This window comes from Deinococcus sp. YIM 134068 (assembly GCF_036543075.1).
Lineage (GTDB): Bacteria > Deinococcota > Deinococci > Deinococcales > Deinococcaceae > Deinococcus > Deinococcus lichenicola.
Window position 1 is genome coordinate 1 of sequence record NZ_JAZHPF010000013.1, and the last position, 55,206, is coordinate 55,206.

Consider the following 55,206-nt stretch of genomic DNA (forward strand, 5'->3'; position numbering starts at 1 on the left):
GGGTATCGTCAATCAGGCAGTACAGTGTCGTCAGGACGGTCTGGGCATCGAGAACTGGGGTCACAACCTGTTCTGACAGATGCTCGCACCGTCCGTTGTTCACCTCCTCTCATTGCACATCAAGCGTTCAAGGGGGAGGAGCAAAAGGGTTGCTTGTGGGGATTGGGCGGTGGAGTGGGTCACACGCCCCCTCACCCCGGCCCTCTGCTTCGCAGCTCTTCGAGTCACCCACGAGGGGAAAGGGAGAAAAGAGGCTCAGGCTCTTGCTTTTCAACAACTGTCACTCTCGACGGCCAATTCTTACCCGTGAGCCGACGCCCCATCCCACCATCACGCCTTGCTCGCGGAGCTTCCTGGGTGGGCCTTCCAAATCGCGCGCAACAAGATTACACCTTGCCACGCCGAGAACACGTCCACGGGCGCGGCCCGTAAACACTTGCCCAGCGCAGCGCCACTCCCCCTGCCCCCTCTGGGGGGTGGGGGCAAACCGTGGCAAGATGCCCCGCCCCCCAAACCCCTCACTCCCCCAGGTACCGCCGAAGCTCATCCAGGCTGTGCCCCGTCCCGATGACCACCAGCTTGTCGTGTGGGCGCAACTCATCCTCCGCGCGAGGCGTCACCTCCACCCGCCCCGCCCGGCTGATGGCGATGACCTGCACATTGAACCGCCCCGTCAGGTTCAGGTCCCGCAACGTGCCCCGCAGCCGCTCGTTCGCCTCGATCTCCACGATGGCGTAGTCCCCGCCGAGGTCCAGCGTGTCCACAATATTCGGCGTGGCGATCTGCCGCGCGAGCCGCACGCCCATATCATGCTCGGGCCGGATCACGAGGTCGGCCCCGATGCGCTCCAGCACCCGCCGCGCCATCTCGTCAATCGCCTTCGTGACGACGTAGGGGGCACCGAGGCTCTTGGCGTTCATGGTGGCGAGGATGTTCGCCTGCACGTCGGTGCCGATGGCGACCACCACCACGTCGAAGTCGGCGGCCCCGATGCTCCGCAGCGCCCGCTCGTCGGAGGCGTCCACGATGGCGGCGTGGGTGACGAGGTTCATCACCCGCTCGACGTTTTCCTCGTTCTGGTCGATGGCGACGACCTCGTGGCCCATCTCGTACAGGGTGGTGGCGACGGCGGTGCCGAAGCGGCCCAGCCCGATCACGAGGCATTGTTTGGTTTTCATTCAGGCGTCCTCTCTCCGGGGGACAGGGTAACGCGTGGGCGGGAGGAGGAACGGCACGGCGTCGCCCGTTCCCTTACCCCACCAGGATGTCGCGCTCCGGCGGGTACTTGACGCCCCGCCCTTGCCCGCCGCGCAGGCTGAAGGAGGTGGCGAAGGTCAGCGGCCCGATGCGCCCGAGGTACATCAGCGCGGTGAGGATGAGCAGCCCGGCGTCGTTAATGCGCGGGGTGGTGTTCAGGCTCAGGCCCACGGTGGCGGCGGCGCTCACCGTCTCGAAGAGGAGTTCGGTGAAGCCGAGCCGGGGATTGGTGGCGAGCATAGCGAAAAAGGCCGCCGACACCAGCAGCGCGTACAGGGTGGTCACGGTGCCCGCCCGCACGAGGTTCTCCGACTCCACCCGCCGCCCGAAGGCGATCAGCTCGCCGCGCCCGCGCACCATGTTCCACGCGCTGCCCACCAGGATGGCGAGGGTGCTCGTCTTGATGCCGCCGCCCGTCGAGCCGCTGTTGGCCCCCACGAACATCAGCGCGATCAGGAGAAAGAGGCTCGCGCTCGTCATCCCCGCGATGTCCACCGTGGCGAGGCCCCCCGAGCGCGGCGTCACGCTCTGGAAGAGGGCGGCGAGCAGCTTGCCCCCCGGCGCGAGCGGCCCCAGCGTGCGCGTGTTCGCCCACTCCAGCACGAGCAGGAGAACGGTCCCCAGCACGACCAGCAGCCCGGTCGTCAGCAGCGTGAGCTTGGAGTACACGAGGAGGCGGTTGCGCCGGGGGTTGAGGAGGTGCGTCAGCACGTTGAGCTGCACGAGGAATCCCAGCCCGCCGAGCAGGATGAGGGCGCTGATCGTGAGGCTGACGAGGGGGTCCTGCGCGTACTGCCCCATTCCGCCCGGCACGACCACGAAGCCCGCGTTGTTGTACGCGCTGATCGCGTGAAAGACGGCGTGGTACAACCCCTCGCCCCAGCCGAACTGCGGCACGAAGCGCAGGGCGAGGAGGAGCGCCCCGGCCACCTCCCCCACCACCGTGTACAGAAAGATGATGCGGATGAGGGGCACCACCCCGCCCACGTCGAGCGCATTGATCTGCTGGACGAGGTGCTGGCGCTCGGTGAAGTTCACCCGCCGCCCCGTGAGAAAGGCGAACAGTGTCCCGAACGTCAGGATGCCCAGCCCGCCCACCTGCGCCAGCCCCATGATGACGAGCTGCCCCGCCCGCGTGAACGTCTCCCCGGTGTCCGCCACCACCAATCCGGTGATGCAGATGGCGCTCGTGGCCGTGAAGAGGCGGTCGATGGAGGTCAGGGCCGCGCCCGGCGTCGTCACGCCCGGCAGGTGCAGCAGCGCCGTGCCCAGCGCGATGCCGACGAGGTACACCACGGCGATGAGCTGCGGCGGCGTGAAACGCGACACCACGGGCCGCCGGGGGCGTCCGGGCAGGGGCGGGGGATGGGGGAGGTTACTCCGCATGGCTACCCGATCAGGATGTCCTTCTCGGCGGGATACTTCACGAGGTCGGCCTCCTCGCGGCTGTTGAAGGCGACCGCGAACGTCAGCGGGCCGATGCGCCCGAGATACATCAGGAGGATGATGACGATCTGCTGCGCCGGATTCAGCAGCGGCGTGGCGTTCATGCTCAGGCCCACCGTGGCAAAGGCACTCACTGACTCGAAGAAGAGCTGCACGAACAGGATGTCCGCCCGCGAGTTGAACACGAGCAGCAGAATGAACATCAGGTTCACGAGGCCGATGCTCAGCAGCCCGACCGTCATCGCGCGGATCACCGTCTCGCGGTCGATGCGGCGGTTGAAGAGCGTGACCTCACCGCGCCCGCGCACCATGCTCCACGCCGAGGCCATCATCACGTAGAAGGTGCTCGTCTTGATGCCGCCGCCCGTCGAGCCGGGATTCGCCCCGATGAACATCAGGATGATGGTGATGAACAGGGTCGCCAGCTCCATCGCCCCGTAATCGAGCGTGTTGTAGCCCGCCGTGCGCGTCACGACGCTCTGGAAGAAGGAGGCGAGCAGCTTGTCCCCGAACGCCAGCGGCGCGAGCGTCTTCGGATTGTCCCACTCCAGCGCGAGGTAACTCAGCGTGCCGACGAGGAGCAGCACGCCCATCATCGTCAGCACGAGCTTGGAATGGACGAGCAGGCGGTTGCGCCGGGGATTGAGGAGGTGCGCGACCACGTTGAGTTGCACGAGAAAGCCCGTCCCGCCCAGGATGATGAGGAGGGCCGTCACCAGGCTCACGAAGTCGTCGCCCACGAAGCGGACGTAGTTGTCGCTGTACAGCGCGAAGCCCGCGTTGTTGAAGGCGCTCACCGAATGGAACAGCGCGTAGAACAACCCCTGGCCCCATCCCTCCAACGGCACGAAGCGGAAGGCGAGGAGGACGGCCCCCACCGCCTCGATGATGAACGTGTACAGGAAGATGTTGCGGATGAGCGGCACCACGTCCCCCGCGCTGAAGGCGCTCACCTGCTGCGCGAGGCGGATGCGCTCGGAGTAGTTCACCCGTCGCCGCGTCAGCAACGCGAACAGCGTCCCGAAGGTCAGGATGCCCACCCCGCCGACCTGAATGAGGAGCAGGATGACGACCTGCCCCAGCCGGTTGAAATCCCGGCTCGGATCGATGACGTTCAGGCCCGTCACGCACAGGGCGCTCGTGGCCGTGAAGAGGGCCTGAAGGAAGGAGACGCGCCGCCCCTCCCCGTGCATGACGGGCAGCGCGAGGATCAGCCCGCCCACCAGCAGCCCCAGCGCGAAGGTCAGGGCGATCAGTTGCGGCGGGCTGAACCGCGCCAGCAGCGGCCTGCGGACGCGCGCCGTCGTCGCGGGGCCGGACGTTCGGGGGGGAGGGGAGAGGGCCATAGGGAAACGGGCGATTCTACACCGGGGAGGGGGGCTTCATCGGGGTTCATCTGGTGATGGACAGGGGGAGGCTCAGCCGTGGGCGACCCCTCCGCCCCTGCGGGGCACCTCCCCTGAAAGGGAGGCAGAAGCAGATAAGGCTCCCCTTGAGGGGAGCTGTCAGCGAAGCTGACTGAGGGGTCGCCTGCCGCGTCGTCCGCCAAACCCGCCCGTCCCGCCCGGAACCCGTAACCTCTCCCACCAGTCGTTGAAACGTTCCCGCCGCCGGGCCGACCCCTCCGCCCGCCCTCTATACTGCTCTGCTATGCCGCGTCCCGCCCGCCCGAACTCCCCGTCCCACCGCCCAAGACGCCCCCAGGGCGACCACCGCGCCCGCCAGCCCGCCCACGAGTACGTGTTGGAGGCATTGCCGGGGCTGGAGGAGGTCGCGGCGGCGGAACTCGGCACCGTGCCGCTGGCGCGCGACCTCCGGGGACTGCGCTTCTGGTATCCAGGAGATACCGAACGCCTGACGCGGCTGCGCGGAGCGGTGGCCGTGTACCGGGTGCGGGCGTGGGACGTGCCCCGTCCGCGCGGGCTGCTCGGGCACCAGCAGCTCGGGGAACTCGCGGCCTTTCTCGGGGAGGTGGTGCGCGTCGGCGGGCACCGTTCCTTCCGGCTCTCGGCGGCGGGGCGCGAGTCGAGCGTGATGGAGCGGCTGGCGGGCGAGCTGGAGCGGGCGCTGGACCTCCCCTTCAGCCGCGAGGAGGGCGAACTCCTCATCCGCCTGCGGCCCCAGGAGGACGGCCCCGGCTGGGAGGTTCTCGCGCGCATGACGCCCCGGCCCCTCTCCGCGCGGGCGTGGCGGGTGTGCAACCTCGGCGGCGGCCTGAACGCGACCATTGCCTACGCCCTGCACAAGCTCGCGGGCCAGCGCGACGAGGACCGCATCTTCAACCCCATGAGCGGGAGCGGCACCCTCCTCGTCGAGCGGGCGCTCCTCGGCCCCTCCACCGCGATGGTGGGCGTGGACACTGATCCCCGCGCCGTGGAGTGCGCCCGCTCCAACCTCGCCGCCGCCGGGCGTCAGGTGGAGGTCGCGCAGGTGGACGCCCTCCAAACGGGTCTGCCCGCCCGCTCCTTCGACCTGATCGTCTCGGACCTGCCGTGGGGAGACGCCATCGGCACGCACGGCGGCAACGCGGACCTCTACCCCGCCTTCCTGAGCGAGATGCACCGCTTATGCAGCCGTCAGGGTCGCCTCGTGGTCCTCACCCACGAACTCCGCCTGTTCGAGCGACTGCTCCGCGAGCAGAACAGGTGGCACGCCCGCGAGCTGTTTCAGGTCTACAGCGGCGGCCACCACCCGAAGGCGTACCTGCTGGGGAAGACGTGAGGGGCCGTCCCTAGTCCTCTGACAAGGCCGCGCTCAGCTCCATGCTCGGTACGGCGGGCGACACCCACGGGTTGCCGCGCACCAAAAAACGCCACGGCAGGTTCTTCCCCGCGAGGATGCCGACCCTGGCTGTCACTTGCACCCGCTCGTCGGGCACCGGGTCGCCGGGCAGGAGGTGGAGGGTGGGGCCGTTCACGGGCAGGCCCGCCACCCGCTCGGGGTCCAGCCCGAGGGCGTAGACGAGCTTGGCGGGGCCGTTCGTCAGGTCGCGCTCACGGGTCACGGGGCGGTGGGTGAGCATGGTGCCGACGCCCTCCAGCGGTTCCAGCGCGCGAATCAGGACGCTGGCCGACACGCCCTCGGCGCGGCAGGCAACCTGAAGGAGCGGGTGCCCGTGCGCCGACCAGAAGAGCCAGTGACCGGGCGCAGTCGCCATCGCCAGCGTGCGGACGGCGTGGAAGCGCCCGGCGGTGCAGGCGGGATCGCGTGGGCAGTCATAGGCCTCGGCCTCCACCACCCGGCCCACCAGCCGCTCGCCGCCGGGCAGCACCCGCACCAGCGACGCGCCGAGCAGTTCGCGGGCCACCCGCGTGGGGTCCCGGTCGAAAAAGGACGGTGGGAGGGGGGCGGGCATGAGGGCGAGGTTAGCGCCGGCCACGTTCACCGAGCGGAGGGGGAAGGCGCTTTCTGAAGAGGAAGAGAAGTAGGGCGAGGGTATACAACGCCAACAGCACCACGTCAAACAGGTTGGCAGGTCGTTCCTCGGACAACCCAAGCAGGATGCGGGAGAAGTGCGGCATGGCGGCGATGCCCAGCAGGACCGGGATGAGAGCGGTCGGCGTCACAGGCTCCCGGCGGCGAGGGCGGGCCAACAGCCACCAACCGAACAGAACGGGCACCAGCATCAGCGCGGCGAGGGTGTATCTGAGCTCTCTGTTGTCCGGGATGACGAGCAAGGCCGCCATATTGAAGAGCGTCCCTATCGTCATGAACACCATCAGTAACACGGGCATTCCGATGGAAGGCGGTGCCGGCCTCCACGCCTCCCCCTCCGGCTGCCCCGACGCCTCTGCTCTTTTCCGCTCGTCCACCTCTTGAGCCTACCTCTCAGTGGAGGTCAGGAAACCCTCAATACCGTTCAGGTTCCCTCCCGCACCTGTGGGGCTAGGCTGTCTGACGTTCGCCACGTCATCCCTAACATTCAAGGAGGCACCCCCCATGATGGACATCTTCAACATGCTCGGCGGTATGGGCCAGGCGCAGCAGACGGTCGGCAATCGCCTGGGCACCCGCCCGGACCAGACGCAGGCGGCAATGGAGGCCGCTGTGCCTCTCCTCCTCGGCGCGATGACCCGCAACGCGCAGCAACCCGGCGGGGCGCAGGCGCTCTCGGGGGCGCTCGACCGCCACGACGGCAGCGCCCTCGACCTGTTCGGCCAGGGGCAGGCACCCGACGCGGGCCAGGGCCAGAAGATTCTCGGGCACGTCTTCGGCAACCAGCAGCAGGCCGCCGCGAACGCCGTGGGCCGCCGTGCGGGCATCGACCCGCAGCTCGCCATGCAGGTGCTGGCGATGGCCGCGCCCCTCGTCCTCGCCTACCTGGGCCGTCAGCGGCAGGGCCAGATGGGCGGCGGGGGCATGGCGGGCGGACAGATGGGCGGACAGATGGGCGGACAGATGGGCGGACAGATGGGCGGTGCGGGCGGCTTCGACATCGGCAGCATCCTCGGCGGGGTGCTGGGCGGTGGAATGGGCGGCCTCGGCGGGATGCTCGGCGGCGGTCAGACGCAGACGCAGCAGCAGGGTGGAATGCTGGGCGGCGGTTCCGTTATCCCCGGCTACACGCACGACACGTCGGCGCAATCCGATTACGTCCAGAATCCGCTCGGCCAGCCTGGTCACGCGGGCACGGGGCAGATGGGCGGCGCGGGCAACATGGGCGGCATGATCGGCACCCTCAATAACGTCCTCGACCGCGATGGCGACGGCAACGCGCTGGACGATTTGATCGGGATGTTCGGGGGTGGGCGGAGGTAGGGGGAGCGGTCAGCCGTCAGCCGTCAGCTCAAAGATGAAGGGCGGGCCGTCCAGATGGCGTGGGCGGTCCTGTCTTTTGCTCCCTCTCCCCCTGCGGGAGAGGGCTGGGGAGAGGGGTGACGAGCAACGCTCGTCCTTTGCCCTACGTCCCCACCCTCGTTCCCTCCTCCACCTTCTCCCGCGAATACGGCCTGTACCCCTTCGGCGTGCCCGGCCTGTCCGTGAAGAGGCTGGTGGTCAGGTAGCGGGCACCCGTGTCGCAGGCGATGGTGGCGACCCGTTTGCCGGGGCCGAGCCGCCGGGCAACCTCCAGCGTGGCCCACGCCATCGCGCCGCTGCTCATCCCGGTGAAGATGCCTTCCTCACGGGCGAGGCGGCGGGCGAGCGGATAGGCGTCCTCCTCCCAGACGGTGATGATCTCGTCGATGACCGAGCGGTCCAGATTCTCGGGGACGAAGCCCGGCCCCATGCCCTGAAAGCCGTGCTCGCCGCGCTCGCCGCCGCTCAGAACGTTGGAGCGGGCCGGTTCGACGGCGACCACCCGCACGCCCCTATCCTGCCGCTTGAGGAAACGTCCCACCCCGCTGATCGTGCCGCCCGTGCCCGAGCCGAAGACGAAGGCGTCTATGCGGCCCTCCATCTGCGCCCACAGCTCGGGGCCGGTGGTCGCCTCGTGGGCGGCGGGGTTGGCGGGGTTGGAGAACTGGCCCAGCATCACCGCGCCCGTCTCCCGCGCAATTCTCTCGGCCTCCTCGATGGCGGCGAGCATCCGGCGTTCGGGGTCGGTGAGGACCAGCTCGGCCCCGTAGGCGAGCAGGGTCTGTTTGCGCTCCTCGCTCATCTGGGCGGGCATACACAGGATGAGCCGGTAGCCCCGCGCCGCCGCCACCTGTGCCAGCCCGATGCCCGTGTTCCCGCTCGTCGGCTCGACGAGGGTGCCGCCGGGCCGCAGCACCCCGCGCCGCTCGGCGTCGTCGATCAGGCCGCGCGCCGTGCGGTCCTTGATGCTGCCGCCGGGATTTAGGCCCTCCAGCTTCACGAACACGTCGGCCATCCCCGGTTCGACCACCCGCCGAAGCTGCACGAGCGGGGTGTTGCCTACGAGGGCGTCAATCATGGGACAGAGGATAGAGCGGTCAGCCTTCAGCGATCAGGGATCAGCCCTGAATCTTTTGCTGACGGCTGAGAGCTGACCGCTGACGGCTCCCCTACAATTCTCCTCGTGCGCGTCGCCCTCATCGCCGACATCCACGGAAACGCGGACGCCCTGCGCGCCGTGCTGGACGACATCGGGGGGCAGGGCGTGGACCACATCGTCGTGAATGGCGACGTGGTGAACCGGGGGCCGGACTCCGTGGAGGCGCTGGGGACGCTGCTCGCGCGGGGCGACGTGACCTTTACCCTCGGCAACCACGACGACCTGCTGCGGCTGTGGCACGTCCGCTCGGAGACGTTGCCGCCCGACTGGTTCGCCGATCCCTTCTGGGGGGCGACGGCTTGGAGCGCCGAACAGCTCGACCGGGCGGGGTTGCTGGACAGCATGCGCGACTGGCCGATGACCTTCACCCTCACCCACCCCGACCTGCCCGACGTGCGGATTGCCCACGGCACGCCCGAGCACTACCGCGAGAGCCTGAGCGAGCGCACCAACCCCGAGCGGGTGGCGGCGCTCGCGGGCACGGCGGGCGTCCTCGTCGGTTCGCACATCCACCGCCCGGCGCACGCCACGCTGGGGGGCGTCCTCGTGCTGAACACGGGCGCGGTCGGTGCTCCGGCGAACGGCGACCCGCGCGCCCAGTACCTCCTGCTGACGGCCACGCCGGGCGGGTGGTGGCCCGAGTTCCGCGCCGTGCCCTACGACCGGGAACCGGTGCTGCGCCGCTTCGAGGCGAACGGATTACTCGCGGCGGGTGGCCTGAGCGCCGAAATCTTCCGCGACGAGATTCGCACCGCCCGCAGCCTCTACACGCCCTACTGGATGTGGACGGAGGCGCACGGGCACCCCCGCGACGCGCGGACCTGGGCGGCCTTCCTGCGGGAGCACCCGCCGCGCTGAGCCTGCCCGGAGCCATGAAAAACCGCCCACGTGGGGCGGTCTTCCGGACAGAGGAATGATGTTCAGCGCATGCCGGGCATCAACACGGATTCGATAACGTACAGCGTCCCGTTGCCCGTGTCGATGGAGGAGCCGGACTCGATGATCGCCGTCCCCATGTTGTTGCCGATGGAGGTGCGGGTCCCCGTGCGGGTCAGCGTCAACATGCCGGACTGCAGGGTCATGAGCTGGTTGGCACTCGCCAGCGCCGTGCCGTCCACCCGCCCCTGAACCACGTGGTACAGCAGAATCTGGCTCAGCCGCTGACGGTTGGAGGACAGCTCGGTCAGTACGCCGGGCGGCAGCTTGAGGAAGGCGTCGTTGGTCGGCGCGAAGACCGTGTACGTGCCGCTGCTCAGGGCCTGCCCCAGTCCCGCCTGCTGCACGAGCGTGTTGAGCGTGGTGAAGCGGTCGTCGCTGGCGATCAGCGTGGCGAGGCTGGTGTTGTTGCGCGTGGAGGTGGCGACGCTCGCGCTCGTCCCGCTGCCGGGGGCCGTGGAGGAGGCGGGCGCGGACGCGGCGGTGTTCGCCGGGGTCGTCGTGCTGGTGGTGGCGGTGACGGTCGTCGCCGGGGCGCAGGCCGCGAGGCTGAGGGCAGCGAGCAGGCCCGCCATCACGGGAAGAACGGGGCGCTGAACTTTGGGGGCCGGGGTGGTGTCGTTCTGCATGTCATTCCTCCAGAAGGTCCGGGATCGGGGTGAAAAGCGTCCTCACGGGGTCGTCGGGCGGGGGTTCTCGTCGTGCTCGGAGGGTCTCTGGGAACCCCCACGCCGTGCGACCTACGAGAGCAGGTGAAAGCTCAGGGAGCGGGCATCAACACGGTGTCGATGACGTAGAGCGTCCCGTTGCCCGCGTCGAGGGACGAGCCGGCCTCGATGATCGCCGTGCCCGCTGCATTGCCGATGGAGGTGCGGGTCCCCGTGCGGGTCAGCGTCAACATGCCGGACTGCAGGGTCATGAGCTGGCTGGCGCTTGCCAGTGCCGTGCCGTCCACCCGCCCCTGAACCACGTGGTACAGCAGCACCTGACGCAGCCGCTCCGGGTTGGAGGACAGCTCGGTCAGCATGCTGGGCGGCACCTTGAGGAAGGCGTCGTTGGTGGGCGCGAAGATCGTGTACGTGCCGCCGGCGAGTGTCTCGGCCAACCCGGCCTGCTGCACGAGGCGCGCGAGGGTGGTGAAGCGGTCGTCGCTGGCGATCAACGTGGCAAGGCTGGTGTTGTTGCGCGTGGAGGTGGCGACGCTGGCGCTCGTCCCGCTGCCGGGTGCTGTGGAGGGCGTGGCGACCGTGCCCGTCGTCGTGGTGGACGGCGTGGTGGTCGTGGTTCCGGTCGCGGTGGTGCCCGTCGCCGTGGTGCCCGTGGCTGCCGTGCCCGTTGCGGTCGTCCCGGTGGCGGTCCCCGTTGCCGTGGTCCCAGTCGTGGACGTGTCCGTCGTCGTGGTGCCCGTCGCGGCTGGAGCCTCGGTACTGCCGGTCGCCGCGCCCGTGGTGGCGGGAGCCGTCGCCGAGGGCGTGGTCGTCGTGGTCCCGGTCGCCGTCGTGCCCGTCGCCGTCGTCCCGGTGGCCGAAGTGTCGGTCGTCGTGGTCGTCGCGGCGGTGTCGGTCGTGGTCGTCGTGCCCGTGGTGCTGGTGTCCGTGGCGGGGGCCTCGGTGGCGGGCGTGGGCACCGTGAAGCCGGGGGGTAGCAGCACCTGGTTGATCACGAAGATCGTGCCGTTGCTCGCCGTCGTGATCGTCTCGGACACGGTGGCCGTGCCGACCTGCTGGGTCGTGCCGTTCAGGCTCAGGGGCAGGGCACCGCCCGCGACGGAGTTGAGAGACGTGCCGCCCGCGAGCTGCTCGGCGGTCTGGCGGCCCTGCACGACGTGGTAGGACAGCACCTGCCGCAGCGCCTCAGGGTTGCTGGCAAGCGCGGCGAGCGTGTCGGCGGGCAGGGCGGCGAAGGCCTCGTTCGTCGGGGCGAACACGGTGTACTCCCCGGTCGTCAGCGTCTCGGTCAGGCCCGCGTCGCTCAGCAGGTCACGCAGCGTGCTGAAGCGGTCGTCCGCCACGATCACGTCGTACAGCGTGTTCGCCTGCGCGGTCGCCGCCGTGTCTGCGGGCGCAGCCGCCGCCGTGTCGGTGGTGGCCGTGTCGGTCGTGGTCGCCGTATCCGTGGTGGTCGCGGTGTCGGTCGTGGTCGTCGTGGCCGTATCCGTCGTCGCGGCGGTGTCCGTGGTCGTCGCCGTGTCCGTGGTGGTGGTGGCCGTGTCGGTGGTCGTCGTGCTCGTGTCGGTGGTGGCCGCCGTGTCCGTGGTCGTGGTGGTGGCCGCGCCCGTCGAACTCACGGTGGCACCGCTCAGGGGCAGCGCGGGAATCTGCGAGATGTCGAAGGCGGCGGCAGGCGCGGCGGGAGTCGCCGGGGCCGCCTCGGCGGGGGCTTCGGCTGCCGGAGCGTCGGCGGGAGCGGGAGCCTCCGCCGCAGGGGCCTCGGCTGCGGGTGCCTCGGCTGCCGGGGCTTCCGCCGCAGGAGCAGGCTCAGCCGCAGGAGCCTCCGCCGCCGGAGCGGGCGGGGTGGCCGCTGCCGCCGGGGGCACGAGCACCGTGTCGATGACGTGGATCACGCCGTTGCACGCGGCCACGTCGGCGCGGGTCACGTTCGCGTTGTTGATCCGCACGGCGGTGCCCGACACGCTGACGGTGAGGGTGCCGCCCTGCACGGTCCGCACGCTCCGCAGGCCCCGCACCTGTTGCGAGGCCACCTTGCCGGGGACCACGTGGTACAGCAGGACGGCCCGGAGTTGCTCGGGATCGTTGAGAATCGCCGCCAGCGTGTCGCTGGGCACCTTGGCGAAGGCCGCGTTCGTCGGCGCGAACACCGTGTACTGCCCGCTCGCCAGCGTCTCGGCCAGCCCGGCGGCCTGCACGGCGGTCAGCAGCGTGCTGAACTGCGGGTCGGTCGTGATGAGCTGCGAGATGGGCTGGCAGGTCCCCGCTGCGGGCTGGGCTGCGGGCGCGCCGCCGCCTCCCGCAAGCGCGGGGGCCGCGAGCATCAGGCTGAGCGTGATCAGGCCGGTTTGCTTCTTCATGAATTCACCTCTGGATTGAACTGTCCGCCTCCCAATCTTCACCACGGGTATGCAAAAAGCAACTTTGGTGGGCATTCAGACAGAAGCCATAAACAAACGTTCCGCCCGATTTGGGTGAATGCTCATAGAGGGTTCATTCCTCTCAGCATCTCCGCCTACGCCTTGCAAAAGGAGCCGGGGGAGGAAGGCAACGCCGCCCCAGCTCCCCCGGCCCCTCGTCGTGTCCTACTTGCCGAAATACTCCGGCAGATCGGCCTCGGTGATCAGCACCTCGCGCGGCTTGCTCCCCTGGTGCTTGGAGACGATGCCCATCGCCTCCAGCATGTCCATCAGCTTGCCCGCGCGGGCGTGGCCGACCGAGAGGCGGCGTTGCAGCCGCGAGACGCTGCCCTGGCCCTCCTCGATGCAGATCAGCGCGGCCTGGCGCAGGTGCGGGTCGGAGAAGTCCATGTTGCCCTTGTCGGTGCTGGGGCCGCTCGCGGAGACCGCGCCGTCGAAGTCCGCGCCGTAGTCCTCCACGAAGCGGTCGTCGAAGACCTGCCGCCGCAGCTCGTCGCTGACGCGGGCGGACTCCACCTCGCTGATGTACGGTCCCTGAAGGCGCACGGCTTTGATGAGGCCCGGCTGGTAGAACAGCATGTCGCCCATGCCGGTCAGGCGCTCGGCCCCCACCGAGTCGAGGATGGTGCGCGAGTCGTGGCTGCTCGACACCGCGAAGGCGATGCGCGCGGGCACGTTCACCTTGATGAGGTTGGTCAGGATGTCCACCGAGGGGCGCTGGGTGGCGAGGACGAGGTGCATCCCCGTCGCGCGGGCCATCTGCGCCAGCCGCATGATCGCCGACTCCACCTCCTTCGGCGAGGTGATCATCAGGTCCGCCAGCTCGTCGATGATGATGACGAGGTGGGGCAGCTCCACGTCGCCGACCTGCCGCATCTTGGCGTTGTACTGCTCCAGATTCTTGGCCCCGACCTGACTCATCATCTTGTAGCGCCGCTCCATGTGCGCCACGGCCCCGAGCAGCACGCCCGCCGCGTCCGTCGGGTTGGTCACGACTGCCCGGACGAGGTGGGGAATCCCGTCGTAGGGGGTAAGTTCCACCATCTTGGGGTCGATCATCAGGAAGCGCAGCTCGGTGGGCAGGTAGCGGTAGAGCAGCGAGATGATCAGCGTGTTCACGCACACCGATTTGCCCGACCCTGTGGACCCCGCAATCAGGAGGTGGGGCATCTTGGCGAGGTCGCCCACCATCAGCGCCCCGTCGATGCTCTTGCCCAGGATGATGGGCAGCCGCGCCCGCGTGTCGCGGAAGGTGGGGGCCGCCGCTGCCTGATGGAAGGTGACGGGTTCGCGCTCGGTGTTGGGCACCTCCAGCCCGATCACGCTCTTGCCGGGCACGGGGGCCTCCACGCGCACGCCGCCCACCGCGAGCGCGCGGGCGAGGTCGTTGGACAGCGAGGCGATGCGGCTGATCTTCTCGCCGGGGGCGGGTTCGATCTCGTAGCGCGTGACGGTCGGCCCACGCGCGAAATCCACCACCCGCGCCTGGAGGTTGAAGTGCCGCAGCGTCTGGTCGATGATCGCCGCCCGCTGCCGCGCCACCACGTCGAGCGCCGCCGGGTTGGCCGGGCCGGACGGCAGCGGGTCGAGCAGCTCATAGCCCGGCAGGGCGAGGTCGAGGGCACCCTGGGAGGGACGGCGTTTCTCGGGCTGGGCGCTCTCCCACGGGGCGGCACCGTCCTCGTCCTCCTGATCCAGCGTGATCTGGGGGGCGCGGCGGGGGGGCGCACCCGTCGGCATCGCCTGCACTCCCTGTGTGCCCAGCATCGGCTCGGCGGCGCGGGACGGCATGGCGCTCAGGACGGTGGTGGAGGCGGCGAGGGCGACGGGCGTGCGGTCCTCTCCGTCCTCGTCGTCCCCTTGCTGGGTGGCGTCCGCCCTTCCCGTGAAGTCGAAGTCCAGCTCCGAGAAACTCCCCGGACGCGCGGACATCGCCTGCACCCGCCCCAGCGCCTCCTCCTGCGCGCGGGCGAGGCGGGCACGCCACTCCTCCTGCGCGGCGAGGGTGCCGTCCGGGTCGCTCGCCAGCGCCTCGGCGAGGGCGGCGGCGACCTCGGTGGGTGCCCGGTCGAAGGCGGCGGCGAGGTCGGGCCAGCCCGGATAGTGCCGCTCGCGCCCCTTCCACGCGGTGAAGTCCTCGGCCACCTCACGCCACACCCGCTCGCGCTCCCGGTGGGCGGGCTGCTCGCGCGTGAGGAGGGTGGCATCGGCCTTCGTCAGCGCCCGCTCGGCGGCCTGCCGCTCGCGCTCCAGCCGCCCGGCCCGTCCGGCGAGGCGCTGGAGGTCGGCGACGAGGCCCCGGCGCAGCCGCTCCAGCGCCCCGCTCGCCAGCGTGCTCGGCAACTCCACGCTCAGCTCGTGGCGTCCCCCTCGGACCTCGTTCGCCACGGCCTCCGCCGCCGCGCCCGCGCCCTGGGCCTCGCGGGAGACGGCCTCCCGCAGGTCGCGCGCCGCGCCCCGCGCGAAGGTGGCCGCGCCCTCGCGCCAGTGGCCCAGCTCGGCCTCGAGGTGCTTCAGGCCGGGTTCGTCCAGCCCGCGCACCTCGCGCCGGGCGGTGCGGACCTCCTCCTCCAGCACGGTCAGCTCGCGCGCCTCCGGGTAGAGGCGGCGCAGCGATTCGAGGTCGCGGGCCTGCGCGGCGAGGCCCTGCCGCACCCCCGCCCGCGCCCGCGCCGCCTCGCGCCCCTCCTGCCGGGTCTCGATGACGCCCTGCACCTGGGTCGTGGCTCCACCCAGCAGCACGCTCAGGCGGCGGAACAGCCCCTTGAGGAGCGTGAGGGGCCGCAGCCGCAGCATGATCTCCAGCCCCAGCGTGAGGGTGACGAGCGGGAAGAGTGCCGCCGCGTAGCTCAGCGCCTCCAGCAGCGGACGCATCGCCCACGCCGCGCCCGCACCCGCGAGGCCGGGGGCGAAGGTCTCGTGGAGCGCGAGCAGCGACGCCACCACGACCATCCCGCCGAGCACGCGCCGGGTCAGGCCCTTGAGGTCTCGCCCGAGGAAGACGAGCACCCCGTAGGCGATGGGCACCACGGGCAGCAGGTACGCGCCCCAGCCCAGCCACCCGACGAGCGCCTCCCGCGCCCCCGTCATGAATCCGCCCTCCGCGACCTGGGGCAGGGTCAGCGTGACCGCCACGAAAATCCCCAGCGCGAACAGCACCAGCCCCAGCGCCTCCCCATCGAAACGGTTCACCGGAGGGGCACTTTTTGCACGAGCCTTCGCCATAGGCCGCAGTGTATCCCACCGGGGCAGTTCACTCCCGCCCGCGCTAGGCGCAGGTTTTCAGGTCGGGCAGTGTGTGGAGGTCGTCACGTTTCCTCCGCCAGATCTCCGGTCCCCGCCCCGATAATGACCCCGTGGCCCTCCTCCTCCCGCCGCCGCTCGAAGCCGCCCTGTGGGCACACGCCGAGCGCGAAGCCCCACGTGAGTGTGTCGGGGCGCTTGGCGGTCATGCCGGGCCGGAGGGGGCGGAAGCGGTCGCCCTCTATCCCCTGTCCAACATCGCGCCCGACCCGGAGCGCCACTACCTCGCCGACCCCGGCCACCTCCTGCGGGCGCTGCGGGCCATGCACGCGGGCGGCTTGACCCTCGTGGCCCTGTACCACAGCCACCCGCACGGCCCGGCCCGGCCCAGCCCCACCGACCTGCGTCTCGCCGCGTATCCGGTGCCCTATGTGATTGCTGACTTGAGTACCCGCACGCTGGTTGCCTACCGCCTGCCGGGGGGGGAGACGGTGCCGATTGTGGGGGGACGGGAGGAGGGTTGAGGGGGCAGCTTTGTTTGTGGGCAGGAGATTGTTGGACTGTTGAAATCAGATGTTCTGGGTGGCCCTGCCCGTTCACCCCCTCCCAGCCTCCCCCCTCAAGGGGAGGAGCAAAAAGAAAGTTCCTCCTGCGTTCTGCTGATGGCTGAAAGCTGACGGCTTCCCCTACGGCAGCCGCCCCAGCCGCTCCAGCAGCAGCCCGAAGACGCCCTCCACATCCACGCCCACGGCGACCTCGGCATTGGCGGGCTGACCCGTCACGCCGTACAGGTCGCACACCGTCCGCCCGAGGTTCAGGCCCTCCGCCGTCTCCACTGCCACGGACATGGGCCGCATCTCGCACAGGCCGGGGCGCAGCACGGCGGCGACGGCGAGTGGGTCGTGGAGGGCACCGCCGCTCAGGCCGTAGCGTTTGCGGTACACCCCGGCGTAGAAGGTGAGGAGTTCGGCGCTCACGGCCCCGGCGCGGTTGCCCAGCGCGCGCAGGGCGTCCAGCCGCTCCGGGGTGGCGATGACCTGCATGGTGACGTTCAGGCCGAACATCCGCACCCGCGCACCTGACTCCAGCACGATCTTGACGGCGTGCGGGTCGGCGAGCGCGTTGAACTCGGCGGAGGGGGTGCGGTTGCCCTGCCCGGTGCTGCCGCCCATCCACACGACCTCACGTAGCAACAGGGGTAACTCGGGGGCCAGCCGGAAGGCGAGCGCCACGTTCGTCAGCGGCCCGGTGGCGACGAGCGTGACCTCGCCGGGCCGCTCCCGCACGGTGCGAATGAGAAAGTCCACCGCGTGTTCGGCCTCGGGTGCCCGCGCGGGTTCCGGCAGGTCGGCGGCGGGGAGGCCGCTGTCCCCGTGAACCTTCGCCGCTGTCATGGGCGGGCGCACGAGCGGGCGGTCCGCCCCGGCGTACACGGGCACGCTCGCCCCCGCCAGCGCCAGCGTGACCCCCGCGTTATGCGTGGTGAGGGGCAGGCCGACGTTGCCGTGGACGGTCGTGACGCCGAGAACCCGCACGTCCTCGCCACTCGCCAGCGCCAGCAGCCAGGCGATGGCGTCGTCGAGGCCGGGGTCGCCGTCGAGGAGGATGGGCAGGGGAGAACGGGTCACGCGGGCATTGTAGGTGGGGGAGAAGTGATGAGAGATGGGGGATGAGTGATGAGGAGGGGCCGGAGCCTCATCCCTCCCCGGTCGTCACCTCCCGCAGCTCCCGCGCCGCCACCTCCGGCAGCTTGTCGTTGGCGAACTCGCCCGCGCCCTGCTCGGTTCCGGCGAGGTACTTCATGCGGCCCGGCGCGCGAAGATACGGGTAAATCTCGATGTGGAGGGGGAACTCCGGGTGAGCCTCGCCGCCCACCGGGGCCTGATGCAACGTGAGGAGGTAGGGCATCCGCACGCCGAAGAGGGCGTCCAGCCGCAGCAGGGCGTCTTTCAGCACGCGGGCGAACGCAGCCTTTTCCTCAGCGCTCAGTTCGCTCAGGAGGGAGACGGGGCGGGCGGGCAGCACCCACGTCTCGTAGGTGTAGCGGGCGAAGGGCGGCACGACGCTCAGGGCCGCGCCCTCGTCGCGCAGGACGCGCAGCCCGGCCTCCCGCTCCCCGGCCACGAAATCGGCGAGCCACGGACGCCCGTTCTTCTGCTGGTACGCCTGCGCCGACGCCAGCAGCCGCGCCTGCACGGGCGGAATGTGGTTGTAGGCGTAAATCTGCCCGTGCGGGTGGTGCAGGGTCACGCCGACCTCCACCCCCCGGTTCTCGAAGGCGAGGACACTCCTGATTTTCCCCGTCGCCGCGAGGCGGGTCGTGCGGTCGGCCCAGACCTCCAGCAGCAGCGCCATCCCCTCCGGCGTCAGGTCGGCGAGGCGGCCCTCGGGGTTCTGGCTGAAGACGACGACCTCGCAGCGGCCCACGCCCGCCTGCACTTCAACGTTCGGAGTCGCGTCGGGACCGGGTGCCGTGAGGGTCAGGCTGGGAAAGCGGTTCTCGAACACCGCGAGGTCGTACACGCCGCGCGGCAGCTCGGTGGGGTGCGCGGGGTCGCGGGTGGGGGCCAGCGGGTTGTAGTCGGGTGGCGGCAGGAAGGTGCGGTTCAGGCGGTGCGCCGCGTACATCACCCACTCGGCGCGAAGGGGATGCCAGCGCATCACGGGCCGGGCCTCCACCGGGTCGCCGGGGGTGGGGACCTCGGAATCCACCTGCACAAGGTCCAGCCCGTACAGCGTTAATTCGCGCCCGTCGGGCTTCACGAGGTCGGCTTGATAGAAGGGTTGAGGGGTGTCCGTGGAGGGGGCGTCGGTCATGGTCGCTCCGTTCGCATGGACCTACGTTAACCGGGTCCGCCCCCAGTGTGACGGTCACACCCAGCCCGGTCGTCAGAAAGCCCTACTCCCCGTCCTCCGCCACCACCTCGAAGCTCACGGGCGCGAGCGTCCGGCCCCGCCACGTCACGGCCTCCGGGTTCCAGTTCTGCACGAGGGTCACGCCCGCCCGGCGGCTGAGGCGCACACCGTCGGGGAGGTCCTCGGTCGGGACGCCCGCCTCTGCCAGCACGTCCCGCAATACGTCCTTGATGAGAGATTCGGAGTGCGCCCCGATCACCGTCACCCGCCCGCGCCTCGTTACGGCGGGTTGACCATCCTGCGGGCCGCCGACGTAGGTGTGAGTAGCCTCCGCCCCCGTGAGGCGGTAGCTCTCCGCCCACGCGTGGGCCTCGAAGTCACCGCCCGCCCCGCGCACCGTCTGGGTCAGGCCGGGCCGGAGCGAGTCGAACTGCAACAGCCGGACGCTCAGCACCTCCGCGAGCGGTCCCGGTTGACCGTCCGCCCACGTTCCCCCGCTCCCGGTGCGGAAGCCCGTTCGCGGCCCGCAGACGAGCGCCACGCCGCCCTCCACCGCCGCCCTCCACCGCGCCGCCCGTTCCGCCGTGACGAGCGTGATCGCTGGAGCGACGGCCACTGCGTAGCCGCTCAGGTCCGCGTCCGCGTGAACGATGTCCACGTCCACCCCGAGCGAGCGCAGAGCCATGTAGTACGCGACCGTCTGTCCCCAGTAGCTCAGGCTGGCGCTATGCGGCTGCACGTCCATCAGCCACAGGCTCTCGTAGTCGTGGAGGAGGGCCACCCGCGCGGGCACCTCGCCGAGCGGGAAAGTGGGAAGGTCCAGTCCGGCGACCTCCGCATGCCCCCGGTCCGGCGTCTCGTCGTGCCGGAGAAGCCCCGAGTGGAGGACCTCCTGGGCCATCGTGGCGGCCCGCCAGCGGAAGTAGCTCACCACGTCGGCCCCGTGTGCCCACGCCTGCGCCGTCCACAGCGCCACCGCCCCGTCGGCGGGCAGCGGGTTGAAGGGTGCCCAGTTGACCTGCCCGCACTGCTGCTCCATCACCCAGAAGCCGGGGGTGGTGCCCGCGCCCTCCCGTCCCAGCCTTCCCGCTCCTCCTAACATCCCCCGGTACACGTCATGGTTCCACCCCACCAGATCGGGATGCCCCGTCCGCGCAAAGCGGGTTTTCTCCGCCTCGCTGACCGTGGTGGGGGCGAAGTGCTCCAGCATCCCGGTCGGGTAGTTGTCCCAGGTGGCGAAGTCCAGGCCCTCGGCCACCTTGTAATGGTCGAAGCCGCTCTCGAAGATCATGAAGTTGTGGGTGACGAAGCGGCCCGGCGACAGCTCCCGCAAGAGGGCGACCTGTTCGGCCTGAAACTCAGCAATCATGTCCGAGCAGAAGCGGTAGAAGTCGAGGATGTGAGACGGGTTCGCCTCCGTCACGGTCAGATTGGGCGGCCTGATCTGGTCCCAGTCCGTGTACTCCATGCTCCAGAAGACGTTGCCCCACGCCTCGTTCAGCGCGTCCAGCGTGCCGTAGCGCCCTCGCAGCCAGCCCGGAAAGGCCGCCGCGCTCGCCCCGCCGTAGGAGCGGGCGGTGCCGTGGCAGCCGAACTCGTTGTCGGTCTGCCACCCCGCGACCGCCGGATGCCCCCCGTACCGTTCTGCCAGCGCCCGCGTGATGCGCCGCGAGTGTTCCCGGTACACGGGGGAGGCGAAATCGTAATGTCGCCGCGAGCCGAACTCCCGCACGCGGCCCTCCTCGTCCACGGGCAGGAGTTCGGGATGGGCACGCACCAGCCACGCGGGGGGGGTCGCCGTCGGCGTACACAGCACGACCCGTAAGCCCGCCGCGTGGTACGCCTCCACCGCCTCGTCCAGCCACGCCCAGTCGTACTCGCCGGGGCGCGGTTCTATCCGGCTCCACGCGAACTCGGCGATGCGGACGAAGCTCAGGCCGAGGTCGCGTTGCTGCCGGGCGTAGCTCTCCCAGCGGTCACGCGGCACGTGTTCGGGGTAGTCGCAACTGCCCAGGAGGAGGTGGGGCGCAGCATTGGATGAGGTCATGGTGGAGTCCTATCGGGGAGAGGGCGGGCTGGAGCGGTCGTCGTCCCCGGAGCTTACGGGGAGCAGGGCAAGGCGTTCAATCGGGTGGACGCCGTAAACGCCGCTTCACGCCCGGCACACGCTCCCCCCGCCGCGCCCGCCTACGCTGCCCCCATGACCGGACACACCAGCGACGAGCAGACGGACGCCCCGCAGTCCCAACGCAGCACCGATTCGGAGAGCGCCACCCAGTCGCCCACCCCCCAGGGCGACACCGTGCAGGACAGCCCCGGCACCGCCGACATCAGCATGGTGGAGGAGGGCCGGGTGGACGGCGAGGGCAACATGGTCGGCACCGACGACGTGGGGCGCGGCGGGGGCTGAAGGGAGCGACGAGAATGCCCCACACCCTTTCTTCGGTGTGGGGCGTCGTTTATTGGGCCTCCGGAGCGATGGGGGCGCAGACGCACATGTCGATCTTTCGCTGGCTGCTGGAAGCTGGCGACTGGCCGCTGTTCCCTACCGCACGTCCACCAGTTCCACGTCGAAAATCAAGGTGGCATTCGGCGGAATCACACCCGGAACGCCCGCCGCCCCGTAACCAAGGTGCGCGGGGATGGTCAACTTTGCCTTGTCTCCCACCCGCAGCTGCGCGATGCCCTGATCCCAACCGGGGATGACGTAGCCGACGCCCAGCGGAAACTCGATGGGTTCGCCCCGGTCGCGGCTGGAGTCGAACTTCTGGCCGCTCTCCAACGTGCCCGTGTAGTGGACGCGCACGGTCTTGCCGGGAGAGGCGGGCGTGCCGCTGCCCTCCTCGTACTTGTCGACGATCAGTTCCTGTCCGGTCATGCCCTCCAGCCTAAGCCCCACCCCCCGCCCCTGACCGGACCGTGAAGCGCGGGTGAAGGCGGCGTGCCCGCCCCGTGAGCCGCTGCTACCATGCCCCGCGTGACGCCCGTGCCCCGCCGCCCGACCTCCGGGAGTCCAGCACGCACGGCTTCCGGGGAGTGGCGGACCTTCTGGCGGGTGTGGATCGTGGGGGCGCTGCTCCCCGTCTGGGCGGTGACGACCTTCATAGGCACCTTCGCGCGGGTGAACGGCGACAGCATGAATCCGACCCTGCGCCACGGCGACCTGCTGCTGCTGCTCAAATATCCGCGCTGGCTGCGGGCGTGGGGCCTGCCCACCCCTTACCCGCGCCGGGGCGACGTGCTGATCTTCAAAGCCCCGGCGGACAGCCCCTACAGCTACGCGACCGTGTGGGGCGTGCGTCACCGCCCCTACAACGTCAAGCGGGTGCTGGCCCTCCCCGGCGAGACGGTCGCCATCACGGGCGGGCGCGTGATCGTGAACGGGCGGGTCCTGGCCGAAAGCTACGTCAATGACGGCGTGCTCTCCGACCAGCCCGCGTTGAGGGTGCCGCCCGGCAAGGTCTGGGTGCTGGGCGACAACCGCCTCGTCGGGGAAAGTCTGGACTCCCGCTCCTACGGCCCGGTGGACCTGCGGGATGCCGCCGGACCTGCCAACGTGCGGTTGTGGCCGAATCCGGGGCGGGTCGGACCTTGAGCGGGCGTCAGGCGTCCGGCAGCCGCTCCCCGGCAGGAATGGGCTGGGTCAGCCAGTTCTCGCGGGGTGGCAGGGGACAGGTCCATCCCTCCCCGTAGGCGCAGTAGGGGTGATAGGCGAGGTTGAAGTCGAGCTGGACGCTGAACCCACCCTCGGCGTCCCCGTTCAGCGGCGCGTCCAGATACCGCCCGGCCCCGTAGGTCTCCGGCCCGCTCGTCGCGTCGCGGAAGGGGACGAAGACCCGCGCGGGTGCCTCGTCGCCGGAAGGGGCATACAGGGTGAGGGTGTGTGGTCCGCCCGGTAACTCCACCGTCACCGTGCCGAAGCGGGCCATCACGCGCGTCTCGCCCGTATTCGTGCCCAGCGTGACCTCCGTCCCGTCCGCGCGCTCCACGGGTACGGTGAAGCTCCAGGCGGAGTCGGGCGGGTAGTAGCTCAGGCCCCGGAAGCTCCCCAATTCCTCACCCTTCAATGGCCCGCGCCCCGCCAAGAAATGCTCGTCCTTGCGACGGCGGAAGTCGGCGATGGCCCGCGCGTGGGCGTCCGCCGTCACCAGTCCACCCGCACGCGCTCGCCCGCGTACTCCACGATGTCGCCCCGTCGCAGCTTCTTACGCCGCCGCGTCTCGATCACCCCGTTGAGCCGCACCTCGCCGCCCTGCACCCGGAACTTCGCCTCGCCGCCCGTCTCCACCATCCCGCGCAGCTTGAGAAAGTCCTGAAGGTCGATGGTGTCGCGCTCCTCGCGCTCAGGCCGGGCGTCGTCATAGGTCATGGGGGCAGGGTAACAGGGGAGGGGTCAGGAGGGGTGGAGCGTGACTGTCGCTCCCAGCCAGGAGGGAGGCGGCAGATCGGCGGGCCAATCACGGATGAGAAAGGCAGTCTGGGACGGGAGTTCAGGGCCGCGCCGCGCGACGATCTCCAGACCCGCGACACGAACGACCTGAGCCGGGTGGTCGGGATGTTCCAACCGTACCGCGTCCCCGACCCTCAAGACGCCGCTGTGAGAGCCGACGGCCAATACCCACCCCCGCCCCGTGATCCGGAACGCCGCCTCCAGCACTCCCTCAAATGCTCTGGCCTCCTTGGCGTCTGGGCGCATGTCGCGCTGGGTCATGGGGGCAGGGTAGCAGGGGAGGGGGTCAGGGGTCGGCGTCGGGTGTGAGGACGACGGTCGCGCCCTTCCAATCATCAGGAGACGGCTTAGGCGTCCAACCTCGAATCAGGAAGGCTGGCGGTGGGTCCGGTCTCGGTGGGGAAAAGCGGGGGTACTGGGGAAGGTCCGCGACCTGACAAAGATGGGAAGGGCCATCGGGTCGTGTGACGATGAGCGTGTCGCCTATGCGAAGTTCGCCCGTCCACTGACTCACTTGAACGGCCAGCACTCATCCCCACCTAGTGATCTGGAACGCTGCCTCCAGTACCCCCCCGAACACCCGTTCGCTCAAGGCTTGTACTGCGCGCCGAACAATCTCACGTCCGCGTCGTCCACCTTGCGGTCCTGATTGAGGTCGCCCACGGTCACGCCGCTCTTGCCGTAGTTGTTCATCAGGAGGGCGAGGTCGGTCAGGTCAATCGCGCCGTCGCCGTTGAGGTCGGCCCCGCTCAGGCGGGCGCGGGCGGCGGCGGGCGTCCACTCCTTCAGGCCGAGTTCGTCGGCGAGGGCCGAGCGGATGGCCTGCGCGAGCGGCAGCGGCCCCTGCGGGTTGAGTTCGATGCGCCGCTCGTTCCCCGTGCCGACCGTCCGGGCCACCACGTCCGGGTTGAAGGCGACCCCGGCGGTCGCGCCGCTGCCCCCCACGACGAGGACCGGGCCGCCGCTGGTGTCCAGCGTGACGGGATTCTCCTTCGTGTTCAGCACGGCGAGGGCGTCCTGCACGGCTTTGGTCAGCTCCGCCCCCTGAGGCCGCAGCTTGACGGTGGCGGCATGAGCACCCCCCAGGACGAGGGCGCATGCGAGCGTGAGGGCGCGTCTCATTGCCCACCCCTCGCGGCGAGCAGGGCCGCTCGGAACCGGGCCGGGTCGCTCTCGATGGCATTGGGGTCGGGAGCCGTGGGCGTCGGAGTGGGCGGGGTTACTGGAGGTGTCGGGGTCGTCGTGGCTGTGGCGGGCGTGGTCGTCGTGGGAGCTGTGGCAGGCGGCGTGCCCCCAACGGGCGGACTCGGGGGGGGCAGCGTGGCGACCCCGCTGGGGTTGGCGGCGCTCGGCTCGGGGGAGTTGGCGGCGGTCGGGGGGACGGGCGGAACGGCGTTGGCCGCATCTGCGCTGGCCGTCGCGGGGGTGGACGTGCCCGCCGTCGTGTTCCCGGTCGGCGTGGTCGCGGTCGTGCCGGGGGCCGGGGGCGTCCGCGCCTCTGGAGGGGTCGTGGTCTCCGTCCTCGCCGTCTCCCCCAGCCGCGTCACCCGCCCGTTCTCTATCGGGTAGATGCCCTGCGTGAAGCCCACGATGGGGTTGTCCATGCGCGCCCGGTAGAGCAGGAAAAACGCCTCCTGTCCGGCGCGCAGTTCCGGCAGGCCCTCCACGCCCGCCAGCACGTACAACACGGGTTTGCCCTCCCGCTGCGGCAGGGTGGCCGGGTCGCCCACGATGGCCTCGGTCACGGTCAGGGGGTAGGCGAGCCACGTCACGCCGTTCTCCGTCACGTTGGAGGGCGTGCCGGGCGTGGCGCGCAGGATGATCTCGGCCTTTTTCGCCTGCTGCGTCAGCGTCAGCGGCGGAACGGTCGTCGCCCCGGCGGTGGGCGGGAGAGCGCTCAGGGCGAGGGCGGCGAGGAGCGTCAGCGCGCGGCTCACGGTTGCCCCCCGTTGGAGGGAGGGTTGGGCGGAGTCGGCGTGGGGGTGTCCGGCGTCGTCGGCGTTCCAGTGGGGGTGGAGGGGGCTGGGGTGCCCGTCGGGGCGGTGGTCGGCGTGGAGGTGCCCGTCGTGGAGGTCCCAGTCGCGGGCGTCCCCGTTGCGGGCGTGGTCGCGGGCGGCCTGGGGGCTTCCGGCATCTTCACCTGCACAAGCACCTTGCCCGTCCCGTCGCGCGCCTCGTAGGCGAAGCGGGTCGCGTCGAGGGTGACGGCCTTCGGCGGCTTCACGCTCACGAGGGCCACCCGCGCCCCGTTGCGCGGCACCGTCCTGAAGCCCACGTCCACGGTCAGGGTGCGGCCCGCCTGCTTCCAGAACAGGACGCCGCCCCCCTCGGCAGGTTGAACACGGGTGACAGCCACGCCCTCGGGCAGGTCCCACGACATGCGCGCGGCCCGCACGGCACGCGGCGCGGTGACGTTCAGGGGCACGCGCGTCTCCCCGCGAATCTGGCCCGTGGGAAGCTGCGGCTTGAAGCTCAGGGCGGGCAGCTCCCCCACGTTCAGGGTGTAGCTCTGGACCTTCGTGCTGAGGTTGGCGTCCGACGCCTCCAGCGTGAAGGTGTAGGTGCCCACCTTGCCCGGCGCACCGCTCAGGCGCATGTTCCGCAGGGTCAGGCCCGGCGGCAGCGTGCCGGAGCCGACGCGCATTCCGTAGGGTCCCGCGCCGCCCGCCACCACGAGGGTCGTGTCGTAGCTCTCGGCGAGGTACGCGACGGGCAGGCTCGTCGTCGTGAAGTACAGGGCGTCCCGTGTACTGGTCGTCCCCGTCGTGCTGGTCGTACTCGTCGTGCTGCCGCAGGAGACGAGCAGCCCCCCGCACACCAGCAGCACGCTGGGCGTGGCCTTGCGCATGACAGGCAGTCTAGCGGCCTTTCATGAGCCTCTTGCGGCAGGTCGCCGGGAGGAATGGGGGAAGGTGGCGGGGGAGGGGGAGGGGCGGCCAGCGACCAGCTTCCAGCGGCCAGCGAGATATCCGGGAAGCTGTGAGCTTCAGCGTGTGTTTGAGAAATGCGAATGGCTGCGTCTTCTCGCTCCTCTCTCCTTGTGGGCAGGCTAGGAGGGGGGTGGCAAGCCCCGCCTGCCCATCACACAACCCCGCCGGAGGATGAACCTTCATCCCCGGTGGTCTGACAGAACCCCGCATGGAGAACCTCTGGGGGTCACGCCCCCCGCCCTTCGTGCCATGTGCGCCAAGATTCGTGACGGCCCGGCGCTAAACTCTGCTGCATGACGACCGAACCCTTGCCCGCCCTCCCCACGCCCGGCGAGCGGCTGGGACGCTACACGGTGGAGCGCGTGGAGGCGTTGCCCGAGATGCAGGGCACCCTCGTGCTGCTGCGCCACGACCTCGGTGCCCGGCACGCCCACGTCTCGCGCGACGACGACAACCTCGCCTTCGGGGTGACGTTCCCGACGGTCCCCAGGGACTCGACCGGCGTGGCGCACATCCTCGAACACGTCGTCCTGATGGGCAGCCAGCGCTTCCCGGTGCCCGACCCCTTCTTCGCCATGATCCCGCGCTCGCTGAACACCTTCATGAACGCGATGACGGCGAACGACTGGACGACCTACCCCTTTTCCACCCGCAACGAGAAGGACTATTTCAACCTCCTCTCGGTCTACCTCGACGCCACCTTCTTCCCGCTGCTGCGCTACGAGAGCTTCCGGCAGGACGGCCACCGCTTCGAGTTCGAGACGGCGGATGATCCGACCACGCCGCTGAAGCTTCAGGGCGTCGTGTACAACGAGATGAAGGGCGCGATGGCGGCCCCCGGTTCGGTGATGTACCGCGCGTTCGGCAAGGCGCTGTACCCCGACCTGACCTACGCGAACAACTCCGGCGGCTCCCCCGAGGACATCCCCGATCTCACCTACGAGGGCCTGCGCGCCTTCCACGCGGCGCACTACCACCCCGGCAACGCCTTTTTCTACTCCTACGGGCGGGTGGACCTGCGGCGGGTGCTGGACGAGATCGAGGGGCACGTCCTCTCGCGCTTCTCGCCGCAGACGCTCGACGTGGGCATCCCCGACCAGCCCGGCTTCCGGGAGCCGCGCCGGGTGGACGTGACCTACCCTGGCACCGACGTGGAGCGCGGCGGGCAGGTCAGCGTGGCGTGGAAGCTCGGCCCCAGCACCGACCCCGACGCCAACCTGCGCTGGAGCGTCCTCTCGGACGTGCTGCTCGGCAACCCCGCCGCGCCGCTGACCCGCCCGCTGATCGAGTCGGGGCTGGGGAGCGCGCTGGCCGACCTCTCCGGCTACCGCGACAACTTCCGCGAGGCGGCCTTCGCGGTGGGTCTCAAGGGCCTGAGCGCCGGGCGCGCGGCGGAGGTGCAGGCTCTCGTGCTGGATATGCTGAGGACAATCGCCCGTGACGGCATCGACCCCGCCCTCATCGAGAGCAGCCTCCACCAGTTCGAGATCGCCCAGCGCGAGGTGTCCAACGCCGGGAGTCCCTACGCCCTTCAGGTCATGTTCCGGTTGATGGGGCCGTGGCTGTACGGCGGCGACCCGGTGACGGGCCTGCGGCTGGAGGCCGAGCTGGGACGGCTGCGCGAGGACCTGCGGGCAGGCCGCGTGTTCGAGCCGATGATCGAGCGCGACCTGCTCGACAACCCTCACCGCGTCACCCTCGTCCTCGCGCCCGACCCCGACCTCGCCGCGCGCACCGAGCAGGCCGAGCGCGAACTCGTGGAGCGCCTGAGCGCGGGCTTCACCGACGAGGACCGCGCCCGCATCGTCCGCGAGAGCCTGCAACTCCAGTCCCTTCAGGGGCAGGAGAGCGATCCCAACGTCCTCCCCACCCTCGGCCTCGGGGACGTGCCGCCGACCGTGGCCCGCCCGCCGTACACGACCGAGGAACTGGGCCGCGCCCTCGTGGGCCGGGTGCCGCAGCCCACCGGGGGCCTGACCTACCTCGACGTGCGGGTGAGATTGCCCGAGCTGCCGGACGAATTGCTGGAGACCCTGCCCCTGTACGCCTACGCCGTGACCCGCAGCGGCGCGGCGGGCCAGGATTACGCGGCCATCGCCCGCCGCACCGAGGCCGTCACGGGCGGCGTGAGCGCGAGCGTCGGCATGGGCGGCGGGCCGGGCAGCCTCGACGAGTTGCGCCTGTCCGTCACCTTTGGCGGCAAGGCGCTCGCCCGCAACGGGGCCGAATTGGTGGCCCTGCTGCGCGATCTGATCGCCGCGCCGGAGTTCACCCGCGAGCGGCTGGAGCAACTGCTCAAGCAGCGCCTCTCTGGACTCAAGGCGAGCGTGGTGAACGCGGGCAGCGCCTATGCCGAACGCCTCGCCGCCGCGCAGGTCAGCCCCGCCGGGAGCATCGAGGAGCGCCTGAGCGGTCTGTCCGCCCTCGCCACCCTCAAGCGCATCGTGGAGGGGGACGAGGTGGACGCCCTGCTGGAGCGCCTGAACCGCATCCGCGACCTGATCCTCGCCGGACGACCATTGATCTGCCTCACCGCCACGGAAGCGGACCTGAATCTGGACCTGACGCCGATCACGGGTGGGTTTGGGGGCGACGCGCCCACCGGCCACCCCGCGCCCCGGCTGCTGACGGGCGGCCCGCAGGCCCGGACGGCGGATTCCCCGGTCGCCTTCAACGCGGTCGCCTTCCGCACCGTGCCCTACACCCACCCGGACAGCCCGGCGCTCCTCGTGCTGTCGCGGCTGCTGCGCTCCGAATACCTCCTTAAGGAAATCCGCGAGAAGGGCGGGGCTTACGGTGGCGGGGCAAGCTTCGACGCGCGGGGAGGCGTGTTCACGATGAGCAGCTACCGCGACCCCCACATCACCCGCACCTACGAGGTCTTCCGGGACGCCCGCGCCTTCCTCGACACCGCGCCCCTGTCCGAGCGCGAACTCACCGAGGCCGTGCTGTCGGCGAGCAAGACCCTCGATCCCCTCACCAGCCCGGACACGGTGGGCCGCCTGCGCTTCTACGGTGATCAGGCCGGATACACCCCCGACGTGCAGGAGGACTACAAGGCCCGCCTGCTGAGGGTGACGCTCGACGACCTGAAGCGCGTGATGGACGCTCACCTGAAGCCGGAGAACGCCGGATACGCCCTCGTTGCGGGCCGCGACCCGAACGCGGACACGGAGGGGCTGGGGCTGCGGTTCGAGGTGAGGAGCGCGTAGCGCGTGGCTTGTCGCTTGTGGAGGGGAGGGGAGACGTGCATGGGCGTCTCCCCCTCGCTTTTCCCGGCGACTCACACGCTCAATTCGAGTCAGCCCCCTCACATCCGGCACGCACGGCTCCCCGCGACACTGACCCCATGCGACGACTGAGGACGGTGGTGACGCTCGCGGCCCTCGCGGCGGGGACGGCGGGCGCGGAGCAGTTCGGGGTGCAGGTGGGCTACAGCAGCGTGCCGGGGAACTTCGGCGTCCATCTGGGCGGGTACGGGCGGCTGACGGGCTTCGGCCCCGTGCAGGCGGAGTGGCGCACCACCCTGGACACGCCACTCGGCGGCAGTGGCACCACGGAAGTTGGGGCCGACGCCCTCGTGAGCGTCAATCTGCTCCTGCTGCGGCCCTACGGCGGCGTGGGCGTGGCCGTGCCGCTCGATTCCTCCGGCCCCTACGTGAAGACGACGGTGGGTGCGCGCTTCTCCCTCCTCGGCCCGTTCTCCGGCTTCGCGGAGGGGAACTTCGGGCGGGGCACGGCGTTCCGGGTGGGGGCGCTGCTGAGGTTCTGAAGGGAGTCAGTGGGAAGTGTTCAGTGGTCAGTGGAAAAGGCAGTCCCTCCACTCACCACTTCCTACTCACCACTCACCGTCAGCCCCGGTGATACGGCTCCCCCGCGCTGATCGTCGCCGCGCGGTACAGCGCCTCGGCCATGACGACCATCGCCAAGTCGTGCGGCAGGGTCAGGAGGCCGAGGCTCCAGAGGGCGTGGGCGGAGGCGCGCAGGGCGTCGGTGTGCCCCTCGGGACCGCCGATGGCGAAGGCGAGTTCGCCCGTGCCGCCCACCGCCTGCGCGCCCAGGTAGGCGCTCAGGCCCTCGCTCGTGAACTGCCGCCCGCGCGGGTCGAGGAGGATGAGGGGGGCACGGCCCGCTGCCCGCGCGACCGCCTCGGATTCCTGTGCCGTCGTCTTGCCGGAGACGCGGGTGACGGCGAGCTTGTGGTAGCGCCGCAGCCGCCGCTCGTACTCGTCCCACCCGGCGCGGGCGTAGGCGAGGCGGGGTTCTCCCACGGTGATGAGGTGCAGGCGCATCGGGGGGCAGGATAGGGCAGGGGCCGGAGCCGCGCGCCCTTTGCCCTCCCCGGAACCTCAAGGGGAAAGATAGTGCCCGCGCCGGACCCCGCCCGTTACACTGTGCCTATGGGGATTTGGCTGTGGTCTCGCCTGCGGGTGGGGCCTTGAACTACGCGGCGACCCTGGCCGTGCTCGTCGTGCTGGCGTTCTGTTTTCCGGTGACGGTGCGGCTGGGCGCGCAGCTCGGCGTGCCGGAGGTGGTGAGCACGTCGGCGCTGGGTGCCCTGCTGACCTTCGCGGCGGCGGCGTATCTCGTGCGCTGGCAGGTGGGGCGTCACGCCCTGACGCTGGAGCGGCTGGCGGCGGCGCGGGCGCAGGTAGCGGCGGAACCGGACAATCCACGCGCGTACTTCGTGGGCGGGGAGCATCTGGGCACCATCCTGCTGCGGCTGGACCGGCGGCGGGAGGCGGCGGAGGTGATCGACCGCTACGCGCGGCTGGGCGGGGCACGGGAGGGAGAGATCGTGGCGCTGAGAGAGGCCTTGTCGAACGCGGAGCGGCGGCAGCGTCGCGCGCAGGGGAGAGAAGCATGAGGGCGTACAAGGGCATCGTGGAAAACGGCGTGGTCGTCCTGATCGGCACCAGGCTGCCGGAGGGCACCATCGTCACCGTCACGGTCGGCGAGGCGGAACTCCTGCGGGCACGTATCACCAGCGCCCTGAAACGCCCCCGCAAGGTGCGCGTGCGCCTCAAGCCCACGCCGAGTCTCATGGCGGAGGCGGTGCTGGTGGGCGGGGTGCGCGACGCGGGGAATGAGTAGGAGCTTTCAGCGGTCAGCCGTCAGCCGTCAGCCTGAAAAGCTGGGTGCTGGCTGCTGGAAGCTGGCTGCCTCCGGTCTCTCCCCATGACCGCCGAAGGTCCTCCTCCCCACGTCTGGCTCGTCCCCACGCCGGTCGGCAACCTCGGTGACATCACCCTGCGGGCGGTGGAGGTGTTGCGCGGGGCGGACGCCGTGGCGTGCGAGGACACGCGGCGAACCGGGGCGCTGCTGTCGCACCTGGGAATCAGCCGTCCTCTCGTGCGGCTGGACGCCCACACGATGCACCGGGCACCCGCCGTGCTGGAGCAGTACCCCCGGCTCGCCTACGTGACGGACGCGGGCACGCCGGGCATCAGCGACCCCGGTGCCGAACTCGTGCGGGCGGCGGTGGACCTCGGCACCGGGGTGGAGGTGCTGCCCGGCGCGACGGCCTTCGTGCCCGCGCTCGTGCTGTCGGGCCTGCCGGGTGCCCGCTTCACCTTCGAGGGCTTCCTGCCCCGCTCGGGCCGGGAGCGCAAGGAACGCCTCGCCGCCATCGCCGCCCGCCCGGAGACGACCGTGCTGTACGAGAGTCCGCACCGCCTCGCGGACACGCTCGCCGACCTCGCGGGCGCGTGCGGAAGTGAGCGGCAGGCAAGTGTCACCCGCGAACTCTCCAAACGCTTCGAGGAGACGGCGCGCGGCACCCTCGCCGACCTCAGCGCCCGCTTCTCCGGCGAGGTGCGCGGGGAGATCGTCGTGGTCGTCGCGGGCCGCCCGGCGGGGGAGGCGCTGCCCGGCGAGAGCGAGGCACCCGACCCCGCCGCCCTCGCGCGAGCCTGGGCCGAGGAGGGCCGCAGCGTGAGGGATATACGTGACCTCCTGATGGCGCGGGGGGTGCGTAAGAATGACGCCTACGCGCTCGCCCTGCGGGTCAAGCAGCCCGCTTAGGCCGACGTTCGGGCGATGCTCCCCGTGAGGCGACCAGCCGCCAGCCCCAGCGGCCAGCCGGACATTTGCACGTCCCCACGTTTTCCAAGAGGATCGAAACCACATCACCGCTTCCCCTACCTGACCCGCGAGGACCCCCACCGTGACCGAACTCCACGAAATCCCGACCAACCACCCCAATCCCGCCGGTGTCCGCCGCCTCGCCGTCCTCACGAGCGGGGGGGACGCGCCCGGCATGAACGCGGCCATCCGCGCCGTGGTCCGCACCGCCACCCACCACGGCATCGAGGTCGTGGGCGTGCGCCGGGGCTTTTCCGGCCTGCACCGGGGCGAACTGCGCCTGATCGGCCCGCGTGACGTGGCGAACACCATCCAGCGCGGCGGCACCATCCTCCTCACCGCCCGCTCGCGCACGTGGCGTAGCCCCGAGGGCCGGGCGGCGGGCGCGAAACACCTGCGCGACTGGAACGTGGACGGCCTCATCGTCATCGGCGGCGACGGCTCCTTCCACGGCGCGTACTACCTTCAGGAGGAACACGGCGTCCCCGTGATCGGGATTCCCGGCACCATCGACAACGACCTGTACGGCACCGACCACACCATCGGGTACTTCACCGCCGTCGAGACCGCGCTGGACGCCGTGGACAAGCTGCGTGACACCGGGGCGAGCCACGAGCGCATCTTCGTGATCGAGGTCATGGGCCGTCACGCGGGCCATATCGCGCTGGAGGTCGCCGTGGCGGGAGGTGCCGAGGAAGTCTTTATCCCCGAGGACGAGAAGCCCGTGGACGGCGTGGTGGAGATCGTCAAGGGCAGCGTGGCGAAGGGCAAGGCCAGCTCCATCATCATCGTCGCCGAGGGGTATCCGGGGGGCGCGCAGGGCGTGGCGGACGCGATTCAGGCGGGCACCGGACTGGAGACCCGCGTCAGCATCCTGGGTCACATCCAGCGCGGCGGCACGCCCGTCAGCAGTGACCGCGTACTCGCCAGCCGTCTCGGTGAAGCCGCCGTCCACGCGCTGATGGACGGCAAAAAGGGCGTGATGGTCGGTCGGCACGGCGGCGGCGTCAGCCACACGCCCCTGCACGAGACCTGGGAGAAGCGCAAGGACGTGAACCGCGACCTCTACCGCTGCGCGAAGACGTTGAGCATTTGAGGGAGGGGGGTTCAGCGCTACCCGCAGGTATCGGCCATCGTAACGACGGGAGCAATACAGAGCCATTAGTAATCGGCGGCCTATGCCGGGGGACGGGAGTTGGACCTCTGCCGCCCGGAGGAGACAGGTGTGGGAGAGGTGCGGGTGCTGAGGTGGGAGGACATGTGCAGCGAGTGTCATTGGAGTCGATAAAATCCTTACAAATAGAGATGTATTTTGAGGACACTAGGTTGTCTACTGGCACTGCATTTGTTATAGAATATAGAGGATTCAACTACTTAATCACAAATAAACATAATGTGACAGGCAGAAACCCGACGACGAATCAACCTCTCTCACCAACCGGGGGTGTGCCTGATAAGATGGTAGTGTGGTTCAATGCGGAGGCGTTAGGTTATTGGAGAGATTCTACTTTTGAATTGTATAATTCGGATCGACGAGTTTGGAGAGAACACCCACAGTCTGACGGAACGTATGATTTTGTTTCGTTTCGGTTAGATGCGCTTCCCAGTCGTAGGTTCTATCCTTACAGGTTTTCCGACGGACCACAGGATTTAGAGCTTTCTCCCTCAGATAGAGTCAACGTCATAGGTTTTCCTTTTGGTTTGTCCGCTGGTGGGAAGCTTGCTATCTGGTCGAGTGGATTTATAGCTTCTGACTTGGCCATAAATTATGACGAAAAGCCCATATTCTTGATAGATTGTCGAAGTAGACAAGGACAATCTGGTTCACCCGTAATATTCCACTCGTCGACCGGGCAGTATTCTTCAACTGGTGGCTTTCATATAAGTACAGGTCCAGTCACTCTTCTGCTGGGAATATATAGTGGCAGAGTTAATAATGAGTCCGATATTGGAGTTGTATGGAAGGTGGAAGCAATACGGCAGTTGCTAGATCACGTACACCCTCAGTAGATGAGAACGGCCAGCCCCTCCCCAGGACTGACCGCTGACGGCTGAGAGCTGACCGCTCCCCCTACGCCGCCCCCACCTTCTCCGCAATAATCCCCTCGATGTACTCCACCACGCTTCGCAGGGGCACGCGCGTCAGCACGTCCTCCAGGAAGGCGGTGACGAGCATCTTCTCAGCGAGTTCCTGGCGGATGCCGCGTGAGCGCAGGAAGAACAGTTGCTCCTGATCCACGGGGCCGGTGGTCGAGCCGTGCGAGCAGCGCACGTCGTTGGCGTTGATCTCGAGCTGCGGCACCGAGTAGTTGCGCGCCTCGCTGCTCAGCATCAGCGTCCGGTGCTTCTGGTAGGCGTCCGTCTTCTGCGCCCCCAGGTCCACCTTGATCATGCCGCTGAACACGCCGACGCTTCTATCGTCGCCCACGCCCTTGTACAGCAGGTCGCTGTGCGCGTGTGCTGCTGCGTGGTGCTGGAGGGTGTAGTGGTCGAAGTGCTGGTCCTCGTTGGCGAAGTACAGCGCCAGCATCTCGGAGTCCGACCCCTGCCCGCGCAGGTAGGACTGCATCTCGGTGCGGCTCAGCGTCCCGCCCATCGTGACGACGAGGCTGTTCAGCGTCGCGTCCCGGTGAACGTCGCCGCGCTGGCGCTGGATGTGCGTGACGCCCTTGCCCCAGTTCTGGATGGAGACGTAGCGCACGCGGGCACCGTCCTTGACCACCAGCTCGACCGCGCCGATGGCATAGGTGCTTGGCAGCTCCTCGCTGTCCTGCTCGTCGATGAACGTGACCTGCGCGTTCTCCTCGGCGACGACGAGGGTACGGGTCGCCGTGTAGGTGCCCGCCTCGCTCATGACGCGGAAGGAGCCGAGGGGGAGTTCGACCTCCACCCCGCGCGGCACGTACACGAAAGCACCGTTCGTCCACAGGGCCGCCGCCAGCGCGGAGAATTTGCCCTCGCTGGGGTCGGGCGACTTGCTCGGCGTGGTGCCGGGCGCGGCGATGGTCGTGTCGTCGGGCACCTCGGCGGGCACGACGGAGTAGAGGTACTGCTGCACCTTGTCGGCGTGCTGCTCCACGGCGGTCTTCAGGTCGGTGAAGATCACGCCCTTTTCACGCAACTCGGCGGGCAGCTCGGTCGCGTACACCACGTCCGGCCCGTCCAGCACGAGGAATGCGCCCGCATCGGTGCTTTGCAGGCGCTTCTGCACACTCGCCGGAAGCTGCGCCGTGTCGGTCGCGCGCTCACGCTTGGGGTGGGGGCGAAGCTCGCCAAAAGCCACCTCGACGCGGGTGTACTTCCATGCCTCGACCCCCTCGTGGGGCACGTCGAGCGTGTTGAACAGGTCGAGCGATTCACGCCGCTTGGAGGTCAGCCACTCGGGGCCGCCCGCCTGGGTGATGAGGTCTTGGGTGAAGGGTTGGGTCATGAGATGGGGTTCTCCTTTTGCCAGTCGGTGAGACTCAGACCGGGAATGCGATCAAAGTGTCTGGTGTTGTGGGTGACGAGTATGGCCCGGTGGCGCAGGGCTGTCGCTGCAATAAGGAGGTCGGCGTCCTCAATGAGATTGCCGCCCGCTCGTAGGTTCTCGAACAGAACGGCGGCAATATCCGTGGTCTCAGTATCCAGATCGAGTGTGGGGTGGAGGCTGAGCAGCCCATCAAGCACGGTGAGACGCCGGGCATACAGCGGGTTGAGCAGTTCTTTGCGGGCCTCATAACGGACGAGGGCAGGAACAGCAAGAACCTCATCCCTTTCCAGCGCACGCACGTATTCCGCCAACACTCGCTGGTTCCTCTTCTGAAGAGCGATCAGAACGTTGGTGTCAAGAACCAACATCAGCGCTCTGCCGTCTCGGCATCGGTGTGACGCAACTGCACGCGACGGCTCAGCGCCTGCTCAAACGCCGCCTCTTCCTCTGGTGTCCACCCCGTCGAGAAAGCTTCCAGAGCCGCCAAATGCCGTTCAATCTTCTCTTGCCGCTCCAAAAAAGCCCGCAACCGCTCCTGCCCTTCGGGTGAGAGCCGATCAATCTGCTCGTGCAGTTCCTTCGGTGCTGTCACGTCATGCCTCCTGCCGGTCTTCCCGCGAAATCCCATCCGAGATCACCAGAACCTCGGCGTCCTCCTCGCCCTCGTTGCGGGCCTGATGCGCCTGCCCTGGCTGAGATAACCCCTCCGCCCCTTCGGGGCACCTCCCCTTGATGGGAGGCAAAAAGCTTTCTGGCTCCCCTTGAGGGGAGCTGTCAGCGAAGCTGAATGAGGAGTTGTCCTGCCCCCGCAAATGCTGATGCCGCTCCTCCGCCGTGCCGGGCGGCATCCGCTCCTGAATGACGCTGGGGGTGGAAGCGGATGCCAGGTGCCAGCCGTCGCGCACGTCGGCCCAGGTGGAGTGGGGGGCGTTGGCGGTGGAAATCATAAATTGTCCAACTCACGAAGAGATAGAGCGCCTAGAAAGGGACGTATCGCATTCGCAAAACCCTCTTCACCGCTTATAGATTCGAAGAAGCACGCCACAACAGCGCTGTATAAGTCATCTCCGCCAGAGCCAACATGTTCTCCTCTCTTCGCAAGGGCCTCTTCGCAAAATTTGGAGAGTTCAGTCATGGGGTTGGGTAGCCATAAGTCGTCTCGTTCGCGCAAGAACCATGACAATTCCAAAAAGAGGCCGCACCTTGTAAAGGTTTTTGTGCCTTCTTCCGTCTCGCTATAACAAATCGAGTATTCAGCGAGCCATTCCTCGAAGAGAGGAAAAATAGAAGTCAACTTCTCTCTGACTTCTTGGAATGGCACTGAAGACATACTTCTTACCCGACCGAGCCTTCCATCTCCAGCTCGATCAGGCGGTTCAGCTCCACCGCGTACTCCAGCGGGAGTTCCTTCGCAATCGGCTCGATGAAGCCGCGCACGATCAGGCCCGCCGCCTCGTCCTCGGACAGGCCGCGCGACTGGAGGTACAGAATCTGCTCGTCGTTGATCTTGGAGACGGTCGCCTCGTGGCCCACGCTGGCTGTCTTCTCCTCGATCTCGATGTAGGGGTAGGTGTCGGTGCGGGCTTCCTCGTCCAGCAGCAGGGCGTCGCACTCGACGTTCGTCTTGGCCCCACGCGCGCCCTCGTAAATCTTGACGAGGCCACGGTAGGAAGAACGGCCCGAGTCCTTGGAGATGGACTTGGAGACGATAGAACCGCTGGTGTGTGGCGCGAAGTGGACGATCTTCGCTCCGGCGTCCTGGTGCTGACCGCGCCCGGCCATAGCGATGGACAGGACTTCGCCGCGCGCCCCCTCTTCGAGCAGGTAGCAGGCGGGGTACTTCATCGTGACCTTGCTGCCGAGGTTGCCGTCCACCCACTCCATCACGCCGTTGGCGTACACGGCGGCCCGCTGGGTCACGAGGTTGTAGACGTTATGCGACCAGTTCTGGATGGTGGAGTAGCGGAAGCGTGCGCCCTCCTTGACCACGATCTCGATGACGCCGGAGTGGAAGGAGTCGGAGTTGTACGCCGGAGCGGTGCAGCCCTCGATGTAGTGGGCCTGCGCGCCCTCGTCCACGATGATCAGCGTGCGCTCGAACTGGCCGCTGCTCTCCGCGTTGATGCGGAAGTACGTCTGGAGGGGAATGTCCACCTTCACGCCCTTCGGGATGTACACGAAGGACCCGCCCGACCACACGGCGGAGTTGATCGCCGCGAACTTGTTGTCCTCCGGCGGCACGATGGTGGCGAAGTGCTCGCGGAAGAGGTCGGGGTACTGCTTCAGGCCGTCCTCGATGCTCAGGAAGACGACGCCCAGCTTCTCCCACTCCTCCTTGAGGTTGTGGTAGACCATCTCGGACTCGTACTGCGCGCCGACACCCGCCAGCGCCGCACGCTCGGCCTCGGGAATGCCCAGCCGCTCGAAGGTCTTCTTCACGTCCTCGGGCACGTCGTCCCACGAGCGCGCGTTGAAGCCTTCCGGCTTGATGTAGTAGTAAATCTCGTCCAGATCGAGGCCGCTCAGGTCCGCGCCCCACTGGGGCATGGCCTTGGAATAGAAGATGTCGAGCGCCTTGAGGCGGAAGTCGAGCATCCACTGAGGCTCGTCCTTCGCCTTCGAGATCATCTCGACGACCTCACGGGACAGGCCCTTCGGTGCCTTGACGGCGTACCGCTCGGGGTTGCTCCAGCCGTACTCGTAGCCGTTGTTGATGCTGCCTACTTCGGGGTTGATGGTCATTTGGGTTGCTCCTTACTCGTAGTGCGAGCGGCAAGCGATGACAGTGATAGCGTCCGGGTCTACAGCGTAAATGAGGCGATGCTCTTCGGTGAGGCGGCGCGACCAGAAACCGGCGTATTCGTGCTTGAGCGCTTCCGGCTTGCCGCTGCCCTCGAAAGGTGTGCGGAGGCATTCGTCAAGGAGGCGGTAGAGCTTACGGAGCAGCTTCGGCTCATTGGCTTGCAGCCACAAGTAGTCCGCCCAACCTTTGGGTGTGAACGTGAGGTTCACTGAGCGGCGTCTTCCAGTTCCTCAAGGCTTTTCCGCACGACTTGACCTTGCCGGTACTGCTCGATGGAGGCCAGGAGGTGCCGCCGGTTCGCCGGATTGGACAGCAGGTAATCTGTCTCGTTCCACGACTCGTACCGCTCTTTGGGTACGATCACCACCGCTTCACCGGAGTCCAGCGTGATGTACGTGGCCTGGTCGTTGTCCACCGCCTCCTGAGCGATGCGCTCCAGGTTCTCCTTGGCGTATTTGATGGAGTAGGCCGTCATAGAACCTCCTGTGCCCGTCGCTTATACCGTCGCCAGTTCCCGCACCCAGTCATACCCTTCCGTATCGAGCTTCTGGGCCAGCTCCGGGCCGCCCGACTGCACCACGCGCCCGTCCACGATGATGTGAACCCGGTCGGGCACGATGTAGTTCAGGAGGCGCTGGTAGTGGGTGATGATGAGGCCACCGAGGTTCGGGCCGCGCAGGGAGTTCACGCCGCGCGCCACGATCCGCAGGGCGTCCACGTCGAGGCCGGAGTCGGTCTCGTCCATAATGATGTAGTTGGGGTCGAGCATCAGCATCTGGAGAATCTCGTTGCGCTTCTTCTCGCCGCCGGAGAAGCCCTCGTTGAGATACCGCTCGACGATGCTCTCGTCCCACTCCAGCACCTTCAGCGCGTTCTGGAGCTTGCCGTAGAACTCGGTGAACGAGACCTCCTCGCCCTCCGCCTTGCGGGCCTGCATGGCGAGGCGCAGGAAGTTGGCGATGGTCACGCCGGGAATCTCGACCGGGTACTGGAAGGCGAGGAAGACGCCGAGGCGCGCCCGCTCGTCGGGTTCCATCTCCAGAATGTTCTGGCCGTCCACGAGCACTTCACCCTCGGTCACGGTGTACTCGGGGTCGCCGACGATGACTTTGGCGAGGGTGCTCTTGCCGTTGCCGTTCGGCCCCATGACGGCGTGCAGCTCGCCGCGCGGGACGGTCAGGTCGATGCCCTTGAGGATGGGCGTGTCGCCGACGCTGGCGTGAAGATTGCGGATTTCAATCTGGTGCTGGGCGATCTGGTGGGGCTGGTCGGTCATGGGACTCCTTTGCTGCTGTACTGCGCCGCTTCTTGAGAATGATTCCTACTTACCCGGCCATTGTACCCGCGTGGGACGGGAAAGTCGAGTGCTTCGGTGAGGATTCGGGAGGCGGGAGGGGGTGCGCGGCGCGCGGGAACAGAAGGGGAAAGCGTCGACTTTGGGCCGGTGAAAAGCGGTCTCTGTCTCACCACGCACCCCCTCCCATGAGTGCCCCGTCAGCCTTTTTCACGCTTGCCACGCCTCCTCGTGCTAACCGTGAGGTGCATGAATGTTCTTGACCTGATTCGGGCCGCCGGGCCGCTGCTGTGGGTGCTGCTGGCCCTGTCCGTGTACGTCGTCTACACCGCCGCTGTGCGGGCGCAGGTCCTCTCCCGATTGGGCCGTGATTCGTCGGCGCTGATCGAGCGGGCGCGGGCCATTACCGCCGAGAGCGGGGCGGCGGCGGCGCTTTCCGAGGTGGACTGGGCCGCCGATCCCAGCCCGGCGGCCAACGTGCTGCGTGCGGGCCTGCGGCGGGCGAGCCGGGGGCCGGACGCGGCGGGGGCGGCCATGAACGCCGCGCTGCTGGCCGAGGACGCCCGGCTGTACGCGGGCCTCTCGGCGCTGGGCACCGCCGCGCAGGTCGCGCCGCTGCTGGGGCTGCTGGGCACGGTGGTCGGCATGGTGCGCTCCTTCCTCGTGTTCAGCTCCACCGCCGCGCCCACGCCCGCGCAGCTCGCCACGGGCATCAGCGAGGCGCTGGTGAACACGGCGGCGGGCCTCGTCGTGGCGATCATCGCCTATGTGGCCCGCAACGCCCTGCGGACCCGCGCCGACCGCATCGCCGGACAGGCCGAGCGCGTCCGCGAGGACCTGCCCGCGTGGCTGGCCCCGCGTCTCATGCCCGCCGGGACCTCCGCCCGCACGGTGCCGGAGGTGGCGCTGAACTTCGACGGGGCCGACCCGTCCCCGGTGCAGCGGTGAGGCGGCGGCTGCGCGAGGGCGGCGATACCGTGACCTTCGACTTCGCGCCGATGGTGGACGTGGTGCTGCTGCTGCTGATCTTCTTCTTCCTCACGAGCAGCCTGGGGGCGAGGCAGAACGCCCTGCCCCTCGACCTGCCGCGTGCGAGCACCACCGTGCAGGAGACGCCCGCTCTCCCCATCGTGAGCGTGGACCGGGCCGGGAAGGTCTTCCTGAACGGGACGGAGACGACGCTGACGCGGCTCGGCGGGCAGCTCCGGCCCCTCCTCGGCGCTTCGGGCGGCGTGGTCGGGCTGCGCGGCGACGAGCGCGGCAGCTACGGGACGGTCGTGCAGGTTATGGACGTGATCAAGCGCGCGGGCGGCGAGCGGCTGGCCCTGGGGACCCGCGCGGCGACGGCCAGTGGGTCGGGCGGCGGACGGTGAGCGGGGAGTGACGACGCTGCCCACGCCACCGCAGGGCACCCCATCCCACGGTACGGAGCGCCGCGACCGGGCACGCGCCGCCGGGGTGACGTTCATCGTCCACGGGGCGCTGCTGCTTGGGCTGCTCGCCGCCCGGCCTGACCTGCGTGCGCCCAGCCTGAGCACCGCCGACGCCGCGAGCCGCACGCCGCTGGAGGTTGTGACGCTGGCACCCCCACCCGAGCCGGAGCCGAGGGCGGAGGCTGAGACGCCGACTCCACCCGTCACGCCGCCACGCCGGGTGGAGAGGACAGCTCAACCTCCTGCTCAGGCTCGGTCTCCCCAACCTCGACCCACTCCGCCGCAACGTCCAGCCACTCCCCAGGCACAGACGCGACCACAGACGCCGCCGACCCCCGCTCCGCCCGTTCGGGCCGCGCAGCCAACGCCACAGCCGACGCCACAAGCTCCCGTCCGCACACCCGCCCCGGCAGCGACCCGGCCCGCCGCGCAACCTGCTCCCTCTGTTTCGCAGGCACAGGCCCCGACTCCGGCCAGCACACCCGAGCCGACGCGGCCCGCGAGTGCGCCCGAAGCCCCGCCCTCCACGACCGCTGCCCCGACGCCCACTCCGAGCGAGGCGTCGCCGACTCCCGCCGCCGAGGCCGTTACACCTCCCGCCCCCGCAGAACTGACCCCCGAGACGACGACCTCCGCCGGGCAGGGAACGCTGGACCCCGAACCGGAGGCGACGGCGAACGACACTCCCGCCGAACCCGTGGCCGCTGCCCCCGCCGCGCCCGCCCCGGACCCCGAACCCGTGACGGCCCTGCCCCGGCGCGAGGACGCCGCACCCGCCAGCACCACGGAGACGGCGGCACCCGCACGCGGCGAGGCCACCGCCGAGGAGGCTCCCGCCCCGGCACGCGGCACGGCGAGTACGGGTGAGGTGGGGGAGAGCGCCGTGGCGCGGATTCCTGCCCGTTCCCAGTCCGCCAGCGGGAGCGGGGAGGCGGTACCTGTTCCCTCACGCACAGCGTCGGCGAGCGCGAACACGGGCGAGGCCAGCGAACCTGTCGCCCGCGCGCAGCCCTCCGCCCAGGACGGCGCTTCGGAAGCTCCCGCTCCATCACGCAGTCCGGCACCGACCACGACTGCGGGAGAGGCTGAGGCCGCCCGCCCGACCGCCCGAACCGAAAGTGCCCCCCAGGGACTGACCCCGGAGACGGCCCCAGCCGCGCGCGGCACCCTCGCGCCGGGGAGTGCGGAGGCGGTGGCGGGACGGGCCGGAAGTCCGGCGACCACGCCCGCCCCGACGGCTCCCGACGCGCCCACGACCGCGCGGAGCGGTGCGGGTTCCACCGCCGCCTCGCCCACGCCCGAGGCCGCCGCCCCCGTCCGCCCGTCCGCCCCGGCTCCCGCCGATCCCGCCCCCTCCGGCGGACAGGCACGCGGCGCGGCGGGCACGGGGTCTGCCCCCGCTCCGGCTGCCGAGGCCGCCCGCCCCGCGCCGACACCCGGAACACCGGGCGGAACGGGGGAGGGTACAGCGAGTCCCGCCGCCCGTTCCGGTGCCACGCCCGGCGAGGATCGCCCCGGACCTCAGACCGACGCCCCCTCACGCGGCACGGCGGGAAGCAACGGCGCGACGCCCGCCGCTCCCGCTGCCCCGCGCGAGTCCTCGGGTGGAGCCGGAAGCGGCGCGGGCACCACTCCCGAACCGGGCGAGAGCGCCGGACGTGGGGGCGGTGCCGGGAGTGGGACGGGCGACGGACCCGCCGGGTCAGGGGACGCGCCCGCCGCCGGTCGGCCCGGCGCTGGCCCCGGTACAGGCACTCCTGCCGGAGGTGGCACGGGCGGCGGTGAGGTCGCCCGCGCGGGTGGAGGTGGCGGCACGGTCGCCGGGAACGAGGACCGCCCGCTGAACTGCACCGTCGTCGTGGATGTGCGCGGCCTCGGTGCCTTCCAGCGCGACATGACGAGCTTCGTGTACGACGAGGGCGGCGTGAGGTTGTGGCCCGACGAGGTGCTCGTGCGCGGCGTCAGCTCCCAGCTCGTGCAGGAGGGCAGCCTCCACACCTACATCACGTCCGAGGGTGAGATCGGCGGCTTCAAGAACGTCACCCGCGTGAAGGCCGCCCGTGTTCAGGCCCCCCGCATCGCGCCCAATGCGAAGGTCTACACGGACGCCGTGCTCACGAGCGCCGCCGCCGCCCAGTTCCGCTCGGCGGGGGCGGCGTGCCGGGTGGTGTATCTCAAGGATTAGGGAGCGGTCAGCCATCAGCTCTCAGCCGTCAGCTCTCAGCAGAAGATGGGGCATCTCGCTCTCCTCCCACGGGGCGAATCGCGGAGAAATCACTCTTCGGACCCGGTGGAATCGTCAGACTTCGACACGAAAAGCAGGGGCGTGGGCGGCGTTTCCTCGGCCTGAGCACGGATGGACAAGATGACCGCCCGCGAAGTCCCCTCCTCCTCACCGCTCACCCTGACCGTCCCATCAGCCTCCCGTCACCCCCACCCGCTATGAGGTTCCCTATGCACAAACCCATCCTCCTCGCCCTGACCGTGCTGCTCTCCGCCCCGGCCCTCGCGTGGGTGCCCAAGCTGGAGGAGACCACCGCCCGCAACGTCATTGACGGCGCGTATGGCCGCCGTGATCCGGTCGTCACCTATCAGACCCTCGACCTCAATGTGAAGGACGGCAAGTTCGTCGCGGGGGACGGGGCCGTGAAGGTCTTCGACGGCGGCGACACCTGCCTCAAGAACTGGCTCGCCGCCCCCACCGATTACAGGGCGGGCAGCCGTCCGGCCAGCGTCACCGTGAGCGGGCAGGCCGACCAACTGTACTTTCAGGCGGTCGAGGCGCGCGACAACTTCCGCAACCTCAGCGCCGCCGACGCCCTCGGGGCGGACCTCGCGGGCAAGCGGCTCCCGGAAGGCCAACTGCGCGTGGACGTGAACGTGCGCGGCCTCCCCACCGACAAGGCCCGCAGCGCCTACCTCGTCCGGCTCCGGGCACCTGACGGCAAGCTCGTCGCCCCCGCCCGCACGAGCTACGTCAACGATTTCAAGCAGGAGGGAAGCACGTGGACGGGCACCCTCGTCTACTACTTCGAGCCGCTGAAAGTCGGCGTCGGCGCGAGCGACAAGATCGAGCTGCTGGTCCGCACGGAAGCCGACACGAACTGCGCGTACAGCGTGGGGTTGGACCTGAGCCGCTTTCAGTAGCCAGAAAGTCGAAGGCAGAAGGCGAGGAGAGGTTGGCCTTCTGCATAATGCCCCCGTGCCCCCCGTCTTTCCCCTCCTCGCCGTGGACATCGGCAACACGAGCACCGTCCTGGGTCTGGCCGACGAGAGCCGACGCCTCATTCACACCTGGCGCGTGCGGACCAACCGCGACGTGCTGCCGGACGACCTCGCCCTGCAACTGCACGGCCTGTTCACGCTGGCGGGCGCGCCGAATCCCCGCGCCGCCGTACTGAGCAGCGTGGCCCCCCCCGTCGGGCAGAACTACGCGCTCGCGCTGCGGCGGCACTTCGGCATCGAGCCGTTCGAGGTCAGCGCGGCGAGCCTTCCCGACGTGCGGGTGGAACTCGACCAGCCCGACGCCATCGGGGCGGACAGGTTGAGCAACCTCTTCGGGGCCGAGCGGTATCTGGACGAGCACGAATACGCGGTGGTCGTGGACTTCGGCACGAGCACCAACTTCGACGTGATCGGGCGCGGACGGCGCTTCATCGGCGGGGTCCTCGCCACGGGTGCGCAGGTCAGCGCCGACGCCCTGTTCGCCCGCGCCGCCAAGCTGCCGCGCATCGCGTTGGAAGCGCCAAGAACCGCCATCGGCAAGAACACCGTCCACGCCCTGCAATCCGGTCTCGTCTACGGGTACGCCGAGATGGTGGACGGCCTGCTGCGCCGCATCCGTGCCGAGTTGCCAGGTCCCGCCGTCGCCGTCGCCACCGGGGGCTTTTCCCGCACCGTGGAGGGCATCTGCCGTGAGATCGACCACTACGACGAGACGCTGACCCTGCGCGGGCTGGTGGAGCTGTGGTCGAGCCGGGAGACGGTGCGAGGCTGACACGATCAGGAGCGGTTGCGGTCGCGGACGTACTCGTCGTGAACCATTTCCAGCAGGGCCGCACGGGAGGTACGCGGGTGTTTCCGTCGTCTGGCCGTGACGGCGCGTTCCATCGCTCCCCGGTTGCCGCGCGTCTGGTCCAGAACCTTCTGCTCCCAGTACCGCTCGGCGTTCCGGTTGGTCGGCGGTCCACTGGCTGTCTTTCCAGAGCGCGTCGCCAGCAGCATGACGGCTCGGGCCAGAGCAAGCACAACGAGGACCACAGCGGCCAACATGCCCGGCAGTGTACTCATCCACCTCCAGCCTTCACGGCGTAGCTGCGGCGGTCGGCTCTTCATCTACCGGGGGAAACAGAAGAGGACGCCCCTTCCCACCGGGTGTCCCCACCTGCTGACGGCTGATTGCTGACGGCTGAAAGCTGACCGCTCCCCGCCCTACCCCACCGCCAGGATCACCTTGTGCAACACCCATCCCAGCACAATGCACGTCGGGATCGTGAACACCCACGCGCTCACGATGCGCCCGGCGACCTGCCACTTGACCTTGCGAAAGCCCTTCGTGGTGCCCACGCCCATGATCGAGGTGCTGATGGTGTGGGTGGTGCTGACCGGGATGCCGAAGTGGGTCGCGGCGGTGATGACGGCGGCGGCGCTCGCCTCGGCCACGAAGCCGTCCACGGGTTTGAGGTCCACGACCTTGAAGCCCATCGTCTTGATGATGCGCCAGCCGCCCACCGCCGTCCCCAGCCCCATCGCGGTGGCGGCGGCGAGGATGACCCACAGGGGCACCACGTCCACCGCCGCGCCCAGGTAGGCGCTCAGGGCGAAGGTCATGATCCCCATGGCCTTTTGCGCGTCGTTGCCGCCGTGGGAAAAGGCCATGAACGCCGCCGAGCCGATCTGGAGCCAGCGGAAGGTGCGCGTCACAGTGCGGGGCCGCAGGAAGCGCAGCACCACCCAGGAGAGCAGCGCCATCAGCAGGATCGGCACGAGGAAGCCGAGGGCCGGGCTGGTGAAGAGGCCCGTCAGCGTCTTCTGCACGCCCCTCGGAACGATGATGCCCCAGCCGCCCGAGGCGACGCCCGCCCCGACGAGGCTGAAGATCAGCGCGTGGCTCGACGAGGAGGGCAGTCCCTTCCACCACGTGTAGAGGTTCCAGATGATCGCGCTCAGCAGCGCCGCGCCCGTGAGTTGCAGGGTGGCGAAGTCCTGCGGCACGATGTCGGTGGCGATGGTCTTGGCGACGGCGGTGCCCGTCAGCGCGCCGACCACGTTGAGAATCGCGGCCATCGCGATGGCCTGTGCGGGCGTCAGCACCTTGGTGGCGACCGAGGTGGCGATGGCGTTCGCGGTGTCGTGAAAGCCGTTGATGAAGTCGAACGCCAGCGCGAGCGCGACGATGACGACAAAACCGATCAGGGCGGGTTCCATCTGGCTCAGACGCTCCCGCTCACGCGTTCTTGAGCAGGATGCTCTCGACGGTCTTCGCCACCCGCTGCGCCTGGTCGGAGGCGTCCTCGATCAGGTTCACGATCTCGCCGCCGCGCATCGCCCGGATCATGCCGGGCACGTCCGTCACGCCCTGATAGAGCGTGCGCTGCACCTCGTCGGAGATGGTGTCTCCCTCGTCCTCCAGCGTGCGAATCTGCTTTGCCAGCGCGGCGAGTTCCCCGATCCGCCCGGTGTCCTCGATGAGAGGCATCCCCTGGGCGAGGAGGGCACACTGCCGCTCGACCACGCGGGCGAGCTGCGCCATCTGCGGCAACGGACGCTCGACCCCGTACAGGCTGAGTTTGCGGGCGGCGTCCTCCATGTCGTCCACGAGGTCGTCGAGTTCGTCGTTCAGGGCGATGATGTCCTCCCGGTCGAAGGGCACGATGAACGACGCGGCGAGCAGGTTCGTGATCTCGCCCGTGAGGCGGTCGCCCTCGTGTTCGAGGTCGCGGACCCGCTGCACCTTGCGTTCCACGTCGGTGTAGTTCTCCAGCAGGTCCACGAGGGCCTGGGCAGTCGCGTGCGCGTTGCGTGCAGCCTCGGCGAACTTCGCGCTGAACTGCGGGTTTTTCGGCATGAATCTTGACAGCACCATAACAATCCCCTCCGATTGTGCGCCCTCACGTCAGCCCTGTGTCAGCTCAGGCGGCAAGAGGCGGCGGGAGGCCCCGGCGTGGAAGCCTCCCGCGTCGCCCCGCAGTCTAAACGCTCAGGGAACGTTCAGCGGTGCGGTGAAGGTCGCCCGCCTCTGCTCCGCCTCCGTCCCGATGGTGTTCGCGCCCGCCGGGGTGCTGCCCGCGTCGGGGATGATGTCGCCCGCGCCGTAGCCCGCCCCGCCGAAGATGCCGCCCACCACGTTCACGCCCGCCGTAGGCCGCCCGCTCAGGCCGAGGGCCGACCAGGGAATCGCCAGCTCGACCGTCTGGGTGGGCAGCGTGCCGCCCGTGGCGACCGTGTAGGCGGTTGTGGCGACCTCGGGAACGGCGGTGTCGCTCTGCACGAGCCGCAGTTGCGCGGGCTGGTTCTCGTAGCGGGCCACGAAGGCGTCGGCCCCCGCCATGCCCCCGCCGAAGGTCGCCGCCTGCTTCCACGCCTCGAAGCCGTCGGCCTGCGCCGCGCCGCCCGCCCCCGTGTCGAGGTAGAGGAGGGCGCTGTTCCCCGCCACCCGGTACGTATAGCCCAGGTAGAGATACTGGTCGTCGCTGTCGGCGAGGAGGGTCAGCCAGTTGTTATCCGGGCCGAACACCCCGGCGTTCGGACTCTGCGCGCCGGCTTTCGGGGCCGTCCAATCGCCCAGGTCGCCGTCCACCGTGTACTTGCCGACGACCGTGCCGCCCCCGGCAGCGCGCGTGAGGGCGAAGTTGACCCCGGTCCCCGGCGAGGTCGCCGCCTGGGTCGCCTCCGCGTAGCCCTCCGCCGTCGCCCCCAGCGTCTGCGCGCCCGCCGGGGCGAAGAGGGTATACGAGCCGTCCGCGAAGGTGAGGGCATAGTTCTTGTTCGGGTCGGCGGTCGTCGCGGTGACGAGGGCACCGGAGAGGGCCCCGCCCGCGCCCGTCACCGTCCCCTCGATGGCGGGCGGGACGGGTTCGTCGATGAACTCGAAGGTGCCGCTGTAGGCGTTGTTGTTCGTCCCCACCACGTAGGCGCGGTCGGCCTTGCCCGGCCCCTCGTAGCCGCTGTTCTTCGCGCCGGGGCCGTCGTTGCCGAACTTGAACTTGATCTCGCGGAAGAGGGGGAGCGTGATGTCCGTCTTCCAGATGCCCCGGCTGGTCTGCGTCATGGGGTACTCGACCTGCGAGCCGGTGTCGAAACGCCGCAGCTCGATGGGGCCGTTGCCCTGGTTGCGGGCGTCCACGGTGACAGTCACGGTGACAGTGTTCGACGCGCTCGGCGTGGCGGTCACGCTCGCGCCCCGGCTCTCGGCCCCCTGCGCGTCCACCGTGACTACCCGGAAGGTCGTCTGCGCGTCGTTCGTCACTCCGGCGGCGAGGTAGGTCGTCTGATCCTTCGCCAGCGGCGCGAAGTTGAGCAGGCGCTCCTGCCCGCCACCCGTCCGGGCGTAGATGCGGTAGCCGGTCACGCTGGCGTCCGTGCTCGCCGTCCACGTCAGTTGCACGGCGCTGTCACCGGGCCGGGCCGCGAGGTTCGTGACTTCGGGGAGGCTGGGGTTCACGGTTCCCGCTCCACCACTGCCCGCCGGGGCCGCCACCGCGAGGGCGCTCCTGGCCGGGACTGTGCCGACGAGCTTGCCGTCGCTGACGCTCAGGGTTGAAGTACGTCCGGTGATTTCGGTGAGTGCCCCCGCCCCGAAGGTGCCCAGCAACGGAATGCCACCACCGCTCACCGTGGAGAGGTCCACGGGCGTATCCCCGTTGTTCATCACGACGACGACGGGCTGCCCGCCCTGCGCGTCCGTCGCCACCCGGCGGTAAGCGAGGATGGATGCGCCTCCCCCAGACCCGGCGGCACTGGGACGCCACAACTCCTGCTGCGCGCCGCGCGTGAGGACCCGGTACTTGGCCCGCGCGCTCGCCAACGCCCCGATTCGCTCGTCCAGCGTACTTCCCGCCAGCGCCGCGAAGTTCATGTCCTCGCGGTTGCCCTGCCCCAGCACGTAGTTGTAGGGATCGCCGAGGCCCGGCTGCGCGATCTCGGTGCCCTGCCACACGCTCGGCGTGCCGCGCGAGGTGTAGATCAGGCTCAGCGCGAGGTCCAGCCGTTCCGCCGCCTGCGCCGCCGTGCCGCCCCGCTCCGTCACCTCGCTGACGAAGCGCCGCACGTCGTGGTTGTCCACGAAGGTCGTCAGGCGGGTGGGGTCCTCGTACACGCCGTCTTGCGCGAACACGTCCGCGATCCGCCCGAGGTCGCCGCCCGCGCTGGAAAGCTGGTCCTTGATCCCGTAGTACAGCGCGAAGTCGAACACGCTGGGCGAGCCGAGGTCATTCATGAAGTGCGCCAGCCGCGCCGGGTTGCCGTCGAACACCTCGCCGACCGACCAGATTTTGGAGGCGTCGCCCGCCCCGCCCGCCGCGAAGAACTGCGTCCAGTAGCTGTCGGGCACATGCTTCATCGTGTCCAGCCGCAGGCCGTCGATGCCCGTCTCGGTGCGCCAGTACGTCACGAAATCGTTGAGGGACTTCGTCACCTCGGGCAATTCCTGCTTGAAGTCGGGCAGACCCGCCAGCGGGCAGTCCACCTCCTTGTTCGTGCTCGCCGCGCACTCGGCGTCGGTGTGGAACTGCTCGGGGTTCGTCTTCGTGAGCGTGGCGTTGTAGCCCGCATGATTCACCACAATGTCCTGAATGACCTTGATGCCGTTCCGGTGCGCCGTGTCGATCAACGCCTTGTACTCGGAGAGCGTGCCGAGGTGGGGGTCCACCTTGAAGAAGTCCTCGGCCCAGTAGCCGTGATACCCGGCGAACGCCTTGCCCTGATTCGGGCCGTCGTTGACGGGGATGGCGGGCACTTGAAGCACGACCGGCGTGATCCACAACGCCGTGAAGCCCATCCGCTTGAAGTACCCCTCCTCGATCTTCGTCTTCAGGCCCGCGAAGTCGCCGCCGTGCCAGCCGAGGGGATTGGTGCGGTCGGCAGCGTCGCCCGTCGTCTGATTGCTCCCGTTGTCGTTCGCCGGGTTCCCGTTGGCGAAGCGGTCGGTCATGGCGAAGTAGATCACCTCGTCGCGCCAGTCGCGGGTATCCGCCGCCGGGGGGTTGAACAGGCCGCACGCCGAGAGCGAAAGCGTCAGGGCCGTCAAGGCGCTCACGCGCCCCACCAGTTGAAGGGGTTTCATGTGTCCTCTATTTGGCCCTCACGCGGAGGGGGCTGTCAATTGGGCAACGGTTCACCCCTCGGCGTACGATGAGGCATGAAAGCACTCTGGAACGGGCAGGTCATTGCCGAGTCGGACGACACCGTGGTCGTGGAGGGCAACCACTACTTCCCGGCGGCGAGCGTGAATCCCGCCTACCTGCGCCCCAGCGCCACCCACACTGTCTGCCCGTGGAAGGGCACGGCGAGCTATCACACGCTGGAGGTAGGCGGCCAGACCAACCCCGACGCCGCGTGGTTCTACCCCGAGCCGAAGGACGCCGCCCGGCAGATCGGGGGGCGCGTGGCCTTCTGGCGCGGCGTGCGGGTGGTGCCGGGCTGAGGCTTGAGCCGGGCGTTGACACTCCCCATGCCCGCTGCTAGAGTGTCACCCGCTTGTCCGAAGGGACGGGTGATACACGGGAGTAGCTCAGTTGGTTAGAGCGCACGCCTGATAAGCGTGAGGTCGGCAGTTCAAATCTGCCCTTCCGTACCAAGAAAGAGGCCCCGTGAGAGACGGGGTTTTCTCGTTTCTAACTTTGGACGGGTGGGCGTCTGGCGGAAGCTGTAACAGCAGCCTGTGGTGGATATTGTCGTTCGTATGGCCGAACCGCCGCCCGCCGGAAAGCTCATTCTCGTCAACGGGGCGTCCAGCGCGGGGAAGTCCACGCTCTGCCGGGCCTTGCAGGCGAGTCTGGGTCAGCCGTTCCTCCGCTTCTCGCCTGACTTCTTCCTGTTCGACACGGACATGCTGCCGGGTCGGGGAGATGAGGGCGGCCCCTTCGCCTGGACGAATCTGCGCCCACAGGTCTTCGAGGGCTTCTTCCGCTGCCTGCCCGCGCTGCTCTCGGCGGGCAACAACCTCGTGGTGGATTCCATCGTCGAGTCGCGGGAGGGGATGGACCGACTGGTGGAGGTGCTGGGACCTTTCAACGTGTTCTTCGTGGGGTTGCACTGCCCGTTGCCCGAGCTGGAGCGGCGTGAACTTGCGCGGGGAGACCGTCGTCCCGGCGACACGCGGCGCGACTTTGGGACGGTCCACAGCTTCGGCGTGTACGATGAGGTGGACTCGACTCAGCCGCTGGAAATGAACGTCCAGATCGTCATCCGCGCGTGGGAGAGTCGGCGGAGGCCGAGCGCATTTGAGCGGATGGCGCGCAGGGAAACAGAGACGAGGGGCTGAAGCCCACTAGCCCCAGCCCCTCCCACTCCAACATTCAGATCAGGCTGAGTTCGCTCCCCGCCTCCAGGTGCGCCAGATGCTCCGGCAGCCTGCTCGGGCGGTCCATCAAGACCTGCTCGGCCTTGTACGACGAGCGCACGAGCGGACCGGAGACGACTTCCAGGAAACCCAGGCTCAGGCCCTCCTCCCTGATCTCGTCGAACTCGGCGGGCGTGACGTACCGCTCGACGGGGAGGTGGTGCATCGTCGGGCGCAGGTACTGGCCGAAGGTAATGACATCCACGCCATGCGCGCGGCAGTCCTCCATCGCCTGCCGGACCTCCTCGCGCATCTCGCCGAGGCCCAGCATGATCGAGGTCTTGGTGATCACGTCGGGGCGGGCCTGCTTGGCGTGCCGCAAGACTTTCAAGGTCTGGTCATAGCTCGCCCGGATGTCGCGCACCGGATGGGTCAGGCGGCGTACCGTCTCCAGGTTCTGCGCGTACACGTCCACGCCGCTCTCCAGCACGAGGTCCACGCAATGCGGGTTGCCGCCGAAGTCGGGCGTCAGAGCCTCCACTCTCGTCTCGGGGTTCACGCGCTTGATCGCCTGCACCGTCTTGGCGAAGTGGTACGCGCCGCCGTCGGGCAGGTCGTCGCGGTCCACGGAGGTCAGCACGACGTACTTCAGGCCCATCAGGCGCACGGAGTCGGCCACGCCCGCCGGTTCGTCAAGGTCCAGCTTGCCCATCGGGTTGCCGGTGTCCACCGCGCAGAAGCGGCAGGCGCGGGTGCAGATGTGGCCCATCAGCATGAAGGTGGCCGTGCCCCGGCTCCAGCATTCCCCGATGTTGGGGCACATCGCCTCCTCGCAGACGGTATGCAGGCGGTGTTCCTTGACGATCTTGCGGACCTCTCCGAAGACCTGCCCGGTGGGGATGGTGACTTTCAGCCACTCGGGCTTCTTCTCGCGCACGGGCACGCTGTCCTTGCGGTAGATGCCGTTCTTGACGAATCTGGGTTCCTGCTGGGTCATGCGTTGCTCCCCGCCGCCAGCTCGGGCAGCGTCCAGTCGTACTTCTCGAAGGTGGTGTGGAAGGCGCGGGTGAGGGCCGCCCTCACCTCGTCCATGCTCGCCGTCCGGCCCATGCCGCGTAGCGTGTATTCCCGCGTCACGCTCGTCATCTGCGTTCCGCTCAGGCCGCAGGGCACGATGAGGTCGAAGTGATCGAGATTCGTGGTGACGTTCAACGCCAGGCCGTGCAGGGCGACATTCCGCTGCACCGCCACCCCGAAGGACGCGATCTTCTGCTCGTACTCGCGCCCGTTCACCGTTCGAGGGTCCACGTACACGCCCGCGTAGCCCGGATTGGGCCGCGCGTCGGGCAGGCCGAGGTCATGAAGCGTGAGGATGACCGCCCGCTCCAGCAGCCGCAGGAAGTCCTGCACCCGCCGCCCCACAGGGAAGATCGCGTAGGCGACGAGCTGGCCGGGGCCGTGGTACGTCACGTCGCCGCCGCGCTCGACCTCCAGCACCTCGATGCCCTGGGAGGCCAGGTATTCGCGCGTCACGACGATGTTCGTGCCCTCGCGCGCCTTGCGCCCCAGCGTGAGGACGGGCGGATGCTCGACGAGGAGCAGGGTGGGCCGCCCGCCCGCCGCGACCCGCGCGTGGTGCGCCCGTTGCAGGTCCCACGCCCCCCGGTAGGGCACGAGTCCCAGGTCCAGCACGTCGAAGGCGGCGTCTCTCACGCCCCAAATTGTACGCCCGCTCAAGCGTTCCCACCGTGCCCGGAGGCGAGATTGGGGGCTGCATTGACCACTGCGGGTGGTGGGTGACGACAAACGGAGTGGGGGGAGGTCGGGAACCGCCGCTCAACGTCCACGCAGTTCGTCAGCCTTGTCCTGTACGGCGTGGGCGAGGTCTTCGAGGGCCTGAATCTGCTCGGAGGGGCTGGCCCCCGTGTCGGCCACCTTCTGGACCACGGCCTCCCCGATGCGCTCCAGGGCACCGAGCTGGTGGGAGGTCGCCTGATCGATCTCGGCGATGCGCTCCACGATCTCCTGCCCGACCTCCCCGAGGGCCTGCACCTCCTCGCGCGCGCCGAGTTGCCGCAGGGCCTCCACCCGCTCCTGATGCTCGGCGCTGACCCGTTCCAGGCGGGTGATCTGTTCGAGGGTGTCCGCCTGTGCGCGGGCCGAGCCGACGATGGTCGTGAGGGCCGCGACCTGCGCCTGGACCCGCTCGTGGATGCGCTGGAGCGTGCTCACGCTCACCTGACTCGTCGGCGTCCGGGCCACGTCGTCCAGGGCGTGGCGCACCAGTTCGTCGAGCGCCTCGGCGGCGCTGATCTGCTCCTCGCCGCTCTGGACGATCTCGGACAGGGCGTGGGCCTGGGCCTCCCGCGCCCCGCCGGGAGCCGAGAGCGGCAGCGTCCGCACCTGCTCGGTCGTCAGCCGCACGACCTGCCGCAGCGCGTCCGTCGCCGCCGTGCCCTCGCGCCCCGCCCGGATGATCGCCTCCAGCGTGCTCGTCTGCGCCCAGCCCGCCGCGCCCACGTGTTCCCGCGCCCGCGCCTCCGCCACCCGGTGACGGTGTTCGACTGCCGCCCGCCGCGCGTCTTCCAGCAGGGCGTCGCGTCTCTCCACCGAGTCGTCCATAGGGGCATGGTGCCCCGAGACCCGTGTGAGGAACGTGATGGATCGGTGGTCGTCCCCATCTGGCCGGACGCTCCGGCCCCTCCGGCCCCTTGAGCGCCACTCGCGGACCCCCTATACTCCCCAGGTTGGCCCCGCGCGAAGCCGGGCGTCCCACACCAGGCCAAGAACGTCTCTGCCCGCAGGAAGCGGGAGGTGGGACGGTCCGCTGGCGCAAGGAGCGAAGAGAAATGCAAAGTGCCGTCAAAGTGAACCGTGGTGCGATCCTGCGCGCCGTCGAGCAGCCGCACATCAAGACCGAACACCCCGACTTCCAGCCGGGCGACACCGTGCGCGTCGAGACGAAGGTGGTGGAGGGCACCCGCACCCGCAACCAGGCGTTCGAGGGCGTGGTCATCGCCATCAACGGCACGGGCAGCCGCAGGAGCTTCACCGTCCGCAAGATCAGCTTCGGCGAGGGCGTCGAGCGCGTCTTCCCCTACAGCAGCCCGCTGCTGGCGAAGGTCACGGTGCTGGAGCGCGGCAAGGTGCGCCGCGCCAAGCTGTACTACCTGCGCGAACTGCGTGGCCGCGCCGCCCGCATCAAGAGCGACCGCAGCCGCGTGATGAAGGACGCCGCCCGCACCAAAGCCGCCGCCGCTCCCACTGCCGCCCGGAACGACGTGGCCGGGGAGAGCGACTTCACGCCCGTCGAGACGCTGGGCGAGTAAAGCCGCCTCTGTCCGTGGCCGCCCGCCCCCGTCGGTGGGCGGTTTCGCTTTGCGGTTCACAAAGGTCTTCTGCTGAAAGCTGACGGCTGACCGCTCCCGCCTCACCTTCCCCCCCGCGCGGGCCTTGC

56 protein-coding genes and 1 tRNA gene are annotated in these 55,206 nt (G+C 69.2%); 22 read left to right on the top strand and 35 right to left on the bottom strand.

What is annotated here, in order from left to right; genetic code table 11:
- Positions 1–518: 518 nt before the first annotated feature.
- The 3 genes from V3W47_RS12805 to V3W47_RS12815 form a co-directional block, all read right to left on the bottom strand.
- Positions 519–1,178 (bottom strand): potassium channel family protein, encoded by a 660-nt coding sequence (locus V3W47_RS12805; protein WP_331825610.1) that lies wholly within the window; start codon positions 1,176–1,178, stop codon positions 519–521.
- Positions 1,179–1,251: 73 nt separating this feature from the next.
- A complete protein-coding gene (locus V3W47_RS12810; protein ID WP_331825611.1) occupies positions 1,252–2,643 on the bottom strand; it encodes a TrkH family potassium uptake protein in 1,392 nt (463 codons plus the stop codon).
- 2 nt (positions 2,644–2,645) lie between these two features.
- A complete protein-coding gene (locus tag V3W47_RS12815; protein WP_331825612.1) occupies positions 2,646–4,049 on the bottom strand; it encodes a TrkH family potassium uptake protein in 1,404 nt (467 codons plus the stop codon).
- 304 nt (positions 4,050–4,353) lie between these two features.
- On the opposite strand from V3W47_RS12815, the gene V3W47_RS12820 reads away from it, so the two are divergent.
- On the top strand, positions 4,354–5,424 hold the full coding sequence (locus tag V3W47_RS12820; protein ID WP_331825613.1) for a methyltransferase domain-containing protein: 1,071 nt from the start codon (positions 4,354–4,356) through the stop codon (positions 5,422–5,424).
- 10 nt (positions 5,425–5,434) lie between these two features.
- On the opposite strand, the gene V3W47_RS12825 is transcribed toward V3W47_RS12820, so the two are convergent.
- Together V3W47_RS12825 and V3W47_RS12830 are read right to left on the bottom strand one after the other, a co-directional pair.
- The gene (locus V3W47_RS12825) at positions 5,435–6,058 is read right to left on the bottom strand and encodes a DNA-3-methyladenine glycosylase (RefSeq protein ID WP_331825614.1); all 624 of its coding nucleotides are present in this window, start codon (positions 6,056–6,058) and stop codon (positions 5,435–5,437) included.
- Between the two features lie 10 nt (positions 6,059–6,068).
- Positions 6,069–6,515, bottom strand: coding sequence for a hypothetical protein (locus V3W47_RS12830; RefSeq protein WP_331825615.1), 447 nt, complete (start codon positions 6,513–6,515; stop codon positions 6,069–6,071).
- A gap of 127 nt (positions 6,516–6,642) precedes the next feature.
- Between V3W47_RS12830 and V3W47_RS12835 the strand changes: the two genes are divergently transcribed.
- Positions 6,643–7,461 carry a DUF937 domain-containing protein gene (locus tag V3W47_RS12835; RefSeq protein ID WP_331825616.1) on the top strand — a complete coding sequence of 273 codons (819 nt, stop codon included), beginning with the start codon at positions 6,643–6,645 and terminating at the stop codon, positions 7,459–7,461.
- Between the two features lie 142 nt (positions 7,462–7,603).
- On the opposite strand, the gene cysK is transcribed toward V3W47_RS12835, so the two are convergent.
- Complete coding sequence (gene cysK / locus V3W47_RS12840; RefSeq protein WP_331825617.1) at positions 7,604–8,578, bottom strand: cysteine synthase A; 975 nt, start codon at positions 8,576–8,578, stop codon at positions 7,604–7,606.
- Positions 8,579–8,683: 105 nt separating this feature from the next.
- Between cysK and V3W47_RS12845 the strand changes: the two genes are divergently transcribed.
- On the top strand, positions 8,684–9,517 hold the full coding sequence (locus tag V3W47_RS12845) for a metallophosphoesterase family protein (RefSeq protein WP_331825618.1): 834 nt from the start codon (positions 8,684–8,686) through the stop codon (positions 9,515–9,517).
- 62 nt (positions 9,518–9,579) lie between these two features.
- Here the strand turns inward: V3W47_RS12845 and V3W47_RS12850 are convergent, their stop codons facing one another.
- From V3W47_RS12850 to V3W47_RS12860, 3 genes are all read right to left on the bottom strand, one after another.
- Positions 9,580–10,224, bottom strand: coding sequence for a fasciclin domain-containing protein (locus V3W47_RS12850; RefSeq protein WP_331825619.1), 645 nt, complete (start codon positions 10,222–10,224; stop codon positions 9,580–9,582).
- 131 nt (positions 10,225–10,355) lie between these two features.
- A complete protein-coding gene (locus tag V3W47_RS12855; RefSeq protein WP_331825620.1) occupies positions 10,356–12,623 on the bottom strand; it encodes a fasciclin domain-containing protein in 2,268 nt (755 codons plus the stop codon).
- Positions 12,624–12,848: 225 nt separating this feature from the next.
- Positions 12,849–15,908, bottom strand: coding sequence for a DNA translocase FtsK (locus V3W47_RS12860; protein ID WP_331825621.1), 3,060 nt, complete (start codon positions 15,906–15,908; stop codon positions 12,849–12,851).
- A gap of 131 nt (positions 15,909–16,039) precedes the next feature.
- Here V3W47_RS12860 and V3W47_RS12865 point away from each other — a divergent pair, with 131 nt between their 5' ends.
- Positions 16,040–16,450, top strand: coding sequence for a M67 family metallopeptidase (locus V3W47_RS12865; protein WP_331825622.1), 411 nt, complete (start codon positions 16,040–16,042; stop codon positions 16,448–16,450).
- Positions 16,451–16,612: 162 nt separating this feature from the next.
- Here V3W47_RS12865 and V3W47_RS12870 read toward each other — a convergent pair whose 3' ends face one another.
- From V3W47_RS12870 to V3W47_RS12880, 3 genes are all read right to left on the bottom strand, one after another.
- Positions 16,613–17,554, bottom strand: coding sequence for a nucleoside hydrolase (locus tag V3W47_RS12870; protein WP_331825623.1), 942 nt, complete (start codon positions 17,552–17,554; stop codon positions 16,613–16,615).
- Positions 17,555–17,621: 67 nt separating this feature from the next.
- Complete coding sequence (gene galT, locus V3W47_RS12875) at positions 17,622–18,743, bottom strand: galactose-1-phosphate uridylyltransferase (protein WP_331825624.1); 1,122 nt, start codon at positions 18,741–18,743, stop codon at positions 17,622–17,624.
- Positions 18,744–18,825: 82 nt separating this feature from the next.
- Positions 18,826–20,829 (bottom strand): beta-galactosidase, encoded by a 2,004-nt coding sequence (locus V3W47_RS12880; protein WP_331825625.1) that lies wholly within the window; start codon positions 20,827–20,829, stop codon positions 18,826–18,828.
- A 153-nt stretch (positions 20,830–20,982) separates the two neighbouring features.
- On the opposite strand from V3W47_RS12880, the gene V3W47_RS12885 reads away from it, so the two are divergent.
- On the top strand, positions 20,983–21,192 hold the full coding sequence (locus tag V3W47_RS12885) for a hypothetical protein (RefSeq protein ID WP_331825626.1): 210 nt from the start codon (positions 20,983–20,985) through the stop codon (positions 21,190–21,192).
- 135 nt (positions 21,193–21,327) lie between these two features.
- On the opposite strand, the gene V3W47_RS12890 is transcribed toward V3W47_RS12885, so the two are convergent.
- Positions 21,328–21,660 (bottom strand): FKBP-type peptidyl-prolyl cis-trans isomerase, encoded by a 333-nt coding sequence (locus V3W47_RS12890; RefSeq protein WP_331825627.1) that lies wholly within the window; start codon positions 21,658–21,660, stop codon positions 21,328–21,330.
- Between the two features lie 90 nt (positions 21,661–21,750).
- On the opposite strand from V3W47_RS12890, the gene lepB reads away from it, so the two are divergent.
- Complete coding sequence (gene lepB / locus V3W47_RS12895; RefSeq protein ID WP_331825628.1) at positions 21,751–22,377, top strand: signal peptidase I; 627 nt, start codon at positions 21,751–21,753, stop codon at positions 22,375–22,377.
- Positions 22,378–22,384: 7 nt separating this feature from the next.
- On the opposite strand, the gene V3W47_RS12900 is transcribed toward lepB, so the two are convergent.
- The 6 genes from V3W47_RS12900 to V3W47_RS12925 all read right to left on the bottom strand — a co-directional run bounded on the left by V3W47_RS12900 (position 22,385) and on the right by V3W47_RS12925 (position 26,080).
- Positions 22,385–22,930 carry a DUF1684 domain-containing protein gene (locus V3W47_RS12900; RefSeq protein WP_331825629.1) on the bottom strand — a complete coding sequence of 182 codons (546 nt, stop codon included), beginning with the start codon at positions 22,928–22,930 and terminating at the stop codon, positions 22,385–22,387.
- Positions 22,927–23,151, bottom strand: a complete 225-nt coding sequence (locus tag V3W47_RS12905) for an RNA-binding S4 domain-containing protein (RefSeq protein WP_331825630.1) — start codon at positions 23,149–23,151, stop codon at positions 22,927–22,929. The genes V3W47_RS12900 and V3W47_RS12905 overlap by 4 nt, the downstream gene beginning before the upstream one ends.
- Positions 23,152–23,175: 24 nt before the next feature.
- Positions 23,176–23,493, bottom strand: a complete 318-nt coding sequence (locus V3W47_RS12910; protein WP_331825631.1) for a hypothetical protein — start codon at positions 23,491–23,493, stop codon at positions 23,176–23,178.
- A gap of 327 nt (positions 23,494–23,820) precedes the next feature.
- Positions 23,821–24,354 (bottom strand): hypothetical protein, encoded by a 534-nt coding sequence (locus V3W47_RS12915; protein WP_331825632.1) that lies wholly within the window; start codon positions 24,352–24,354, stop codon positions 23,821–23,823.
- Complete coding sequence (locus tag V3W47_RS12920) at positions 24,351–25,169, bottom strand: hypothetical protein (protein ID WP_331825633.1); 819 nt, start codon at positions 25,167–25,169, stop codon at positions 24,351–24,353. Before V3W47_RS12920 ends, V3W47_RS12915 begins: the two co-directional genes overlap by 4 nt.
- Positions 25,166–26,080: an Ig domain-containing protein gene (locus V3W47_RS12925; protein ID WP_331825634.1), complete on the bottom strand. Its 915-nt coding sequence runs from the start codon at positions 26,078–26,080 to the stop codon at positions 25,166–25,168. Before V3W47_RS12925 ends, V3W47_RS12920 begins: the two co-directional genes overlap by 4 nt.
- Before the next feature lie 375 nt (positions 26,081–26,455).
- Here V3W47_RS12925 and V3W47_RS12930 point away from each other — a divergent pair, with 375 nt between their 5' ends.
- Positions 26,456–29,374, top strand: a complete 2,919-nt coding sequence (locus tag V3W47_RS12930) for an insulinase family protein (RefSeq protein ID WP_331825635.1) — start codon at positions 26,456–26,458, stop codon at positions 29,372–29,374.
- A 137-nt stretch (positions 29,375–29,511) separates the two neighbouring features.
- Entirely contained in the window at positions 29,512–29,934 is a 423-nt protein-coding gene (locus tag V3W47_RS12935; RefSeq protein WP_331825636.1) for a hypothetical protein, read from the top strand.
- A gap of 79 nt (positions 29,935–30,013) precedes the next feature.
- On the opposite strand, the gene V3W47_RS12940 is transcribed toward V3W47_RS12935, so the two are convergent.
- Positions 30,014–30,454, bottom strand: a complete 441-nt coding sequence (locus tag V3W47_RS12940; protein ID WP_331825637.1) for a 23S rRNA (pseudouridine(1915)-N(3))-methyltransferase RlmH — start codon at positions 30,452–30,454, stop codon at positions 30,014–30,016.
- Positions 30,455–30,600: 146 nt separating this feature from the next.
- On the opposite strand from V3W47_RS12940, the gene V3W47_RS12945 reads away from it, so the two are divergent.
- The 5 genes from V3W47_RS12945 (at position 30,601) to V3W47_RS19700 (ending at position 34,256) form a co-directional block, all read left to right on the top strand.
- Positions 30,601–31,029, top strand: a complete 429-nt coding sequence (locus V3W47_RS12945; protein ID WP_331825704.1) for a hypothetical protein — start codon at positions 30,601–30,603, stop codon at positions 31,027–31,029.
- The gene (locus V3W47_RS12950; RefSeq protein ID WP_331825638.1) at positions 31,026–31,256 is read left to right on the top strand and encodes a hypothetical protein; all 231 of its coding nucleotides are present in this window, start codon (positions 31,026–31,028) and stop codon (positions 31,254–31,256) included. The genes V3W47_RS12945 and V3W47_RS12950 overlap by 4 nt, the downstream gene beginning before the upstream one ends.
- An 84-nt stretch (positions 31,257–31,340) precedes the next feature.
- Positions 31,341–32,186, top strand: a complete 846-nt coding sequence (gene rsmI, locus V3W47_RS12955) for a 16S rRNA (cytidine(1402)-2'-O)-methyltransferase (RefSeq protein ID WP_331825639.1) — start codon at positions 31,341–31,343, stop codon at positions 32,184–32,186.
- A 142-nt stretch (positions 32,187–32,328) separates the two neighbouring features.
- Entirely contained in the window at positions 32,329–33,342 is a 1,014-nt protein-coding gene (pfkA, locus tag V3W47_RS12960) for a 6-phosphofructokinase (RefSeq protein ID WP_331825640.1), read from the top strand.
- Between the two features lie 209 nt (positions 33,343–33,551).
- Positions 33,552–34,256 (top strand): trypsin-like serine peptidase, encoded by a 705-nt coding sequence (locus V3W47_RS19700; RefSeq protein ID WP_442877227.1) that lies wholly within the window; start codon positions 33,552–33,554, stop codon positions 34,254–34,256.
- Between the two features lie 61 nt (positions 34,257–34,317).
- Here V3W47_RS19700 and sufD read toward each other — a convergent pair whose 3' ends face one another.
- From sufD to sufC, 8 genes are all read right to left on the bottom strand, one after another.
- Positions 34,318–35,676 carry a Fe-S cluster assembly protein SufD gene (gene sufD / locus V3W47_RS12965; protein ID WP_331825641.1) on the bottom strand — a complete coding sequence of 453 codons (1,359 nt, stop codon included), beginning with the start codon at positions 35,674–35,676 and terminating at the stop codon, positions 34,318–34,320.
- A complete protein-coding gene (locus V3W47_RS12970; RefSeq protein ID WP_331825642.1) occupies positions 35,673–36,086 on the bottom strand; it encodes a PIN domain-containing protein in 414 nt (137 codons plus the stop codon). The genes sufD and V3W47_RS12970 overlap by 4 nt, the downstream gene beginning before the upstream one ends.
- Positions 36,086–36,310: a hypothetical protein gene (locus V3W47_RS12975; protein ID WP_331825643.1), complete on the bottom strand. Its 225-nt coding sequence runs from the start codon at positions 36,308–36,310 to the stop codon at positions 36,086–36,088. Before V3W47_RS12975 ends, V3W47_RS12970 begins: the two co-directional genes overlap by 1 nt.
- A 1-nt stretch (position 36,311) precedes the next feature.
- The gene (locus tag V3W47_RS12980; RefSeq protein ID WP_331825644.1) at positions 36,312–36,665 is read right to left on the bottom strand and encodes a cupin domain-containing protein; all 354 of its coding nucleotides are present in this window, start codon (positions 36,663–36,665) and stop codon (positions 36,312–36,314) included.
- A gap of 388 nt (positions 36,666–37,053) precedes the next feature.
- On the bottom strand, positions 37,054–38,460 hold the full coding sequence (gene sufB / locus V3W47_RS12985) for a Fe-S cluster assembly protein SufB (protein ID WP_331825645.1): 1,407 nt from the start codon (positions 38,458–38,460) through the stop codon (positions 37,054–37,056).
- A 12-nt stretch (positions 38,461–38,472) separates the two neighbouring features.
- Positions 38,473–38,730: a Txe/YoeB family addiction module toxin gene (locus tag V3W47_RS12990; protein WP_331825646.1), complete on the bottom strand. Its 258-nt coding sequence runs from the start codon at positions 38,728–38,730 to the stop codon at positions 38,473–38,475.
- Entirely contained in the window at positions 38,727–38,996 is a 270-nt protein-coding gene (locus V3W47_RS12995) for a type II toxin-antitoxin system Phd/YefM family antitoxin (RefSeq protein WP_331825647.1), read from the bottom strand. Before V3W47_RS12995 ends, V3W47_RS12990 begins: the two co-directional genes overlap by 4 nt.
- Before the next feature lie 21 nt (positions 38,997–39,017).
- Complete coding sequence (gene sufC / locus V3W47_RS13000; protein WP_331825648.1) at positions 39,018–39,797, bottom strand: Fe-S cluster assembly ATPase SufC; 780 nt, start codon at positions 39,795–39,797, stop codon at positions 39,018–39,020.
- A 267-nt stretch (positions 39,798–40,064) separates the two neighbouring features.
- Between sufC and V3W47_RS13005 the strand changes: the two genes are divergently transcribed.
- The 5 genes from V3W47_RS13005 to V3W47_RS13025 all read left to right on the top strand — a co-directional run bounded on the left by V3W47_RS13005 (position 40,065) and on the right by V3W47_RS13025 (position 45,245).
- Complete coding sequence (locus V3W47_RS13005; protein WP_331825649.1) at positions 40,065–40,763, top strand: MotA/TolQ/ExbB proton channel family protein; 699 nt, start codon at positions 40,065–40,067, stop codon at positions 40,761–40,763.
- The gene (locus V3W47_RS13010) at positions 40,760–41,188 is read left to right on the top strand and encodes an ExbD/TolR family protein (protein ID WP_331825650.1); all 429 of its coding nucleotides are present in this window, start codon (positions 40,760–40,762) and stop codon (positions 41,186–41,188) included. Before V3W47_RS13005 ends, V3W47_RS13010 begins: the two co-directional genes overlap by 4 nt.
- 7 nt (positions 41,189–41,195) lie before the next feature.
- Positions 41,196–43,433, top strand: coding sequence for a hypothetical protein (locus V3W47_RS13015; protein ID WP_331825651.1), 2,238 nt, complete (start codon positions 41,196–41,198; stop codon positions 43,431–43,433).
- Between the two features lie 269 nt (positions 43,434–43,702).
- Positions 43,703–44,395: a hypothetical protein gene (locus V3W47_RS13020; RefSeq protein WP_331825652.1), complete on the top strand. Its 693-nt coding sequence runs from the start codon at positions 43,703–43,705 to the stop codon at positions 44,393–44,395.
- A gap of 55 nt (positions 44,396–44,450) precedes the next feature.
- Positions 44,451–45,245 (top strand): type III pantothenate kinase, encoded by a 795-nt coding sequence (locus V3W47_RS13025; protein WP_331825653.1) that lies wholly within the window; start codon positions 44,451–44,453, stop codon positions 45,243–45,245.
- Positions 45,246–45,250: 5 nt separating this feature from the next.
- Here V3W47_RS13025 and V3W47_RS13030 read toward each other — a convergent pair whose 3' ends face one another.
- The 4 genes from V3W47_RS13030 to V3W47_RS13045 all read right to left on the bottom strand — a co-directional run bounded on the left by V3W47_RS13030 (position 45,251) and on the right by V3W47_RS13045 (position 50,531).
- Positions 45,251–45,520: a hypothetical protein gene (locus V3W47_RS13030; protein ID WP_331825654.1), complete on the bottom strand. Its 270-nt coding sequence runs from the start codon at positions 45,518–45,520 to the stop codon at positions 45,251–45,253.
- A 159-nt stretch (positions 45,521–45,679) separates the two neighbouring features.
- On the bottom strand, positions 45,680–46,675 hold the full coding sequence (locus V3W47_RS13035) for an inorganic phosphate transporter (RefSeq protein ID WP_331825655.1): 996 nt from the start codon (positions 46,673–46,675) through the stop codon (positions 45,680–45,682).
- Positions 46,676–46,694: 19 nt separating this feature from the next.
- Positions 46,695–47,333: a DUF47 domain-containing protein gene (locus V3W47_RS13040; RefSeq protein ID WP_331825656.1), complete on the bottom strand. Its 639-nt coding sequence runs from the start codon at positions 47,331–47,333 to the stop codon at positions 46,695–46,697.
- A gap of 114 nt (positions 47,334–47,447) precedes the next feature.
- The gene (locus V3W47_RS13045; protein ID WP_331825657.1) at positions 47,448–50,531 is read right to left on the bottom strand and encodes an alpha-amylase family glycosyl hydrolase; all 3,084 of its coding nucleotides are present in this window, start codon (positions 50,529–50,531) and stop codon (positions 47,448–47,450) included.
- 75 nt (positions 50,532–50,606) lie between these two features.
- Between V3W47_RS13045 and V3W47_RS13050 the strand changes: the two genes are divergently transcribed.
- From V3W47_RS13050 to V3W47_RS13060, 3 genes are all read left to right on the top strand, one after another.
- The gene (locus V3W47_RS13050) at positions 50,607–50,891 is read left to right on the top strand and encodes a DUF427 domain-containing protein (RefSeq protein WP_331825658.1); all 285 of its coding nucleotides are present in this window, start codon (positions 50,607–50,609) and stop codon (positions 50,889–50,891) included.
- 76 nt (positions 50,892–50,967) lie between these two features.
- Positions 50,968–51,044 (top strand) — tRNA-Ile (locus V3W47_RS13055).
- Between the two features lie 105 nt (positions 51,045–51,149).
- Positions 51,150–51,731, top strand: a complete 582-nt coding sequence (locus tag V3W47_RS13060; RefSeq protein WP_331825659.1) for a chloramphenicol phosphotransferase CPT family protein — start codon at positions 51,150–51,152, stop codon at positions 51,729–51,731.
- 34 nt (positions 51,732–51,765) lie between these two features.
- On the opposite strand, the gene lipA is transcribed toward V3W47_RS13060, so the two are convergent.
- The 3 genes from lipA to V3W47_RS13075 form a co-directional block, all read right to left on the bottom strand.
- Entirely contained in the window at positions 51,766–52,746 is a 981-nt protein-coding gene (lipA, locus tag V3W47_RS13065; protein ID WP_331825660.1) for a lipoyl synthase, read from the bottom strand.
- Positions 52,743–53,462: a lipoyl(octanoyl) transferase LipB gene (lipB, locus tag V3W47_RS13070; protein ID WP_331825661.1), complete on the bottom strand. Its 720-nt coding sequence runs from the start codon at positions 53,460–53,462 to the stop codon at positions 52,743–52,745. The genes lipA and lipB overlap by 4 nt, the downstream gene beginning before the upstream one ends.
- Before the next feature lie 123 nt (positions 53,463–53,585).
- Entirely contained in the window at positions 53,586–54,371 is a 786-nt protein-coding gene (locus V3W47_RS13075; RefSeq protein ID WP_331825662.1) for a coiled-coil domain-containing protein, read from the bottom strand.
- A gap of 227 nt (positions 54,372–54,598) precedes the next feature.
- Here V3W47_RS13075 and rplS point away from each other — a divergent pair, with 227 nt between their 5' ends.
- Positions 54,599–55,078: a 50S ribosomal protein L19 gene (rplS, locus tag V3W47_RS13080; protein ID WP_331825663.1), complete on the top strand. Its 480-nt coding sequence runs from the start codon at positions 54,599–54,601 to the stop codon at positions 55,076–55,078.
- Positions 55,079–55,206: the final 128 nt, after the last annotated feature.

Excerpts from the sequence above, each read along its gene's own strand:
- V3W47_RS12805 (WP_331825610.1), bottom strand. The coding sequence starts at position 1,178 with ATGAAAACCAAACAATGCCTCGTGATCGGGCTGGGCCGCTTCGGCACC.
- V3W47_RS12810 (WP_331825611.1), bottom strand. The coding sequence starts at position 2,643 with ATGCGGAGTAACCTCCCCCATCCCCCGCCCCTGCCCGGACGCCCCCGG.
- V3W47_RS12815 (WP_331825612.1), bottom strand. The coding sequence starts at position 4,049 with ATGGCCCTCTCCCCTCCCCCCCGAACGTCCGGCCCCGCGACGACGGCG.
- V3W47_RS12820 (WP_331825613.1), top strand. The coding sequence starts at position 4,354 with ATGCCGCGTCCCGCCCGCCCGAACTCCCCGTCCCACCGCCCAAGACGC.
- V3W47_RS12825 (WP_331825614.1), bottom strand. The coding sequence starts at position 6,058 with ATGCCCGCCCCCCTCCCACCGTCCTTTTTCGACCGGGACCCCACGCGG.
- V3W47_RS12835 (WP_331825616.1), top strand. The coding sequence starts at position 6,643 with ATGATGGACATCTTCAACATGCTCGGCGGTATGGGCCAGGCGCAGCAG.
- cysK (WP_331825617.1), bottom strand. The coding sequence starts at position 8,578 with ATGATTGACGCCCTCGTAGGCAACACCCCGCTCGTGCAGCTTCGGCGG.
- V3W47_RS12850 (WP_331825619.1), bottom strand. The coding sequence starts at position 10,224 with ATGCAGAACGACACCACCCCGGCCCCCAAAGTTCAGCGCCCCGTTCTT.
- V3W47_RS12855 (WP_331825620.1), bottom strand. The coding sequence starts at position 12,623 with ATGAAGAAGCAAACCGGCCTGATCACGCTCAGCCTGATGCTCGCGGCC.
- V3W47_RS12860 (WP_331825621.1), bottom strand. The coding sequence starts at position 15,908 with ATGGCGAAGGCTCGTGCAAAAAGTGCCCCTCCGGTGAACCGTTTCGAT.
- galT (WP_331825624.1), bottom strand. The coding sequence starts at position 18,743 with ATGACCGACGCCCCCTCCACGGACACCCCTCAACCCTTCTATCAAGCC.
- V3W47_RS12880 (WP_331825625.1), bottom strand. The coding sequence starts at position 20,829 with ATGACCTCATCCAATGCTGCGCCCCACCTCCTCCTGGGCAGTTGCGAC.
- V3W47_RS12885 (WP_331825626.1), top strand. The coding sequence starts at position 20,983 with ATGACCGGACACACCAGCGACGAGCAGACGGACGCCCCGCAGTCCCAA.
- V3W47_RS12890 (WP_331825627.1), bottom strand. The coding sequence starts at position 21,660 with ATGACCGGACAGGAACTGATCGTCGACAAGTACGAGGAGGGCAGCGGC.
- lepB (WP_331825628.1), top strand. The coding sequence starts at position 21,751 with ATGCCCCGCGTGACGCCCGTGCCCCGCCGCCCGACCTCCGGGAGTCCA.
- V3W47_RS12905 (WP_331825630.1), bottom strand. The coding sequence starts at position 23,151 with ATGACCTATGACGACGCCCGGCCTGAGCGCGAGGAGCGCGACACCATC.
- V3W47_RS12910 (WP_331825631.1), bottom strand. The coding sequence starts at position 23,493 with ATGACCCAGCGCGACATGCGCCCAGACGCCAAGGAGGCCAGAGCATTT.
- V3W47_RS12915 (WP_331825632.1), bottom strand. The coding sequence starts at position 24,354 with ATGAGACGCGCCCTCACGCTCGCATGCGCCCTCGTCCTGGGGGGTGCT.
- V3W47_RS12925 (WP_331825634.1), bottom strand. The coding sequence starts at position 26,080 with ATGCGCAAGGCCACGCCCAGCGTGCTGCTGGTGTGCGGGGGGCTGCTC.
- V3W47_RS12930 (WP_331825635.1), top strand. The coding sequence starts at position 26,456 with ATGACGACCGAACCCTTGCCCGCCCTCCCCACGCCCGGCGAGCGGCTG.
- V3W47_RS12935 (WP_331825636.1), top strand. The coding sequence starts at position 29,512 with ATGCGACGACTGAGGACGGTGGTGACGCTCGCGGCCCTCGCGGCGGGG.
- V3W47_RS12940 (WP_331825637.1), bottom strand. The coding sequence starts at position 30,454 with ATGCGCCTGCACCTCATCACCGTGGGAGAACCCCGCCTCGCCTACGCC.
- V3W47_RS12950 (WP_331825638.1), top strand. The coding sequence starts at position 31,026 with ATGAGGGCGTACAAGGGCATCGTGGAAAACGGCGTGGTCGTCCTGATC.
- rsmI (WP_331825639.1), top strand. The coding sequence starts at position 31,341 with ATGACCGCCGAAGGTCCTCCTCCCCACGTCTGGCTCGTCCCCACGCCG.
- V3W47_RS19700 (WP_442877227.1), top strand. The coding sequence starts at position 33,552 with ATGTATTTTGAGGACACTAGGTTGTCTACTGGCACTGCATTTGTTATA.
- sufD (WP_331825641.1), bottom strand. The coding sequence starts at position 35,676 with ATGACCCAACCCTTCACCCAAGACCTCATCACCCAGGCGGGCGGCCCC.
- V3W47_RS12970 (WP_331825642.1), bottom strand. The coding sequence starts at position 36,086 with ATGTTGGTTCTTGACACCAACGTTCTGATCGCTCTTCAGAAGAGGAAC.
- V3W47_RS12980 (WP_331825644.1), bottom strand. The coding sequence starts at position 36,665 with ATGATTTCCACCGCCAACGCCCCCCACTCCACCTGGGCCGACGTGCGC.
- sufB (WP_331825645.1), bottom strand. The coding sequence starts at position 38,460 with ATGACCATCAACCCCGAAGTAGGCAGCATCAACAACGGCTACGAGTAC.
- V3W47_RS12995 (WP_331825647.1), bottom strand. The coding sequence starts at position 38,996 with ATGACGGCCTACTCCATCAAATACGCCAAGGAGAACCTGGAGCGCATC.
- sufC (WP_331825648.1), bottom strand. The coding sequence starts at position 39,797 with ATGACCGACCAGCCCCACCAGATCGCCCAGCACCAGATTGAAATCCGC.
- V3W47_RS13005 (WP_331825649.1), top strand. The coding sequence starts at position 40,065 with ATGAATGTTCTTGACCTGATTCGGGCCGCCGGGCCGCTGCTGTGGGTG.
- V3W47_RS13020 (WP_331825652.1), top strand. The coding sequence starts at position 43,703 with ATGCACAAACCCATCCTCCTCGCCCTGACCGTGCTGCTCTCCGCCCCG.
- V3W47_RS13030 (WP_331825654.1), bottom strand. The coding sequence starts at position 45,520 with ATGTTGGCCGCTGTGGTCCTCGTTGTGCTTGCTCTGGCCCGAGCCGTC.
- V3W47_RS13035 (WP_331825655.1), bottom strand. The coding sequence starts at position 46,675 with ATGGAACCCGCCCTGATCGGTTTTGTCGTCATCGTCGCGCTCGCGCTG.
- V3W47_RS13040 (WP_331825656.1), bottom strand. The coding sequence starts at position 47,333 with ATGGTGCTGTCAAGATTCATGCCGAAAAACCCGCAGTTCAGCGCGAAG.
- V3W47_RS13045 (WP_331825657.1), bottom strand. The coding sequence starts at position 50,531 with ATGAAACCCCTTCAACTGGTGGGGCGCGTGAGCGCCTTGACGGCCCTG.
- V3W47_RS13050 (WP_331825658.1), top strand. The coding sequence starts at position 50,607 with ATGAAAGCACTCTGGAACGGGCAGGTCATTGCCGAGTCGGACGACACC.
- V3W47_RS13060 (WP_331825659.1), top strand. The coding sequence starts at position 51,150 with ATGGCCGAACCGCCGCCCGCCGGAAAGCTCATTCTCGTCAACGGGGCG.
- lipA (WP_331825660.1), bottom strand. The coding sequence starts at position 52,746 with ATGACCCAGCAGGAACCCAGATTCGTCAAGAACGGCATCTACCGCAAG.
- V3W47_RS13075 (WP_331825662.1), bottom strand. The coding sequence starts at position 54,371 with ATGGACGACTCGGTGGAGAGACGCGACGCCCTGCTGGAAGACGCGCGG.
- rplS (WP_331825663.1), top strand. The coding sequence starts at position 54,599 with ATGCAAAGTGCCGTCAAAGTGAACCGTGGTGCGATCCTGCGCGCCGTC.